The sequence below is a fragment of the Aeromonas sp. R7-1 genome, from assembly GCF_040908115.1.
Lineage (GTDB): Bacteria > Pseudomonadota > Gammaproteobacteria > Enterobacterales > Aeromonadaceae > Aeromonas > Aeromonas caviae.
The window spans coordinates 47914-105584 of sequence record NZ_JBFODD010000064.1 but is presented as its reverse complement, the minus strand read 5'-3'; the positions used below and the strand labels follow the sequence as shown (position 1 = coordinate 105584).

46 protein-coding genes and 1 pseudogene (1 of these 47 running past the window's edge) are annotated in these 57671 nt (G+C 63.3%); 23 read left to right on the top strand and 24 right to left on the bottom strand.

Annotated features, from left to right (window positions below):
- Positions 1-864: the 5' portion of a methionine adenosyltransferase gene (gene metK, locus AB5Y51_RS19200; protein ID WP_010673869.1), read on the bottom strand. 288 nt of this gene lie to the left of the window's left edge; only the first 864 of its 1152 coding nucleotides appear in the window; its start codon is at positions 862-864; its stop codon lies beyond the left edge, outside the window.
- A 340-nt stretch (positions 865-1204) separates the two neighbouring features.
- Between metK and tkt the strand changes: the two genes are divergently transcribed.
- Both tkt and AB5Y51_RS19190 read left to right on the top strand, forming a co-directional pair.
- Complete coding sequence (gene tkt / locus AB5Y51_RS19195; RefSeq protein WP_219596718.1) at positions 1205-3196, top strand: transketolase; 1992 nt, start codon at positions 1205-1207, stop codon at positions 3194-3196.
- A gap of 248 nt (positions 3197-3444) precedes the next feature.
- Positions 3445-4284 (top strand): hypothetical protein, encoded by an 840-nt coding sequence (locus AB5Y51_RS19190; RefSeq protein WP_201996297.1) that lies wholly within the window; start codon positions 3445-3447, stop codon positions 4282-4284.
- A gap of 68 nt (positions 4285-4352) precedes the next feature.
- On the opposite strand, the gene AB5Y51_RS19185 is transcribed toward AB5Y51_RS19190, so the two are convergent.
- Entirely contained in the window at positions 4353-5618 is a 1266-nt protein-coding gene (locus AB5Y51_RS19185; RefSeq protein ID WP_319908826.1) for a RidA family protein, read from the bottom strand.
- A 1070-nt stretch (positions 5619-6688) separates the two neighbouring features.
- Here AB5Y51_RS19185 and AB5Y51_RS19180 point away from each other — a divergent pair.
- Together AB5Y51_RS19180 and AB5Y51_RS19175 are read left to right on the top strand one after the other, a co-directional pair.
- A complete protein-coding gene (locus AB5Y51_RS19180; protein ID WP_042865151.1) occupies positions 6689-7561 on the top strand; it encodes an ADP-ribosylglycohydrolase family protein in 873 nt (290 codons plus the stop codon).
- Between the two features lie 375 nt (positions 7562-7936).
- Complete coding sequence (locus AB5Y51_RS19175; protein ID WP_223929890.1) at positions 7937-8338, top strand: hypothetical protein; 402 nt, start codon at positions 7937-7939, stop codon at positions 8336-8338.
- Positions 8339-8448: 110 nt separating this feature from the next.
- Here the strand turns inward: AB5Y51_RS19175 and AB5Y51_RS19170 are convergent, their stop codons facing one another.
- Positions 8449-9573: an anhydro-N-acetylmuramic acid kinase gene (locus tag AB5Y51_RS19170; protein ID WP_039040149.1), complete on the bottom strand. Its 1125-nt coding sequence runs from the start codon at positions 9571-9573 to the stop codon at positions 8449-8451.
- A gap of 154 nt (positions 9574-9727) precedes the next feature.
- A complete protein-coding gene (locus AB5Y51_RS19165; RefSeq protein ID WP_319908827.1) occupies positions 9728-11038 on the bottom strand; it encodes a peptidoglycan DD-metalloendopeptidase family protein in 1311 nt (436 codons plus the stop codon).
- 114 nt (positions 11039-11152) lie between these two features.
- On the opposite strand from AB5Y51_RS19165, the gene tyrS reads away from it, so the two are divergent.
- Complete coding sequence (tyrS, locus tag AB5Y51_RS19160) at positions 11153-12352, top strand: tyrosine--tRNA ligase (protein ID WP_039040151.1); 1200 nt, start codon at positions 11153-11155, stop codon at positions 12350-12352.
- Positions 12353-12430: 78 nt separating this feature from the next.
- Here tyrS and ygjK read toward each other — a convergent pair whose 3' ends face one another.
- The 4 genes from ygjK to AB5Y51_RS19140 all read right to left on the bottom strand — a co-directional run bounded on the left by ygjK (position 12431) and on the right by AB5Y51_RS19140 (position 17888).
- A complete protein-coding gene (gene ygjK / locus AB5Y51_RS19155; protein ID WP_324046858.1) occupies positions 12431-14911 on the bottom strand; it encodes an alpha-glucosidase in 2481 nt (826 codons plus the stop codon).
- Positions 14912-15095: 184 nt separating this feature from the next.
- The gene (locus AB5Y51_RS19150; protein WP_048207195.1) at positions 15096-15908 is read right to left on the bottom strand and encodes an AraC family transcriptional regulator; all 813 of its coding nucleotides are present in this window, start codon (positions 15906-15908) and stop codon (positions 15096-15098) included.
- Positions 15909-15919: 11 nt separating this feature from the next.
- Positions 15920-16453 (bottom strand): YbhB/YbcL family Raf kinase inhibitor-like protein, encoded by a 534-nt coding sequence (locus AB5Y51_RS19145; protein WP_041212601.1) that lies wholly within the window; start codon positions 16451-16453, stop codon positions 15920-15922.
- A gap of 178 nt (positions 16454-16631) precedes the next feature.
- A complete protein-coding gene (locus tag AB5Y51_RS19140) occupies positions 16632-17888 on the bottom strand; it encodes an adenylosuccinate synthetase (RefSeq protein ID WP_041212602.1) in 1257 nt (418 codons plus the stop codon).
- Between the two features lie 190 nt (positions 17889-18078).
- Between AB5Y51_RS19140 and AB5Y51_RS19135 the strand changes: the two genes are divergently transcribed.
- A complete protein-coding gene (locus AB5Y51_RS19135) occupies positions 18079-18981 on the top strand; it encodes a LysR family transcriptional regulator (RefSeq protein ID WP_041212603.1) in 903 nt (300 codons plus the stop codon).
- Positions 18982-19044: 63 nt separating this feature from the next.
- On the opposite strand, the gene AB5Y51_RS19130 is transcribed toward AB5Y51_RS19135, so the two are convergent.
- Together AB5Y51_RS19130 and AB5Y51_RS19125 are read right to left on the bottom strand one after the other, a co-directional pair.
- A complete protein-coding gene (locus AB5Y51_RS19130) occupies positions 19045-20400 on the bottom strand; it encodes a TAXI family TRAP transporter solute-binding subunit (RefSeq protein ID WP_368178988.1) in 1356 nt (451 codons plus the stop codon).
- 148 nt (positions 20401-20548) lie between these two features.
- Positions 20549-21688: a MalY/PatB family protein gene (locus AB5Y51_RS19125; RefSeq protein ID WP_010673889.1), complete on the bottom strand. Its 1140-nt coding sequence runs from the start codon at positions 21686-21688 to the stop codon at positions 20549-20551.
- A gap of 164 nt (positions 21689-21852) precedes the next feature.
- Between AB5Y51_RS19125 and AB5Y51_RS19120 the strand changes: the two genes are divergently transcribed.
- The gene (locus AB5Y51_RS19120; protein WP_069652864.1) at positions 21853-23025 is read left to right on the top strand and encodes an MFS transporter; all 1173 of its coding nucleotides are present in this window, start codon (positions 21853-21855) and stop codon (positions 23023-23025) included.
- 71 nt (positions 23026-23096) lie between these two features.
- Here the strand turns inward: AB5Y51_RS19120 and AB5Y51_RS19115 are convergent, their stop codons facing one another.
- Positions 23097-23981 carry a LysR family transcriptional regulator gene (locus AB5Y51_RS19115; protein ID WP_042015608.1) on the bottom strand — a complete coding sequence of 295 codons (885 nt, stop codon included), beginning with the start codon at positions 23979-23981 and terminating at the stop codon, positions 23097-23099.
- 89 nt (positions 23982-24070) lie between these two features.
- Entirely contained in the window at positions 24071-24826 is a 756-nt protein-coding gene (locus AB5Y51_RS19110) for a YciK family oxidoreductase (protein ID WP_039040520.1), read from the bottom strand.
- Positions 24827-25050: 224 nt separating this feature from the next.
- Between AB5Y51_RS19110 and sohB the strand changes: the two genes are divergently transcribed.
- Entirely contained in the window at positions 25051-26058 is a 1008-nt protein-coding gene (gene sohB / locus AB5Y51_RS19105) for a protease SohB (protein WP_039040521.1), read from the top strand.
- Between the two features lie 230 nt (positions 26059-26288).
- On the opposite strand, the gene astB is transcribed toward sohB, so the two are convergent.
- Entirely contained in the window at positions 26289-27626 is a 1338-nt protein-coding gene (gene astB, locus AB5Y51_RS19100) for an N-succinylarginine dihydrolase (RefSeq protein ID WP_045525189.1), read from the bottom strand.
- A 360-nt stretch (positions 27627-27986) separates the two neighbouring features.
- Here astB and topA point away from each other — a divergent pair, with 360 nt between their 5' ends.
- Positions 27987-30608, top strand: coding sequence for a type I DNA topoisomerase (gene topA, locus AB5Y51_RS19095; protein WP_039040523.1), 2622 nt, complete (start codon positions 27987-27989; stop codon positions 30606-30608).
- A 115-nt stretch (positions 30609-30723) separates the two neighbouring features.
- Positions 30724-30894: a hypothetical protein gene (locus AB5Y51_RS19090; RefSeq protein ID WP_164882955.1), complete on the top strand. Its 171-nt coding sequence runs from the start codon at positions 30724-30726 to the stop codon at positions 30892-30894.
- A gap of 83 nt (positions 30895-30977) precedes the next feature.
- On the opposite strand, the gene AB5Y51_RS19085 is transcribed toward AB5Y51_RS19090, so the two are convergent.
- The 11 genes from AB5Y51_RS19085 to rimO all read right to left on the bottom strand — a co-directional run bounded on the left by AB5Y51_RS19085 (position 30978) and on the right by rimO (position 45470).
- Positions 30978-31328, bottom strand: a complete 351-nt coding sequence (locus AB5Y51_RS19085) for an MGMT family protein (protein WP_368178986.1) — start codon at positions 31326-31328, stop codon at positions 30978-30980.
- A 66-nt stretch (positions 31329-31394) separates the two neighbouring features.
- On the bottom strand, positions 31395-32948 hold the full coding sequence (locus tag AB5Y51_RS19080) for a PAS domain-containing methyl-accepting chemotaxis protein (protein WP_041212609.1): 1554 nt from the start codon (positions 32946-32948) through the stop codon (positions 31395-31397).
- Between the two features lie 192 nt (positions 32949-33140).
- A complete protein-coding gene (locus AB5Y51_RS19075; protein ID WP_368178984.1) occupies positions 33141-34997 on the bottom strand; it encodes a beta-N-acetylhexosaminidase in 1857 nt (618 codons plus the stop codon).
- Positions 34998-35064: 67 nt separating this feature from the next.
- A complete protein-coding gene (locus AB5Y51_RS19070) occupies positions 35065-35937 on the bottom strand; it encodes a BadF/BadG/BcrA/BcrD ATPase family protein (RefSeq protein ID WP_214004456.1) in 873 nt (290 codons plus the stop codon).
- Between the two features lie 104 nt (positions 35938-36041).
- A complete protein-coding gene (locus AB5Y51_RS19065) occupies positions 36042-37769 on the bottom strand; it encodes a glycoside hydrolase family 9 protein (protein ID WP_368178982.1) in 1728 nt (575 codons plus the stop codon).
- A 107-nt stretch (positions 37770-37876) separates the two neighbouring features.
- Positions 37877-38875 carry an ABC transporter ATP-binding protein gene (locus tag AB5Y51_RS19060; RefSeq protein ID WP_039040529.1) on the bottom strand — a complete coding sequence of 333 codons (999 nt, stop codon included), beginning with the start codon at positions 38873-38875 and terminating at the stop codon, positions 37877-37879.
- An 11-nt stretch (positions 38876-38886) separates the two neighbouring features.
- A complete protein-coding gene (locus AB5Y51_RS19055) occupies positions 38887-39909 on the bottom strand; it encodes an ABC transporter ATP-binding protein (RefSeq protein WP_042015838.1) in 1023 nt (340 codons plus the stop codon).
- The gene (locus AB5Y51_RS19050) at positions 39906-40811 is read right to left on the bottom strand and encodes an ABC transporter permease (protein WP_010673904.1); all 906 of its coding nucleotides are present in this window, start codon (positions 40809-40811) and stop codon (positions 39906-39908) included. The genes AB5Y51_RS19055 and AB5Y51_RS19050 overlap by 4 nt, the downstream gene beginning before the upstream one ends.
- Before the next feature lies 1 nt (position 40812).
- Positions 40813-41796: an ABC transporter permease gene (locus AB5Y51_RS19045; RefSeq protein ID WP_010673905.1), complete on the bottom strand. Its 984-nt coding sequence runs from the start codon at positions 41794-41796 to the stop codon at positions 40813-40815.
- Between the two features lie 117 nt (positions 41797-41913).
- Positions 41914-43596, bottom strand: coding sequence for an ABC transporter substrate-binding protein (locus AB5Y51_RS19040; protein WP_368178980.1), 1683 nt, complete (start codon positions 43594-43596; stop codon positions 41914-41916).
- Between the two features lie 545 nt (positions 43597-44141).
- Positions 44142-45470, bottom strand: coding sequence for a 30S ribosomal protein S12 methylthiotransferase RimO (rimO, locus tag AB5Y51_RS19035; RefSeq protein ID WP_010673908.1), 1329 nt, complete (start codon positions 45468-45470; stop codon positions 44142-44144).
- A 266-nt stretch (positions 45471-45736) separates the two neighbouring features.
- On the opposite strand from rimO, the gene AB5Y51_RS19030 reads away from it, so the two are divergent.
- The 13 genes and pseudogenes from AB5Y51_RS19030 to AB5Y51_RS18970 form a co-directional block, all read left to right on the top strand.
- Complete coding sequence (locus AB5Y51_RS19030; RefSeq protein ID WP_368178978.1) at positions 45737-46828, top strand: HD domain-containing phosphohydrolase; 1092 nt, start codon at positions 45737-45739, stop codon at positions 46826-46828.
- A gap of 383 nt (positions 46829-47211) precedes the next feature.
- A complete protein-coding gene (locus AB5Y51_RS19025) occupies positions 47212-47580 on the top strand; it encodes a helix-turn-helix transcriptional regulator (RefSeq protein WP_039039917.1) in 369 nt (122 codons plus the stop codon).
- Between the two features lie 84 nt (positions 47581-47664).
- Positions 47665-48729 (top strand): ACR3 family arsenite efflux transporter, encoded by a 1065-nt coding sequence (gene arsB / locus AB5Y51_RS19020; protein WP_182976422.1) that lies wholly within the window; start codon positions 47665-47667, stop codon positions 48727-48729.
- A 51-nt stretch (positions 48730-48780) separates the two neighbouring features.
- On the top strand, positions 48781-49206 hold the full coding sequence (gene arsC / locus AB5Y51_RS19015; RefSeq protein WP_128343079.1) for a glutaredoxin-dependent arsenate reductase: 426 nt from the start codon (positions 48781-48783) through the stop codon (positions 49204-49206).
- Between the two features lie 103 nt (positions 49207-49309).
- Positions 49310-50086: a lipoprotein gene (locus AB5Y51_RS19010; protein ID WP_041212621.1), complete on the top strand. Its 777-nt coding sequence runs from the start codon at positions 49310-49312 to the stop codon at positions 50084-50086.
- Positions 50087-50225: 139 nt separating this feature from the next.
- Entirely contained in the window at positions 50226-50612 is a 387-nt protein-coding gene (locus AB5Y51_RS19005; RefSeq protein ID WP_042865168.1) for a hypothetical protein, read from the top strand.
- A gap of 129 nt (positions 50613-50741) precedes the next feature.
- A complete protein-coding gene (fliE, locus tag AB5Y51_RS19000) occupies positions 50742-51059 on the top strand; it encodes a flagellar hook-basal body complex protein FliE (RefSeq protein WP_029314161.1) in 318 nt (105 codons plus the stop codon).
- A 55-nt stretch (positions 51060-51114) separates the two neighbouring features.
- Positions 51115-52815, top strand: coding sequence for a flagellar basal-body MS-ring/collar protein FliF (fliF, locus tag AB5Y51_RS18995; protein WP_041212623.1), 1701 nt, complete (start codon positions 51115-51117; stop codon positions 52813-52815).
- Complete coding sequence (fliG, locus tag AB5Y51_RS18990; RefSeq protein ID WP_010673917.1) at positions 52808-53869, top strand: flagellar motor switch protein FliG; 1062 nt, start codon at positions 52808-52810, stop codon at positions 53867-53869. The genes fliF and fliG overlap by 8 nt, the downstream gene beginning before the upstream one ends.
- 70 nt (positions 53870-53939) lie before the next feature.
- A complete protein-coding gene (gene fliH, locus AB5Y51_RS18985) occupies positions 53940-54743 on the top strand; it encodes a flagellar assembly protein FliH (protein ID WP_010673918.1) in 804 nt (267 codons plus the stop codon).
- A 74-nt stretch (positions 54744-54817) separates the two neighbouring features.
- Entirely contained in the window at positions 54818-56149 is a 1332-nt protein-coding gene (gene fliI, locus AB5Y51_RS18980) for a flagellar protein export ATPase FliI (RefSeq protein ID WP_029314163.1), read from the top strand.
- 16 nt (positions 56150-56165) lie between these two features.
- Positions 56166-56606, top strand: a complete 441-nt coding sequence (fliJ, locus tag AB5Y51_RS18975; protein ID WP_039039911.1) for a flagellar export protein FliJ — start codon at positions 56166-56168, stop codon at positions 56604-56606.
- Between the two features lie 87 nt (positions 56607-56693).
- Positions 56694-57671: pseudogene (locus tag AB5Y51_RS18970) on the top strand (hypothetical protein); the annotation flags it as partial.

The window sequence follows — 57671 nt, the reverse complement described above, 5'->3', positions numbered from 1 at the left end:
GGCCACGATGTTCTTGGCCACGTAGCGGGCGGCGTAGGCGGCGGAGCGGTCCACCTTGGACGGATCCTTGCCGGAGAAGGCGCCACCACCGTGACGGGCCATGCCGCCGTAGGTGTCAACGATGATCTTGCGACCGGTCAGACCGCAGTCACCCATGGGGCCGCCGATGACGAAACGGCCGGTCGGGTTGATGAAGTACTTGGTGTCCTTGTTGATCCACTCGGCCGGCAGCACCGGCTTGATGATCTCTTCGCGCACCGCTTCCACCAGATCGCTGTGGCTGATGGAGTCGCAATGCTGGGTGGAGAGCACCACGGCATCGACACCCAGGATCTTGCCTGCGTCGTCGTAGGCGAAGGTCAGCTGGCTCTTGGCGTCCGGACGCAGCCACGGCAGGGTGCCGTTCTTGCGCACTTCTGCCTGACGCTTCACCAGCAGGTGGGAGTAGGTGATGGGCGCGGGCATCAGCACGTCGGTTTCGTTGGTGGCGTAGCCGAACATCAGGCCCTGGTCACCGGCACCTTGCTCCAGCGGGTCGGTACGGTCGACGCCCTGGTTGATGTCCGGAGACTGTTTGCCGATGGCGTTCAGCACGGCGCAGGAGTCGGCGTCGAAGCCCATGTCGGAGTGGGTGTAACCAATCTCGCGCACGGTGTCGCGCACGATCTGTTCGATGTCGACCCAGGCAGAGGTGGTCACTTCGCCGGCTACCATCACCATGCCGGTCTTGACCAGGGTTTCGCAGGCGACGCGCGCCTTGGTGTCCTGCTGCAGGATGGCGTCCAGCACCGCATCGGAGATCTGGTCGGCGATTTTATCGGGATGGCCTTCGGAGACCGACTCGGAAGTAAACAGCTTTGCCATGTTTGGTTCTCGATTCGTAAGGGTTATCGCCTTGGCCATAACCGGATAATGACAGGATGACTGTAGAGGTATCTACATCTGGACGTCTATTTTAAATAGGTCATCCGGTGATTGCCAGCACTATTTGGGGGTGGAGCCGCCCGGGGCGGGACGGGGAAGGGATCCACCTCCATGGAGGTAAGGCAGGGGGCGGATTGAATCGTTTTCCCCGCCCAGAAAAGCGATTGTGCTCCCAAAGCCACTTTATTCGCCCAGATAATATTTGCACGCCGCGCCCCCTGCTGGGACAATAACGCGCCTTAATCTTGGCCATCAAATGAAGCAATCGCAGGAGATACAGATGCCTTCTCGTAAAGAGCTTGCCAATGCCATTCGTGCATTGAGTATGGATGCCGTTCAAAAAGCCAACTCCGGTCACCCGGGCGCCCCCATGGGAATGGCGGATATCGCTGAAGTGCTGTGGCGCAGCCACCTCAAACACAACCCGAACAACCCCAAGTGGGCCGACCGCGACCGTTTCATCCTCTCCAACGGCCATGGCTCCATGCTGCTGTACTCCCTGCTGCACCTCTCCGGTTATGACCTCTCCATCGACGATCTGAAAAACTTCCGCCAACTGCACTCTCGCACCCCGGGTCACCCGGAGTACGGTTATGCACCGGGCGTTGAAACCACCACCGGTCCGCTGGGTCAGGGCATCACCAACGCCGTGGGCATGGCGATCGCCGAGAAGGCCATGGCCGAGCAGTTCAACCAGCCGGGTCACGACATCGTCGACCACTACACCTACGCCTTCATGGGTGACGGCTGCCTGATGGAAGGTATCTCCCACGAAGCCTGCTCCCTGGCCGGCACCCTGGGTCTGGGCAAGCTGATCGCGTTCTGGGATGACAACGGCATCTCCATCGACGGTCACGTAGAAGGCTGGTTCACCGACGACACTCCCAAGCGCTTCGAAGCCTACGGCTGGCACGTCATCCCGGCCGTTGACGGTCACAACCCGGAAGCCATCAACGCTGCCATCGAAGCCGCCAAGGCCGAGACCGGTAAGCCGACCCTGATCTGCTGCCGCACCATCATCGGCTACGGTTCCCCGAACAAGTCCGGCTCCCACGACTGCCACGGCGCACCGCTGGGCAACGACGAGATCGCCGCCGCCCGTGCCTTCCTGAAGTGGGACCACGCGCCGTTCGTCATCCCGTCCGACATCGCCGCCGAGTGGAACGGTCAGGAGAAGGGCGCCAAGCTCGAATCCGACTGGGCTGCCAAGTTCGCCGCCTATGAAGCCGCTCACCCGGCCCTGGCTGCCGAATTCAAGCGCCGTACCACTGGCGAGCTGCCGGCCAACTGGGCTGCTGAATCCGCCAAGATCATTGAAACCCTGCAGGCCAACCCGGCCAAGATCGCGACCCGTAAAGCGTCCCAGAACTCTCTGGAAGCCTTCGGCAAGCTGCTGCCGGAATTCATGGGCGGCTCCGCGGATCTCGCGCCGTCCAACCTGACCATGTGGTCCGGCTCCAAGTCCCTGACTCCCGAGAGCGCCGCAGGCAACTACATCCACTACGGCGTGCGCGAGTTCGGCATGTCCGCCATCATGAACGGCATCGCCCTGCACGGTGGTTTCATCCCCTACGGCGCCACCTTCCTGATGTTCATGGAGTACGCCCGCAACGCCCTGCGCATGGCCGCCCTGATGAAGCAGCGCGCCATCTTCGTCTACACCCACGACTCCATCGGTCTGGGTGAAGATGGTCCGACTCACCAGCCGGTCGAGCAGATCGCCTCCCTGCGTCTGACCCCGAACATGAGCACCTGGCGCCCGTGTGACCAGGTAGAGTCCGCCATCGCCTGGAAACACGCCATCGAGCGTACCGACGGCCCGACCTCCCTGATCTTCTCCCGTCAGAACCTGGCCCAGATGGACCGCACCGCCCAGCAACTGGCCGATGCCGCCAAGGGTGGTTACGTGCTGAAGGATTGCGCCGGTACCCCGGAGCTGATCCTGATCGCCACCGGTTCCGAAGTGGAGCTGGCCGTGGCTGCCTATGAGCAGCTGACTGCCAAGGGCCGTGCCGTGCGCGTGGTCTCCATCCCGTCTACCGACGTGTTCGATGCCCAGTCCGCCGAGTACAAGGAGTCCGTCCTGCCTGCCGCCGTCACCAAGCGTGTGGCCATCGAAGCGGGCATCGCCGACTACTGGTACAAGTACGTGGGCTTTGGCGGCAAGATCATCGGCATGCGCACCTTCGGTGAGTCCGCCCCGGCCGATCTGTTGTTCAAGGAATTCGGCTTTACCGTGGAAAACGTGGTTGCGACCGCAGAGTCCCTGTAATAGCTGATAATTGGGCCGCTTAGGCTCAATAGCCAGAACGATAAAACGCCCTCCATCGCAAGATGGGGGGCGTTTTTTATTGGAATGAAAATCGCATAAAAGATATGCCGTTTTATCCGAGGTTAGAATGATTGACGGGCATTAGTTTACAACGTGGTGTAAAAATAACGTGGAAAGCAATCTTCTCTTATTCATCTGTATTCGATAGTATTATTTTCTCATTGTTGATATAGATAGAAGGTAAGATAATGTCGAGCGAAGCTTCGAATGAAAGGAGTCTTATTCCACTATTTGTAACTAGTATGGTTGTTGTCGCGCCACTTCTGTTTATTCTTGGGCTTGTTGTAGGGAATCATCTACAAGGTAATTCATCACTAACAGCTGATTCAATTTCCTCTTGGATCTCAGCAATTGCTACCGTGGCTATTGCGATACTGACTTTTATTTTAGCTAAAGAAACTTGGTATCTGAGAGAGGCCCAAATAAAACAATTGGAGGATGTTAGGCGAGAAAACATCAGGCCTAATGTTGGGGTTCAATTAGAGGGCAGCCATGTTGGAATGAACTTTGTAAATGTTAAGATTCATAATCTTGGGAAAGGTATAGCTAGAAATATATCCTTTCGGTTTTATGACAGAATTGGGAATGAGATAAAGGAAGAGCGAGACCCTATCGTTGATAAATTTAAGAGGGTCGCACTTTTTAACCAAGGCTTGCAATCCATGGGAATAGGACAAGAAATTTCTAGCTATTTATTTAGCTTTATTGATCTTGGTGGTGAAGTTGAAGGCGCTGTATTTAAACAGTATTTACATATGGCTATCTATTTCGAAGATGTAGAGGGTACTCCTTATAGTAATGCTTTTGTAATTGACTTCGCCCAGTTTGAAGGGATTAGTGAGCTTGGTGGAGATGATCTTCATAACATCGCTAATGAAATAAAGAAAATCCGAGAACAGATTGGACGAGGCATTAAATTAAGCCGCGATAGAATAGGCGTTGATGTTTTTAGTTCAAAAGATCGTCAAGCTGAGATTGAAGCTAGACATGCACGGGCGGTAGAATTGAATAACCGTCAGAATATCTAAAATGGTTCATTATCCAGTAAGAAAAACACCGGCAATAGGCCGGTGTTTTTTATTTTAAATATAGTAATTTACACCTGCGGCGGGGTGCTTTCCGCATTGGACATCACCGCATCCATCTGCACCAAGGCGCCGGCGGGCAGTTCGCTTACCCCGAATACGGTGCGGGCAGGCAGATAGCCCGGGAAATATTTGGCGTAGATGGCATCCACGTCCGCCAGATCCGCGATGTTCTTCACCTGGATATTGACCTTGACGATATCGTCCATCACATGGCCGATGCTCTCCACAATAGTCTTGATATGGCCGAGGCACTGGGCGGTCTGCTCCTTGACGCAACCGGTCAGCACCTTGCCGGTGGTCATGTCGAGCGGCAACTGGCCGGCGATATGGTTGTAGTGGGAGAAGGCGACGCTCTGGGTATGCAGCGGGTTTCTCGGTGCCTTGTCGGTATTGCGGGCACGGATCACCAGATTGTGTCTGTCTTCCACCAGCTGGGGCGGGGTGCCGTCACCGTGGGAGATGACCGCATCCATCTGCACCCGTGCCCCCATGGGCAGGGCGGCGGCACTAACCACAGAGCGGGCGGGCAGATAGGCGACGGCACGGGCGATGGCGGAGTCCGGGAAGAAGGTGGTGTAAACCTCGTTGACGGCGTCGAGATCCGCCAGATTGGTCAGATAGACAGTCACCTTGACGATGTCGTCGAAGGGCACGTCGATGCTCTCCAGCACGGTTTTGATATTGCGCAGGCACTGGGCCGCCTGCTCACGAATGCCACCGTCAACCAGGGCGCCGGAGGCGGGGTCGAGGGGCAGCTGGGCACCGATATTGTTGTAATGGGAGAAGGCGACGCTCTGGCTGGAGAGCGGATCCTGCGGGGCGCGGTCGCTGTTTCGGGAGATCTTGAGCAGCGGGCAGGGGGCCTGGGGGAAGGTGCCTTCCCCGTTGGAGAGCAGGGCGTCCATCTGCACCCTGGCGCCGAGCGGCAGACTGGCGACGGCGAGCACTGTGCGGGTCGGCAGCGAGTGGGGGAAGAATTCCCGATAGACGGCGTTGACGGCATCGAGGTCGGCGATGTCCGCGAGGAACAGGGTCACCTTCACCATGTCCTCCATGCCGTGGCCAACGCTCTGGACGATGGCCTGGATATTGGTGAGACACTGTCTGGCCTGCGCCTGGATATCCCCTGCGACCAGCGCGCCCGTTTTCGGATCGACCGGGAGCTGGGCGGCAATATTGTTGTAGTGGGAGAAGGCCACGCTCTGGGTATAGGGCCCCAGATCCTGAGGCGCATTGGGGGTATTTCTGGCTGACTTGATGATGGTACCACTCATGGCGATACTCCTTTTTCGTTTTTGATGTAGGGTCCGGGCCGCATTGTTCTTCCCTGGCCGAATACGGCACGCTGATGACTCGTGATGTTGCGGCAACAGTTGCCCGTTCCCGCCGCAGGGCGACGGAGAAAAGGAGAACGATCATCACAGTGTCGAGCCCTGTTTCGATGCAGACAGCGCGTGCAACAGACAAGGGAGAGAAGTTGGCCTGATGATTCAGACGGGAGAATTCTAGGGGGCGGTTATCCGGGGATGCAAACCGGGATCCTGTTTCTATGAAGTGGCTCAACAGAGTGAAATATATTCATTTTGCGATTCAATTCATGACGGGTATGGCAAATAAAGGTGATGATGATCCCGCTTTACCATGAAAGTGGAACCAGATAGCGCCATATTGTCGCGCATCAGGGTTACAGCCTGTGAATCCCCCGTTAATACTTTTGGCGAAATTGCAGCTTATTCTCCCGGTTTTGCATAGCTATCTATTTATCGCTCTCTCGATGCACTGTTCAGCGCCGCCAAAATATGCTGCGGCGAGCACACTGAAATAACATTCATCCTCTTTGCATGGCCACAGTTCATGACATAAATACGGGAGAAAGAGAGGGCGCTTTTTAGCCCCTGCGGCGGAGGCTGACATGGGCGGGTCGCCACACCGCCTATGCCATATCTTTTCAGCGGCGCGAACGCAGCCCGCCAGCAGGGCTCATAAGCAAGGGGAGGGGGCCTTCCCCTTGCCTGCCCCGACTTGCCGCCCCCCGATGCATATCACTCCTGTCATGACCCTCCCTGTGAGGGGGCCCCGGAGTCCGCCCTGCTTTGCCGCCCTGGCGTATCCCGCACTCCTTGCGATGCAGCCGGCTCATCTTCCCCGCACCACCCTTATTTGTGTTTTTTGTCATCAACTGACGTTATTGCGACCTGGGTCGGGGTTTGGGTGGATTATTAACTGTATGATTAATAATGAAATCAGGGACCCTGCCGACGAGCAGCACGGATCGGCACTCATCTGCCCGGGAGTGGCACATGCGATCGCATCGCGATCCCCGTCATCTGACTTCGGAGGTTTTATGCTTGGATTCATTCTGGGTGACATGTACAGCCGCACCAGCGGGTTTCGGCCACCCCCCCGCCTAGGCAAGCACTTCCCCCTCGCCCCCGACTATCAACTGCGCGGTCGCACCGGTGCCGCCATCCTGACCATGGAGACCCTGCTCGATACCCCCTATCCCCAGAAGAAGTTCAGGGCCCTGATCTATGGCGCCTTTATCGAGCGCCAGCGTCGCCTCTTTGCCGAGCAGGTGGTCATTGGCCGGATGGAGGAGGGCCAGGACCTGGCGATCGCCATCGATCTCGCCTTTATCAGCACGGCGGTGCCCATCGGTCTGCTCGCCATCTCGGAGGAGATCGCGCTGCTGACCACCCCCCGTCCCACCCAGACCCATCCCCATCAGGCGGCCTTGAGCCAGGCGCTCGACTGCACCGCCATGCTGATGTTCTATGCCAAGGTCATTCGCCAGCGCAATGCGGTGCTTGAGCACATCGGCCACCAGTTCGGCTACAGGCCGCAGGCCGGGCTGGTGGCCAGGGTGGGCCACGGCGGGGAAGATGACTATGCCGCCTTCATGGTCAATGTGATGACCTGCATCGCCCATTCGGGCTCCTTCAAGGAGGCGCTGGAGAATGGCGTCAGGATGGGCATGCGCGACCCCGCCTTCTTCTGTATCGTCGGCGCCCTGGCCTCGACCCTGTGGGGAGTGCCCAAACCCTGGGCCCATGAGATCTCTCGATTCATCCAGCGCCAGCACCCCCACTATCTCCAGATCTTGCTGCGGGGCGAAGCCAGGGTGGGCCGCAGACAGATCAACCTGGAGCCTCCCAAACCGCCGCTCTGTGCACCGGTCAAGCGCCAGGTAAACCGCTTCCTGAAGTGGGCCTTCTAGGGCCATGGGAGTGCTCTCGAGGTGCGGGCCCATGGCGCTATCCCATCGGCCCGCCCCTCCTGAGGGTCATCACGGGGCTGTAATCTCACTGACCCCTGATCCCCCGGCTACCTTGCCCATGAGAGGATGGCCAGAAAAGCCAACGGCTGCACGGGGGACAAGGGTGGATAGAAGGTGATCCACCTCGCCTTTTGATGTGAACGTCTTTTGATGTTTGGCGCCATACGATACCATGCGCAGCGTGTGTTCCTGTTGGGGGAGGTGCCGCCCATCGCCCCGTGGCTGGCCGCTGGTCCTGTCATGATCACGGGATGCACAATCCGGGGCCGCCACGGCAACCCCTTATCGCCATAGCCAACAGGACGGAGTATCAGGATGGCCATTGCCATTGAACAGTCGGACAACACACTGAGGGTGAACAAGGATCGCTACGATCTGGGCCGCATCGTCGGCGTGCAGGTAAAAGCACTCGGCTGGATGGATCGGCTCAAGAAGACCTTGTTGCTGGGAGTGGTCACCTCCAGTGTGCTCTTTTACTTCACCCCTTCCTACGAGCAGGCGGGCAACTGGCTCATCGTGCTCTTCCTGCCCCTGGTGGGTTTTCTGTCTGGCGCCCTGATGGGGCTGCTCTCCAGCGCGAAATATGAGTTTTGCATCGAATTTTCCCACGCCGACGAGACGGGCGTGCAGTGGATCACCGCCGCCAGGAGTCGGCATGTCGCCGATTATGAGACCTTCAAGGCGCAGGCGGCCAGGTTGAAAGAGCGGCTCGGGTAGGGAGCACAGAGTGACGGGTCTGCGCCATCTGGCGCCAGGCATAACAACAAGCCCGATCAAGTGCACCTGTTCGGGCTTGTTTCATTAGGGGAGGGCGCTCGGGGAGCGGCTCAGGCGGGATAGAGGGCGCCCAGCACCGCCGGGCGGCTCGCCCCGGTCACCGCAGGCAGGTTGCCCGGCTTTCGCTGGATAAAGCGCTGTGCCAGCCAGGCAAAGGCGGCCCCTTCCACCCAGTCCGGTGCAAGGCCGAGCTGGGCGGTGCTGGTCAGATGCCAGTCGGGCAGCAGGGCAGCAAGCTCCGCCAGCAGCGGGGCGTTGTGGGCGCCGCCGCCGCAGACAAACAGCTCGGGCCGGGTTGGCGCATCACTGTGGGTGGGCAACTGGCGGGCGATGCTGTGGCAGGTGAGGGATTGCAGGGTACGCTGCACATCAGCGGGGGCGTATGCGCAGCCGTCCAGCTCGCCGTCGAGCCAGTCGAGGGTGAACATCTCACGCCCCGTGCTCTTGGGGGCGGGGGCGGCGAAGTAGGGGTGAGCCAGCAACTGCTCCAGCAGCGCAGGGATAAGCTTGCCGCTGGCGGCCCACTGGCCACCGGCATCATAGCTGCCACCGTGGGGCTGATGGCGGCGATACCAGCCGTCGAGCAGGGTGTTGGCGGGGCCGGTATCGAAGCCATATACCCCTGAACCCGCCCCCCCGTCGGTCTGGCCGGGCAGCACCGAGATATTGGCAATGCCGCCGAGGTTCAGCACCACTCTAAGGGCGCCAGGGCGGGCAAAGAGCGCCTGATGGAAGGCTGGCACCAGGGGCGCCCCCTGACCGCCGAGGGCCATGTCCATGGTGCGAAAATCGGCCACCACGTCGATGCCGGTCAGGGCCGCCAGCAGGGCCGCGTTGCCGATCTGCAGGGTAAAGCCGAGCTGGGGGCGGTGGCGTATGGTCTGGCCGTGACTGCCGATGGCGCGAATCTCCTTGGGAGTCAGCGCCGCCTTGGCGAGCAAAGCCTGGGTGGCGGCGGCAAATTCGCGGGCCACCAGGTTGTCGGCGACCCCCATGCGGTCGATTTCGTTCTCCCCCGGGGTGCAGAGGGCGTGCAGCTCGTGGGCGGTCTCCGCTGGCCAGGGATGGCACAGCGCCGCCTCTACTCGAAGCGCTTCCCTATCCATCGTCACCAGCACGGCGTCGATACCGTCCATGCTGGTACCGGACATCAAGCCTATATAGCGTTCCGTCATGACAACCCCCTTTCAATGATGCAGAGGAACCGTCCGATGCCGTGTTCCGCCTTGGTCCCCGGCATCAATCGGATATATGGCCCGCTCATGACATCACCTCTTCAGTGATGCAGAGGAACGGTCTGATACCGTGTTCCACCTTGGCCGACAGCGGTCAGCTGTCGTCGCCGTTGCCCTTGTTTCTGGCCAGTTGCAGCTCGGGGCTGTCCAGCTTGGCCAGCTGGGGCATGGCCTGAGCCTTGAAGTTGGCCAGCGCCCGCCCGCTGAGAGACTCCGCCTGGGGCAGGTTGAGGGTGCGCGGGTTCTTGTGCACGCCGCCCACCACGAACTCATAGTGCAGGTGCGGGCCTGTGACCCGGCCGGTGCCACCGAGCAGGCCGATGGTCTGCCCCTGCTTGACTCGCTGCCCCTTGTTGACGGTGCGCTTGGAGAGGTGCAGGTACTTGGTCACGTAGTTGCCCGCGTGCTTGATGAAGACGTAGTTGCCGTTGAACTGGTTGTAGCCGGCGGCCACCACGCTGCCGCCGCCCGCCGCCATGATGGGGGTCCCCACCGGCGCCACGTAGTCGATGCCGTTGTGGGGCCGCACCTTGCCGGTGACCGGGTGAAGGCGGCGCGGATTGAAGTTGGAGCTGATGTATTTGAAGTTGACCGGCGCGCGCAGGAAGCTCTTGCGCATCGCCTTGCCGTCCGGGGTGTAATAGTTGCCATCCGTGTTCAGCACGGCGCGGTAGATGGCCCCCTGGTTGACGAACTCCGCGGCCAGGATGTCGCCGGAGGCAACCCGCTCGTCATCCTGGTATTTGTCCTGGTAGACCACCCGGAAGCTGTCCCCCGGCTGCAGGTCCTGGGCAAAGTCGATGTCCCAGCCGAAGATGGCGGCGAGATCCATGATCTGGTCTTCCGTCATGCCCGCTTCGACGGCGGCGCCCCAGAAGCTGGAGCGGATTTCCCCCTGGGCCACCTGTTCGCGGGTGTCGAGCTCGATCTTCACCGGCCTGGCCACGAAGCCGTCATCCCGGCGGTTCACCTTGAGCGCCTGCTCCAGGCTGTGGGGGTAATAGAGGCTGTGCAGCTCGCCGCCCTTGGTGAGCTTGAAGGTGAGCTCCTGACCGGGTTTGAGCAGGCGCAGGGTATCCGTGCCCTCGAGCTGGTCGATGAGGTGCAGATCCGTGGTACTGAGGCCCAGGCGCTGGAAGATGACCCCCATGTTGTCGCCGCTGCGCACCTTCACCTGTCTGGTGACATAGCGCGGTTTGGGCGGGGTGACGGGCTCGGCCCGTGCCAGCTGCGCCTCCTCGTCGACCTGCTGCTCGACGGCCAGTTCGTTGTCGTTGTCATCGACCCGGGTGGCGACTGCCTGTTCGCTCGGCCAGGCCGCCAGCATCATCACCATGATGCTCAGGATCAGCACCATCTTGCGGTGCCAGTGAGGGAGAGAGTTGAAGGCGTGCCAAAGGACCATGAGAAGCTGACAAAGTTGAACCCGGAAGAAGGTCGGAGTTTACCGCCTTTCCAATTGGCCCGCCATTCCAGTAATATGTCTGGCCCTGTGGAATCGTGATTGGAGAGTCAAAAAATGTCCCAGCTCGAGGTGGCGCTAGCCGAGATCAAGCGCGGAGCGGAAGAAATTCTGGTTGAAGAAGAACTGATCGCCAAGTTGAAGGAAGGGCGCCCCCTGCGCATCAAGCTGGGGATGGATCCGACCGCGCCGGACATCCACCTGGGTCATACCGTGATCCTCAACAAGCTGAAGACCTTCCAGGATCTGGGCCATGAAGTGATCCTGCTGATCGGTGACTTCACCGCCATGGTGGGTGACCCCTCCGGCAAGAACGCCACCCGTCCGCCGCTCTCCGAAGAGGCCATCAAGCACAACGCCCTCACCTATGCCGAGCAGGCGTTCAAGATCCTCGACCCGGCCAAGACCCGCATCGAGTACAACTCCACCTGGCTGAGTGAGCTGGGCGCGACCGGCATGATCAAGCTGGCGGCCAAGCAGACCGTGGCCCGCATGATGGAGCGCGACGACTTCAAGAAGCGCTACAGCAACGGCCAGTCCATCGCCATTCACGAATTCCTCTATCCGCTGCTGCAAGGCTATGACTCGGTCGCGCTGAAGGCGGACGTCGAGCTCGGCGGTACCGATCAGAAGTTCAACCTGCTGATGGGTCGCGAGCTGCAAAAAGATGCGGGCATGGCGACCCAGTGCGTGCTGATGATGCCGCTGCTGGTGGGCCTGGACGGCGTCAAGAAGATGTCCAAGTCCGCTGCCAACTACATCGGCGTGCACGACGCCCCGGGGGAGATGTTCGGCAAGATCATGTCCATCACCGACGATCTGATGTGGAACTACTACGAGCTGCTCTCCTTCCGTCCGCTGGCTGAAATCGAAGAGTTCAAGGCGGGCATTGCTGCCGGCACCCTCAACCCGCGCGACGTGAAGATCTGGCTGGCCAAAGAGATCATCGCCCGTTATCACGATGAAGCGGCGGCTGAAGCGGCCCACGAAGATTTCACCCAGCGCTTCTCCAAGAACGCCATTCCGGACGACATGCCGGAAGTCGAGCTGGCACTGGAAGGGGAAGGGCTGGCCATCGCCAACCTGCTCAAAGACGCCGATCTGGTGGCCACCACCTCCGAAGCGCTGCGCATGATCAAGCAGGGCGCGGTCAAGGTGGATGGCGAGAAGCTGGACGATGGCAAGGCACTCATCGGTGCCGGTACCGCCGTCTACCAGGTTGGCAAGCGCAAGTTTGCCCGGGTGACCGTGAAGTAAGTCGCCACCTGTGGCGCCGCCATAAGAAAGGCCTCCATTGCGGAGGCCTTTTTGTTGGCTCATGGCTGCAAAGAGGGATCAACCCTCGGTTTTCAGGAAGTTGCGATAGAGCATGTAGAGGTGGGCCGAGCTCCAGCTGAAGTTGCTGGCACCCTGCATGGCGCCGGTCTCCGGGTTGTAGTTCTCGCGGATGGGGCCGCTGCCCGCCAGCCCCTCGGCGTTGGCAAACAGCTTGTTGACGAGCTGTTGGGCATCGCTGCGATAGCCGTAGTTCTCCAGCCCCTTCACCCCGAAGTAGAACTGATCCAGCCAGACCCGGCCGCGCCAGTAGATGTCGGGGTCGTAGGCCGGGTTGGTCAGCGCCGCCGTGCCGAGCGGCACCCTGGTGTTGAACTCCTGGGCATTGAGCATCACCTCGCGCACCCGCGCCGCTTTCTCCTTGTCCGCCACCTCGGCCCAGAGCGGGCTCCACCCTTCCGGGCCACGGCCGCGGGCGGTCAACAGCTTGCCGACGCAGCCGTTGGCGTCGGGCAGATCCCCCTGGGCTATTTGGCGGTCGTAATAGAAGCCGGAGGCCTCATCGAACAGGCAGCTGTTGATGTAATCGGCCAGCTGGGTCGCCCCTTCGCGATAGCGGCTCGCCTCGTCCGGCTTGCCGAGCAGCTCGGCCATGTCGGCCAGGATGCGCTTCTCCTTGGCGAGGAAGGCGTTGAGCTCCACCGACTCCTGATCGATGGAGAAGCCGATGAGGTTGCCGTCGTCCTCATGGTTTTCAAAGAAGAAGACGTTCCAGTCCTGGCGCGCCCTGGCCATGTCGCCGCCATAGGTCTTGTCGGCATAGCGCTTGAGCTGATCCGGCTCGATAAAGCCGAAGCGGGCGGCGTTGTCCATGCCGGACTCCCAGCCGGCGCCGTGCTGGGCGCCGATATCCATGTCGGCGTAGCCGCCAACGCTCAATACCTGCTGATAGAGCGCCATGCCGGCGCAGCCATACCAGCCATCTCCCTCATTGGTACAGCTCGACAGATCCAGCCCGACCGGTGCCCCCGTCGGGTACTGCACCTTGAAGGTGATGTTGCCGAACTCGTCGTTGTGCTCGACGTGGCGGGTGGCGCCATATTCGATGATGCCGTTGCGGTTGTTGTCCCGCGCCCGATACCACCAGTCGTGATAGGCCTGGATCTTCGGATACATCTCGGCGATGAAGGCCTTGTCCTGGGTGGCGCTGTAGATCTCCCAGATGGCCCAGGCGGAGAGGGGCGGCTTGGTGTCGCGCTCGTTCCAGTTGCCGCCGTCGCCACCGCGATCGGCGAGCTTGTTGTAGAAGACGGCGTCGATCACCATGCCGGCATCCTGCGGCCGAACCGGGTCATCGGCCTGGATCTGGTAGTCATACATGGCGCGCACGTTGTTCTTGGCTACCTCGGGGTTGAAGTGGGCCATGGCGTAAGCGTGCTTCCAGCTGTCCCAGGCCCAGACCCCGTCGAACCAGCGGGCGGTGTTGGAGGGGGTGACCCCGTCGTGCAGGATGGCACCGGCCGGCGAGCGCCAGTTGCCGTTGAGGGTCTCCATCGCCTTGACCGCGATGCGCCGCTCCGACTCCGGGATCCCCTGATTGGAGAGGCCGCGCGCCAGGTAATCCTCCCAGCGGCGGATGGAGTCGTCGAAATGGCTGGCGGGGTCGGCCAGCAGCGCCTGGCGGCTCTGCTCGAAGCGGCTCGCGTCAGCACTGCTGTGGACATAGCTCTGCAGGGTGTAGATATCCTGCTGGCCCTTGGCGGCCAGGGTGAGGCTGGCCTCGCTCACGTAGCCGAGCCCCTGCTCGTCGAGGGTGGTGCTACTCGGCAGGGTGCGATCGATGCGGTAGCTGGCGCTGCCGCTTTGCATGATGTTCCAGGTGCTGCGCAGTTTGCCGAACTGGAATGCCACGCCGCGCTCGGTCTGGCTGATGGTGCGGGTCCAGGCGGGGTACTGCTCGGCGACCGTCTTGTTGGCATCCCACTGGTTGAGCAGCTCCCCCTGCCAGTTGAGCTTGAGGGTGAGGGGGGCGTCAGTGTGGTTGATGAGGCGGGTGCGAACCAGCGCAGTGCGGGCATCGCCGTAGCGCAGCTCCAGCTCCAGGGTGAAGGAGTCGAATTCGAAGCGCTGCACCAGCGCCCCCGGGATGGCATACAGCGCCTGCTCGCTGGCGCTGGTGAGCGGGAAGGCGCGGCCGCTCTCGTCGCTCAGGGTCAGCTTGTCCAGCTCGCTTGCGAAGAACAGGCTGTACTCCTCGGCGATGACCATGGGACCGGTAAAGCCGCCCCATTCGCTGTCGCTGGCGGGCAGCAGGAAGCCGTGCCAGGCGCCGAGATCGAGCAGCGGGTTGTATTTGAGGTTGGCGTAGCTGTCAAAGTCACGGAACTGGAGCGGGGTGCCGCTGCGGTCGATCACGTTCTGATACTGGTTCGCCAGGGTGGCGCTGGGGGCGGCCGGGCTGCTGGAGTCATTGCCGTTGCAGGCAGTGAGGCCGAACAGGGCGACGCTCAGGGTGATGGAAAGTAAATTTTTACGAAACATCTCTCGCTCCAATGACAGTTTTTGTAGGTTAAGGAAGGTGTTTTTTAGTGATTATTTTAGTGAAAGCGTTTGCGAGAGCCATTATAGGGCGATTATGACGGGATTATTGGCGCTGTGTCACAGTGCAGGAGGGGCGAGTGTGAGCCGGATCACCCGGTTACACGAGGTTACATAGCTTTGTGTTTTAGTAATTATTTACTTTTGTGGTGGCAGTCAGTGAGAGAGAGGAGGGGCAGGTACGCAGGTATTGGTGGGGGGTCAGGCCGAACTCCTCCTTGAAGCGTGCGGCAAAGCGGCCGGGGGAGTCGTAGCCACAGGCGAGGGCGGTCTGAAGCGGAGTGAGCCCCTGTTGCAGCAGGGTGAGGGCGTGCCCCAGGCGTACCTGGGTCAGTACCTGGCGAAAGCTGCGCCCCTCGGCGGCCAGTTTGCGGACCAGGGAGGCGCGGCTCATGGCGAAGTGGGTCGCTACCGTCTCCAGCCGGTGATCGAGACCAGGCTCCACACTGAGGTAACGGGCCAGCCGTTCCCCCAGGGTCATGGTGGTGGCAGGAAAGAGCAGGCCAAGGCCCCCCGCTTCCCTGAGCTCGCCATAAAACCCTTGCAGCAGCTGGGTCTGGGCCGTCTCGCAGAGCTGCCGCTGCGCCATGGTGGTGACGAGATCGAAGCAGAAGGCGAGGGCCGACGTCACCCTGATGGCCGGTGGCTTGAGGAGATCGAGGGTGCTCTCTGCCAGCCACTCGGCCGGTGGCGGGGCCAGCAGGGTGAGCGCCTGGGAGCGAAACGTGCCCTGCTCCGGCTGGTTGACGAAGGTGAGCCGGTGACCCGCCGGGATCAGCAGCCAGCTCTCCTTGTCAAAGGAGAGGCGCTGCTCCCGCCACCACAGCTGCTTGCGGCCCTGCTGCACCCAGATGAGGGTCGGCGCGTAGATGAGCACCCGGCGCAGGGGCTGCTGGCGGATCCCGAAGTAGTGATTCAGTTGCAGCAGGGGCGTGCTCATCGGGCGGGCTCCTAGGGGGTGGTGAAGGTGGCGGTCAGGGTGGCCTTGCCAAGGGCCAGGCTGTTGAGCATGTAGCCTACCATGGCGGGCGGGGTGTTGGCCTTCACCTCCAGCGCCTTGGGCAGGGCCCAGACGGTGAACTGGTAGCGGTGCATGCCGTGACCGGCGGGCGGGCAGGGGCCGCCATAACCCTGGGTACCGTAGTCGGTGCCAAGCTCCAGCCCCTGCTTGAGCTTGCCGGAGGCATTGCTCGGCAGCTCGCTCTGGCTGGCCGGCAGGTTCACCACCAGCCAGTGCCACCAGCCGCTGCCGGTGGGGGCGTCCGGGTCATAGGCGGTGATGGCGACGCTCTGGGTGCCGGCGGGCAGGCTCTGCCAGCTCAACTGGGGGGAGCGGTTCTCGCCGCTGCAACCAAAGCCGTTGAAGCTGAAGACCTTGTCCATGGGTTCACCCTCGCGGATGTCGGTACTCTTGAGGGTCATGGCGCCGGCGGGCAGAGCCGCGAGGCAGAACAGGGGCAGCAGCGGGATAATGGGGGATCTCATGATGGGCACTCCTTTGTGTGAATATGGCATTCACTCTAAGGGGGCTGGCTCAAAACAGAGTGCCCGTATGGCTCAAATTATGCCATGAAGACGGCTTTTGTGAGCTGTTCGGGGCTTTTGAGGGGCATAAAAAAAACCGGCATCCTGGGATGCCGGTTTTTGGGAGAGGCGAGGGGCCTTAGCGCAGGATCATCTCGTCACGGCCCGGGCCGACGGAGACCATGGGCACCGGCACGCCCAGCAGGGCTTCGATGCGCAGCACATAGTCCTGCGCAGCCTTGGGCAGCTCGGCGAAGGTGCGGCAGCCGCTGATGTCTTCGCTCCAGCTCTCCATCTTCTCGTAGACGGGGGTGAGGGCGGCGGTCTGCGGCCAGATCGGGTTCTCGGTGTGGGCACCTTCGTAGGCCACGCAGATCTTCAGATCCGGCAGACCGGTCAGGCAGTCCAGCTTGGTCAGGGCCACTTCGGTGGCCGCCTGCAGCTCGACGCCGTTCTTGGTGGCGACGGCATCGAAGTAGCCGACGTCACGGGGACGGCCGGTGGTGGCGCCGAACTCGTTGGTGATCTTGCGGAACTCGTCCTGGTTCTCCATGGCGGTCAGCAGGGTGCCGGTACCGACGGAGGAGCTGAAGGCCTTGGCCACGGCGATGACGCGCTCCGGGCGCAGGCCCGGCAGACCGCCACCGATGCCGGCGTAGGCGCCGGAAACGTGGGAGGAGGTGACCCAGGGGTATTCGCCGTAGATGAGATCACGGCCGGCGCCCAGCTGGGCTTCGAACAGCAGGGTCTTGCCTTCGGCTTGCAGTGCCTTGAGGGGCATGCTGACGTTGCAGACGGCGTCCAGCCAGGGAGCGGACACTTCCAGCAGCCAGTCGGCCATCTCCTGGGCGGTCTGGGTGAATTCGAAGTCCGGATAGAGAGCCTTCATCTGCGGCAGTTTCCAGTCCAGCATGAACTGGATGCGCTCCACCAGCACGTCCGGCTGTTTCAGCCAGCCCACCAGGATCGCCTTTTTCATGACCCGATCACCGTAAGCAGGGGCGATGCCCTGACGGGTGGAGCCGTAGGCGCCGTCACCCAGGCGTTGCTCTTCCAGGGTGTCTTCCAGCGCGTGCAGCGGCAGGCAGAGGGTGGCACGGTCAGAGATGGCGAGCTTGGGAGTGACGCCGGAGGCCTTGACCTCTTCCAGCTCGACGGTGAGCTTCTCGGGGCTGATCACCATGCCGGGGCCCAGCACGACCAGGCAATCCGGGTTGAAGACGCCGCTCGGCACCTGGTGCAGCTTGAAGGTGCCCAGATCGTTGACCACGGTGTGGCCGGCGTTGTTGCCGCCCTGGAAACGAATACTGGCGCCAGCCTGGCCTGCCAGATAATCGACGATGCGGCCTTTGCCTTCATCACCCCAGTTAGCACCTACGACTACGATAGACGACATGACTCTTTCTCCTAAGACGTTAGGCGTCCATCCTAGGAGCCCCGTGAGGATTAGAAAAATTAATTATCTTTATAATTCCGATAAGGAAGCCATATAATTCCGGTGCCATTATCGACACCGCGCTCCCTTGTGTGGTGCCCGTGCCCTGGCGGCGCTGGCCCTGCCATCGACCCGGGAGAAGAGGAACCCCATGCTGGACATTCACTGGCTGCACACCTTCGTCACCCTGGCCCGGTTGCAGCACTTCGGCCAGACGGCCACCGAACTGCACATGACGCAACCCAATGTGAGCCTGCATCTCAAGAACCTGGAGCAGGCGACCCGGGTCAAGCTGGTGGAGCGCAGCCCGTTTCGCCTGACCCAGGCGGGGGAGCGGCTGCTGCAAAGCGCCGAGCGCGCCATCAACGAGTTGCAGCTCTGCCAGTCCGATCTCAATGCCCTGAGCCAGTTGAGCCAGGGGACGCTCGCCATCGCTGCCAGCGACATCATCTCGCGCCTGCTGCTCATCCAACCGTTCCAGCGCTTCAAGCAGGCCTTCCCCGGCATCGACCTCACCCTGTTCAACACCACCTCGGATCAGGCGGCGGATCTGGTGCGGGCGGGCAAGGCGGATCTGGGCTTCGTGATGGCACAAAAGCGCAGCGAGCCGCTCTTCTACACCGAGTTGCAGCAGGTGACCTGGTGTGCCCTGGGGCACGGCCTGGCCCGCTGGCAGGCGCGGGCCAGCTCGGGAGAGAGCGATCCTCTGGACGAGCCGACCCTGATCCTGCTGGGGCACGACACCCGGACCCGGGCATTGATCGACCCCTCCCTGCCCCTGCTCGGCCTGCCGAGCTGCCGCATCATGGAGGTGGGGAGCGTGGATGCCCAGCTCGACTGGGCCGAGGCGGGCTTTGGCGTCGCCATCGTGCCGGATTTCTCCCTGCACCCCAGGCTCAAGCTGACCGCCCCGGTGACCCGGCTCACCGATTTTCCCGGTACCAGCCTGGGGTACGTGGTGCGCCAGAACCAGGTGCTGTCCCGGGCCATCAAGCAGCTGCTGCACTGGGTGGAGGAGGAGATCCAGAATCCGGCGCTGCTGCTGGCGCCGTGACAGGCCAGGCGCCCGTTCCCCATAACAAAGAGGCCACCCCTGGGGTGGCCTCTTGGTTGGTGTTCATTGCCCGGCGGGGGCTGTGGTCTCCACCGCATGGCTGGGCGGGCTGGCCGGCATGGCCTGCGGTGATGGCGCCTCCAGCGGCGTTGCCGCCGAGGCGGGCGCCTCAGGCGGGGTCAGGGGATGGCCTGGCGCCAGGGTTGCGCTGCCCGGTGTGGGCTGCTCGGGCAGGGCCGGGGCCTGGTTGGTGGAGGCCGCCTCCGAACTGGTTGAGAGGGTCGCGGCGGCTGACTGCTCCGGCAAGGTGTCGGACCCCTCCAGTGGCGCGGTGCCTTCCAGGGGGTCTGTCCCATCGGTCGGTGTGGCCGCGCTGCTCGCCGGGGGCAAGGTTGGCAGGGCACCCGAGGTGGCCCCGGCACCGGATGCCGTGAGGGTGTCCGCCGGGAGGGTGGGCACGGCATCCAGCATGCCGGGATGGAGCAGGGCGATGCTGCCCGCCTGCATGCCTTCCCAGGTGAGGGTGGTCAGTGCCGGATGCAGCCGGGTGAACTGCTTGAGCCGCTCGTTCAGCACGTCCCGCAGGGTGCGCACCTCGCTCTCGGGCAGGCTGGCCAGCGCCACCAGTTCGGCGGTGACGGCGAAGGTATTGACGCCGCTTGTCTGCCCCGGATAGAGGTTGGCGCCGATGCGGCTGCGATCGTAGTAGGGGTGCTGCTTGAGCAGCTTGTCCACCTGTTCCCCCTCGATGGGAATGAGGCGGGCCTGACAGCGGCCGGTGAGATCGCCGATGGCCTGATTGGGGTGACCGGCGACCACGAAGGCGGCATCCAGGGTGCCGTCACAGAGCCCCTCCAGCCGGTTGCCCGGGGAGATCACAGGCGGTCGGCTGAAGTCGGCGACCCGCCACCCCATGGCATCGAGCAGGGCCCGGCTGGTGACCCTGTCCCCGGAGTTGGGGGCGCCGACATCGACCCGCTTGCCCTTGATGTCGGCCAGGGTGGTGATGTTGCTGGTGGCGCTGGCAATCAGGGTCAGGGACTCCTTGTGGAGCCGCAACAGGCTGCGCAGCTGATCGTCCGGGGCCTGGCCCGCGAAGGGGCCGGTGCCGTGCACCGCATGGTAGAGCACATCCGACTGCATCAGGGCGAGCTGTACCTCTCCCTTGGCGAGGGCCGCCAGATTGGCGATGGAGCCCGAGGTACTCTGCACCGTGCAGTGCAGGCCGTGGCGGGCACTCTCCTCGTTGAGCAGGCGGCAGATGGCCCCCCCTGTGGGGTAGTAGACGCCGTTGAGGGCTCCCGTACCGATGGTGACATAGGCGGGAGAGGCGAAGAGGGAGGGCGCCAGCACGGCCGCAAGCCAGGGCAGGGCGGTACGTGACAGACGCAACAGGGCAGAGAAGGCGAATGGGCGCATAGTGGACCGAAACCGTGGCTGAACATGAGGAGGAGGCGGGCTCATCCGGTGATGAGCCTCATCTTATCCGTATCAGACGGGAAGCTGAACGGATTTTACCGCTTTTGCGCGCACCGCGCGGCCTGGGGTCGCCGCCCGGGACGGTTCGCTAGCGGGTCTGGAGAATGGCTTTCTCCATGCGGGCCAGGGCCTCGGTGAGACGGGCCCGGGTGCAACCAAAGTTGAGTCGCACGAACTGGCCGTTGCCGAACTGGGCTCCGGGGGAGAGACCCACGCCCGCCTGTTCGAAGAAGGCGACGGGATCGTCCAGGCCCAGAGCGCTCATGTCGATCCAGGCGAGGTAGGTGGCCTGGTTGCGGGCCAGCTTGACGCCGGGCCAGCGGGCCACGGCCTGCTCGATCAGGGCCAGGTTGCCGGCCAGGTAGTCGAGCTGTTCATTCAGCCACTGCTCGCCCCCCTCATAGGCCGCCTCGGCCGCCACGAACCCCAGCAGATTGACGTCGGCGCTGATGCCGCGCATCGCCTGTTGCAGCTTGAGCCGCAGGCGGGCATTGGGGATCACGGCGAAGGAGCAGCACAGCCCCGCGATGTTGAAGGTCTTGCTCGGCGCCATCATGACGGCGGAGCGCTCGGCCGCCTCCGGGCTCAGGGCACCATAGGGGATGTGGCGGGCATCTTTGTCCAGCAGCAGGTCGCAGTGGATTTCGTCGGAGCAGATCACCAGGTTGTGGCGCTCGGCGATGGCGTCGATGGCCAGCAGCTCTTCCCGGGTGAAGACGGTGCCACCCGGGTTGTGGGGGTTGCACAGCAGCAGCAGATCCGCCGAGGGGGCCTGACGCTCAAGCTCTTCGAGATCCAGCACCCAGCGGCCTTCTTCCTCCACCACGGGGACGGTGAGCAGAGGGCGGTCATTGAAGCCCGGCGCCTGCAGGAAGGGGTAGTAGACCGGCTTGGGGGTGATGATGCCGCGCCCGTGCTGGCTCCAGGCCTTGCAGGCGAGATTGAGGCCCGGCACCACCCCGGGCAGGAAGACGAGCCATTCGGGCTGGATGGTCCAGCCATAGCGGCTGGCCAGACGCGATACGATCAGTTCGATGAGCCGGGGAGAGGGGCGCGAATAGCCGAAGATGCCGTGGGCGACCCGTTTGGTAAGGGCCTCCAGTACGGCGGGGGGAGAGACGAAGTCGGTGTCTGCGACCCACATGGGCAGGACATCCTGACCCTTGTATTTGTCCCATTTCAGGCTCATGGTACCGCTGCGATCTATTTCCCGGTCAAAATCAAACATGTTAAATCCTTGTACTGGCGCTGGATGGGCTTCCAATGTACGGACTTGGACGCCCCCCCGCAACCCTTGAGGTGGCTGTTGATAATGACATAAAATAGCCGCCGCCATACGCCAAGCCCGCCCGCATCTGGCTCCTTTTATTCTTCCATATCAATGGTATCTCTATGAGTTTGCTGTCTGTTGCCCGCAAGAGGCCGGATCCCGTCTCTCTCTCGTTTCTCGCCGTGACCTTCATGACCGGGGTGGCGGTGGCGCTGCAGGTGCCGACCTTGAGCCTGTTTCTGGCCGAGGAGGTGCAGGTGCGCCCCTTCCTGGTGGGGCTCTTCTACACGGTGAACGCGGTGATCGGCATCCTCATCAGCCAGTGGCTCGGCCACCGCTCCGACAACAAGGGGGATCGCAAGCAGCTGATCTTGCGCTGCTGCTTTGCCGGCATCGTGCTCTCCCTGCTGTTTGCCTGGAACCGGCAGTACTGGTTGCTGGTGAGCCTGGGGGTGCTGCTGGCGAGCCTGACCGCCACCGCCAGCCCGCAGCTGTTCGCCCTGGCGCGGGAATACGCCGACAGCCGCAACAAACAGGCCGACATGTTCAGCTCGGTGCTGCGGGCCCAGTTCTCCCTGGCCTGGGTGATAGGGCCGCCCATCGCCTTCGCGCTCGCCATCGGCTACGGCTTCAAGGTGATGTATCTGGCCTCGGCGCTGGCCTATGTCATCTGCGCCTTCGTGGTGTGGCGCTGGCTTCCCTCCCTGCCGCTGCCGGTGATGGACAGCGAGGTGGAGCGGGTGAGCAGCTGGCGGGATCCGTCGGTGCGGGCGCTCTTCATCGCCTCCACCCTGATGTGGACCTGCAACAGCATGTACCTCATCAACATGCCCCTCTACATCACCCGCGAGCTGGGGCTGGAGGAGAAGCTGGCCGGTTTGCTGATGGGCACGGCGGCGGCCCTGGAGATCCCCTTCATGCTGCTGGCGGGCTACTACACCCGGCGCTTCGGCAAGCGGCCCATGATGCTGCTGGCAGTGCTGGCCGGGGTCGGTTTCTATGGCGGTCTCGTGACCCTGTCGAGCCAGCATGCCCTCATTGCGCTGCAACTGCTCAATGCCATCTTCATCGGCATCGTGGCCGGCATCGGCATGTCCTATTTCCAGGACTTGATGCCGGGGCGCGCCGGGGTGGCGACCACGCTCTTTTCCAACAGCATTCGCACCGGCTCCATCATGGCGGGGGCCATCGCAGGGACGGTGGCGGAGCTCTGGAGCTTCCACGGGGTCTTCATGGTGGCGGCGGCCCTGGCGCTGATGGCACTGGCCGCCTGCTGGCGGGTCCCCAACGTATAGGGGATGCAAAGGGGAGCCGATGCCCGGATGTGCCGGCACCTGTGCCCCGGTCGTGCGGGGCTGAAGCGGCCTTACCTGGGGTTGTCTCCCTGGTATTCGATGCGCAGGCAGCGCAGCAGCAGCTCGGCCGCCGGCCCCAGCGCCTCCACCGAGGGGGTGAGCAGGTAGGTGTAGAGATAGCGTTCGTTGCCGCCGGTGAGATCGAGCTGCACCAGCGAGCCCTCGGCGAGCTCCTCCTGCACCAGGTGGCGGGGCACCCAGGCGTAACCCATGCCAAGGCGCACCATGTTGAGCACCTCATGATAGTGGGTCGCCTTCCAGCCGGTGTCGTCCGCATCGTTCCAGTCCACCGAGCGGTGGATGGGGGGATGCAGGCTTATCTGGTTGTGGCTGGCCAGCACCTCGGCGGTGATGGGCTCTCCCTGCTCCGCAAGGGGGTGGCCCGCTGCGCACAGAGGAAGCAGACAGACTTCGTCCAGCGGCAGGCCGGTGCGATCCTGGGGCAGGTGCTCGGAGAGCATCAGATCTCCCGCCTGCAGCGCATTGAAGTGGCAGTGGATCCGCTCATGCAGGTTGATGCGACAACCGCGGCTGCGGGGATAGAAGTGGGCCAGCGCCCGGTAGAGGCGCTCCCGCGGCTGCACCACGGACACATAGAGGTTGATCTGCGGCTCCCACTGCCGCTCCAGGTTGTTGGCCAGGTTCTCCAGCTCTTCCACCTGCTGGCTGAGCTGGCGCGCCCGCTTGAGGAAGATCTCCCCCGCCGGCGTCAGCACCGCCTTGCGCCCCCGCACCTCCAGCAGGGCCACCCCCAGACTCTGCTGCAGCTTGGCAACCGCATGATTGAGGGAGGATTGGCTCTTGTTCAGCGCCTCGGCAGCCTGGGCATAACCGCCGCAGTCCACCACCGCCTGAAAGATCCGCCATTGCTCAAACGTGCTCTTGGGACGAAACATAGTGCAACCTGTCTGGGGCCGATGGGATTCAACAGGGCGCGCCTTGGCACCCCCTCTTCACTGTAATCCCATCCGGTTGATTTGTTGATTTATTTGGGCTGGGCCACGAAGGTCTTGCCGCTCTGGCCCTGACTGTCACGCCCCATCAGGTAGAGATAGAGGGGCATCAGATCGGCCGGGGTCTTGAGGGTTTGCGGATCTTCCGCCGGGAAGGCGCTGGCCCGCATCCTGGTGCGGGTGCCGCCCGGGTTCAGGGTGTTGACCCGCACCCTGGTGTTCTCCAGCTCGTCCGCCAGCACCTCCATCATGCCTTCGACGGCGAACTTGGAAATGGCATAGGTGCCCCAGTAGGCGCGCCCCTTGCGGCCCACGCTGGAGGAGGTGTAGACGATGGACGCCTCGCCGTGCTCCTTGGCGGTCTGGCGAATGAGGGGCAGCAGCGCCTGGGTCAGCAGGAATTCGGATTTGACGTTGACCTGCATCACCTCGTCCCACTCCTGCTCCTGAATGTGTTCGAACGGCGACAGGGTACCGAGCAGCCCGGCGTTGAACAGCACGCCGTCGAGGCGGCCGAACTGCTGGGCGAAGGTCTCCGCCATGCCGCGGTAGTGGGCGGCAGTAGCCCCTTTCAAGTCCACTGGCACGATGGCGGGCAGGGGGTGACCGGCCGCTTCAATCTGGTCGTAGACCGCCTCCAGCTTGGCACTGGTACGCCCGAGCAGGATCACGGTGGCGCCGTGGGCCGCATAGGTGAGGGCCGCTTCGCGGCCGATGCCGTCACCGGCACCCGTCACCAGAATGACCTTGTCCTTGAGCAGATCACGGGGGGCCTGATAGTCGAGCATGTGGACTCCTGTTAACAATGCCTGGCGGCTTGGCGCAACGAATCGAGTGGGCAAGTGTACTGACCCGGCCCGGCAGTTGACCAGTATGAGACGGCAAAAATGTGAATAAAACAGGGCGATAGCGTCGATCCCTCCGCCCTTGGCACGGGAGATGGCAGAGTTTTTGCGCGAGGGGGGCAAACTCCTTACTATGTGAAAAAACCGGACATTGAGCGGAGCATCAAGTGGCATTTTTGACCGAATACGGCCTGTTTCTGGCCAAGACCCTCACCTTCTTGCTGGCCATCGGCGCCGTCATCCTGATGGTGGCGAGCAGCCGCCAGCCCAAATCCCGCAAGGGGGAACTGGTGGTGACCGATCTCTCCGGCGAGCTGGAGCAGGGGCGCCATCAACTGCAGGCAGCCCTGGCGGGCAAGGCCGAGCGCAAGCAGATGGAGAAGACCCGCAAGGCCGAGCACAAGGCCAAAGCCAAGGGAGAGGATGAGCGCAGCCGGCTGTTCGTCATCGACTTCAACGGCAGCATGGATGCCAAGGAAGTGGCCTCCCTGCGGGAAGAGGTGAGTGCCGTGATAGGCGTGGCCCGGCCCGGGGACGAGGTGCTGCTGCGCCTCGAATCCGGCGGCGGTGTGGTGCATGGCTACGGCCTGGCCGCCTCCCAGTTGCAGCGGCTGCGGGACAAGGACATCACGCTGACCGTGGCCATCGACAAGGTGGCAGCGAGCGGTGGCTACATGATGGCCTGCGTCGCGGACAAGATCCTGGCGGCGCCGTTCGCCATCGTCGGCTCCATCGGTGTCATTGCTCAGATGCCGAACTTCAACAAGCTGCTCAAGAAGCACGACATCGAATTCGAGATGCACACCGCAGGCCAGTACAAGCGCACCATCACCATGTTCGGCGAGAACGACGATCTGGGGCGGGAGAAGTTTCGCGAGGAGCTGGGGGCCATCCACGAACAGTTCAAGGCCTTCGTGGCCGAGCACAGACCCGGTCTCGACATCGACAAGGTGACCACCGGCGAGCATTGGCTGGCGAGCCAGGCCAAGCAGCTCGGACTGGTGGATGCGCTTTGCACCAGCGATGACTACCTGCTGGCCCAGGCCAGCCATCACAAGGTGGTCGGCATCCGCTACAGCAAACCCAGGAGCCTGACCCAGAAGCTTGGCAAGCAGGCGGCACTGGGGCTGGAGGCCGGCCTTGGCCGGCTGTGGCAGCAGAGCCCCTGGCGCTGAGAACCTGTTTCGAGCTTACTGCGAGGTCGTGATCAAGGCTCATGTGCTGCTCGGAATCCTCATGTGTATCTACACACTCCGGTTCCTGCGCTGCTCTTCACCTTGCTGACGATCTCTCGCTACAGCTCGTGAACAGGTTTTATAGCTCAGTGCAAAGGACTAAAAAGAGAGCCGGGCATTGCCCGGCTCTCTTTTTTTATTGCGTCGGCTCTGCAGGCCGATGGCGCACCTCAGCGTTGGAAGGGGTAGACGGAACCCAGTTTCAGGATCTGGGTCAGCTCGTCCAGGGCGGTGCGGGTCTCCAGCACCAGGGAGGGGTCGCGCAGATCGTCCAGCGCCAGGCTGTCGCGATAGTGCTTCTCGACCCACTGATCCAGGCGGGCAAACTGGCTGTCGGTGATGAGGCAGGCCGGGTTGACCGCGGCGAGCTCGGTGTCGTTCATGGCGACCCGCAGGCGCAGACAGGCGGGGCCGCCGCCGTTTCTCATGCTCTGCTTCACATCCATGTAGTGGACGTCCTTGATGGGGGTGCCCTGGGTCACCAGCCTGGCCAGATAGGCGGACACCGCCGGGTTGTCGCGGCATTCGGTGGGGGCGATGATCGCCATCTCGCCGGATGGCAGGGTGAGGATCTGGGTGTTGAACAGATAGGACTTCACCGCATCCTGCACCGACACCTCTGCAGTCGGTACCTCGATGAAGTGCAGCTCACCGTCGCCGAACTTGGTACGCACCTCGGCCAGCGCAGCCTCGGTATGGAGGAACGCCTGCTGGTGGAAGAAGAGCACGTTCTGGTTGCCCACCGCGATGACGTCGTTGTGGAACACCCCCTGATCGATCACGTCCGGGTTCTGCTGAATGAAGACCGCGCTCTCATCCCCAAGGCCATGCAGGCGGGCGATGGCCTGGCTCGCTTCCAGGGTCTGGCGGGCCGGATAGCGTTTGGGGGCGGGCTGGGAGACGTCGAAGGCGCTGCGGCCATAGACGAACAGCTCGACCCCCGCTTCGCCATAGGCGCGGCACAGCCGGGTGTGGTTGGCGGCGCCTTCGTCACCGAAGTGGTCGTTCTCCGGCAGATGCTGGTGGTGATAGAAGTGGCGATCGTTGTTGAACACGGCCCGCAGGATGCGCCCGGTCACCTCGGGCTCCAGGGAGCGGTGGAACTTGTTGGTCAGGTTGGCGGGGGTAAAGTGAATGCGGCCATCCTGGGTGTCGGCGCTCGGGGAGACGGTGGCGGCGTTGGCGGTCCACATGCTGGAGGCCGAATAGCAGGCGGCCAGCACGGCGGGGGCCTGTCTGGCCGCCTGGGCCAGGACGCTGGCGTCGTTGCCGGTGAAGCCCAGGCGGCGCAGGGTCGCGAGATCCGGCCTCTCCTGGGGGGCCAGCACGCCCTGTACCATGCCAAGGTCGGTCAGCGCCTTCATCTTGCGCAGCCCCTGCTTGGCCGCTTCCTTGGGGTTGGAGGCCTCTTTGGCGTTGCTCTGGGAGGCGACGTTGCCATAGGAGAGGCCGGCATAGTTGTGGGTGGGGCCGACCAGGCCGTCGAAGTTGACCTCGAAGTGCTTCATGATCACATCCTTTCGATTTTTATATGGGGAGCGGTTCCTTCCGCGCACAAAGCTGCGGTGTGCGGCCATTATAAAGAGATTTCATCCTTTGTAACAAGCTGATAACCAGAATGGGTTTTTATGTCACAAGGGTGGCTGGATATGTCATTTCCAATCTAAAAAAGGGGGGGATATAGCATAAAAACAAAAAAGCGGTTGCTTCCCGCGCCCCGGCTTCGCATTAATAAATAAAGAAGCAGGGCGGTTCGGGCTGTCGGGCAAATTGACCCGCAAGATTGCTTTTTCCCGTCAAATCTCTTATACAGCCCCACAAAACCGCACGCCAACCCCGTCGGGTGCAATGAGGATAATAGTTACAGCATGGGCAAATCACTGGTCATCGTGGAGTCTCCGGCCAAGGCCAAGACCATCAACAAATATTTGGGCAAGGACTACGTGGTGAAATCCAGCGTAGGCCACGTGCGCGATCTGCCGACCAGCGGCAGCGCCAGCACCGAGCCCAAAAAACCTGTCATTCGCGGCATCAAGCTCAGCGAATCCGAGAAGGCGGCCAAGGATCGCAACGCCCTGTTCTCAAGGATGGGCATCAACCCGACCGCAGGCTGGCAGGCCAACTACCAGATTTTGCCCGGCAAGGAAAAAGTGGTCAGCGAGTTGCAAAGTCTGGCCGCCAAGGCCGACACCATCTATCTCGCAACCGACTTGGATAGAGAGGGGGAAGCGATCGCCTGGCACCTGCGCGAGATCATCGGTGGCGACGACAGCCGCTACAAGCGCGTGGTGTTCAACGAGATCACCAAGAGCGCCATCCAGGAGGCGTTCGCCCAGCCGTCCGAGCTGAACATTCATCGCGTCAACGCCCAGCAGGCCCGTCGTTTCCTCGACCGGGTGGTGGGCTACATGGTCTCCCCGCTCTTGTGGAAGAAGCTGGCCCGCGGCCTCTCCGCCGGTCGGGTGCAATCCGTCGCGGTGCGCCTCATCGTCGACAAGGAGCGCGAGATCAAGGCGTTCGTGCCGGTGGAGTTCTGGGATCTCAACGCCGACCTGCTCACCGCCGAGAAGAGTGAGCTGCGCATGGAGGTGGTCAGCCGCAATGGTGCCGACTTCAAGCCGGTGACCCAGGCCGAGACCTTCGCCGCCGTAGCGGCCCTGGAAGGGGTCGACTACAAGGTGGTCAACCGGGAAGACAAGCCGACCGGCTCCAAGCCGTCCGCTCCCTTCATCACGTCCACCCTGCAGCAGGCCGCTTCTACCCGTCTGAGCTTCGGGGTCAAGAAGACCATGATGATGGCCCAGCGTCTCTATGAAGCGGGTTACATCACCTATATGCGTACCGACTCCACCAACCTCAGCAAAGAGGCGGTGGACGCGGTGCGGGAATACATCGGCGAGCAGTATGGTGCCGCCTACCTGCCGAGCGATCCGAACCTCTACGGCGCCAAGGCCAATGCCCAGGAGGCCCACGAGGCGATCCGCCCCTCCAGCGTCCAGGTGACTGCCGAGATGCTGGAAGGGATGGAGCCCGATGCCATGCGGCTCTATGACCTCATCTGGCGCCAATTTGTCGCCTGCCAGATGACCCCGGCCCAGTACGACTCCTCCACCCTGACCGTCAAGGCTGGGGAGTTTGAGCTCAAGGCCCGTGGCCGCACCCTGCGCTTCGCCGGCTGGACCAAGGCCCTGCCGCCCATGGGCCGCAAGGGTGAAGACAGCCAGCTGCCGGCGGTGACCGTCGGCGAGGTGCTGAAACTGGTCAAGCTGGATCCGCGCCAGCACTTCACCAAGCCGCCCGCCCGCTTCACCGAAGCGGCCCTGGTACGCGAGCTGGAAAAGCGCGGCATCGGCCGTCCGTCCACTTACGCCTCCATCATCTCCACCATCGTCGACCGTGGGTATGTGCGGGTCGAGAGCCGCCGCTTCTTCGCCGAGAAGATGGGGGAGATCGTCACCGACCGCCTGGTGGAAAACTTCGTCGAGCTGATGAACTACGAGTTCACCGCCAAGATGGAAGACAAGCTCGACGGCATTGCTGAGGGGAGCCTGGAGTGGAAGAAGGTGCTCGACGCCTTCTACGCCGAGTTCACCCAGGAGCTGGAGCAGGCCGACAAGCCCCATGAAGAGGGAGGCATGCGTGCCAACCAGATGGTGCTGACCGATATCGACTGCCCGGATTGTGGCCGCAAGATGGGTATCCGTACCGCCACCACCGGCGTCTTCCTCGGCTGCTCCGGCTATGCCCTGCCGCCCAAGGAGCGCTGCAAGAAGACCATCAACCTGGTCAGTGCGGACGAGTTCGTCTCCGCCACCGACGGGGACGAGGCGGAAACCGATGCCCTGCGTGCCAAGCATCGCTGCGGGATCTGCGGCACCGCCATGGACGCCTACATCATCGACGACAGCCGCAAGCTGCACGTCTGCGGTCGCAACCCGGATTGCGATGGCTACGAGGTGGAGCAGGGGCAGTTCAAGCTCAAGGGCTACGAAGGGCCGAGCATCGAGTGCGATCGCTGCGGCTCCGAGATGCAGCTCAAGAACGGCCGTTTCGGCAAATACATGGGTTGCACCAACGAGAGCTGCAAGAACACCCGCAAGATCCTGAAAAATGGTGACATAGCGCCGCCGAAGGAAGATCCGGTACCCCTGCCCGAGCTGAAATGCACCCAGTCCGACGCCCACTTCGTGCTGCGGGACGGCGCTGCCGGTCTCTTCCTGGCCGCCAGCAACTTCCCCAAATCCCGCGAGACCCGTGCGCCCCTGGTGGAGGAGCTCAAGCGCTTCCGCGATCGCCTCTCTCCCAAGCACCAGTACCTGGCGGACGCCCCGGCGTCAGATCCTGACGGAAACGCCTCCGTGGTGCGCTTCAGCCGCAAGACCAAGGAGCAGTACGTGATGACCGAGGTCAACGGCAAGGCGACCGGCTGGACAGCCCATTACGACAACGGAAAATGGCAGGAGAGCCTGCCCAAGGCGAAGAAAGCCTGATGGCGACGCCGCTCACAGCATGATGAAAGAGGCCCCTTGCGAGGGGCTTCTTTGTTGGTGGATGGCGATATACTGGAATGGCTGCATGGATGGCAGCGCAAGACAGGGAGTTGTCATGGAGATACATGAAATACGGCCAGGCATGACCTGCCTGACCCGTGAAGGGACAGCCTATGTGCTGGAGGTGGACAGACAGAGTCTGCTGGTGCTCTTGCAACGGGAGGATGAGACCATCCCGGTACAGGTGCGCAGCGATGACATTCTGGGGCCCATTGCCGGCGACTAGGGAAGAGAACGTGACGGAGGGCGATCACAGAGGCCCTCCCTTTGTTGCAAGAGCCCCCATCCCTTCGGGACGTGCCAGCCTCGTCAGAAGGGAACCAGAAAGAGCAGCTCGGCCAGGTCGGGCTGCCACTGCCACTCCCGCATCCTGACCCGCCCGCCAATCACGGGCACCCCCTCTTCCTGCAGCAGCCCCGCTTGCTTGTCAAAGCCTGCGGATCCTTTTGGCAGCGAAATGGTGCCTGCCGCCCCCAGCACCCGGTGCCAGGGCAGCATCTTGTCTGTCTCCCGCAAGACTTTTCCCACCAGCCTGGCCCGTCCGGGCAGGCCCGCGAGATCCGCCACCTGGCCGTAGCTCACCACGCGGCCGGGGGGGATCAGGGCGAGGATCGCCTCGATGCGGGCCGTCTTGTCCAGAGGGGGCGCGTTCGTTCTCATGATGATGGCTCGTCAAAAACAGCAGAAGCGCCATTGTGGCGCTTCTGTCATGGGGCTTGCAATCTGTCAGCCGAAGGTCTGGCTCAGTCCCCTGAGCTCGCGGGCCCGCCTGAGCAGCTCCTGGCTGGAGTCGTCCACCGCCTGGATCTTCTGGCTGTTGGCGCGGGAGTATTCGGAGATCTGGTGGATGTTGCGGCTGATCTCCTCCACCACCACCTGCTGCTGCTCCGCGGCGGCGGCGATCTGGGTGGAGAATTCGGTCACCTGATCGATTTCACCCAGCACCAGGTGCAGGTTGCCTGATCCCTGGCGGGTCATCTCGACGCATTCCCGGGTCTGGGCCAGGTTGTCCTGCATCATGCCCTGCCAGCGCTCCAGGGTGTGCTGGATCTGGCTGATGCTGCCCTGGATCTGCTCGGTCGCCTTGTGGGTACGGGTCGACAGGGTGCGCACCTCGTCCGCCACCACCGCAAAGCCGCGCCCCTGCTCGCCGGCACGGGCGGCCTCGATGGCGGCGTTGAGGGCCAGCAGGTTGGTCTGCTCGGCGATGCCCTGGATTTCACCCATCACGCTGCCAATGCGCTCCGACTCGCTGGCGAGCTCCACCGCGGAGTGGAAGGCCTGCTCCGCCTGGCTGGCCAGCCTGGTCATCTGCTGCTGGGTCTGGTCCAGCTGTTCCACCGTGCTCTGGCAACTGCTGCGCGCCTCGGTCACCTGGCCGTTGGTGTCCTGGATGTTGCGGGCAATCTCGTGGGCGGTGCTGGCCATCTGGGTCATGGCGGCCGCCATCTGCTGGGTCTGGGCATCCTGCTCGTTGATGTCGAGGAAGGCGCGGTGTGAGGAGTCCTGCAGATCGGTTGCCAGGGCCTGAAGCGGATGGGTGGCATCGTCGACCCGCCCCAGCACGGTGCGGATCCGGGCCTGCAGCATCTTCAGGTGAAAATCGGCGATGGCACCCGGGGCATCCCCCGAATAGACCAGCCGGGTCAGGCTGTCATATTGCTGACCGAGCTGCCTGAGATAGCGGGGCAGGGCGATGAGTTCGCGCCAGTAGGCGCCCGCAATGGCGAGGGGGGGAAGCAGCATCAGCAGCGCGGTGAGGGGGCCCTGGGTGAGGGCGGCCCAGACCAGCAGCGCCAGCAGCGGCAGGCCGAGCATCAGCGGCCTGAAACGGCGCAGCGAGGGGCGGGCCGGGGTGCCCCGTTGCTCGGCCGAAAGCAGGGCCCGATAGGCCTGGGCTGCAGCCTGCTTGAGCTGGGGGTCGGGCTTGCAGCGCACCGACTGGTAGCCGCTTATCTTGCCGTGCTCGTAGATGGGGGTGACGTAGGCGTCGACCCAGTAATAGCGGCCATCCTTGCAGCGGTTTTTCACCACCCCCCGCCAGGGGTTGCCCTCCTTGAGGCGATCCCAGAGGTCGGCGAAGGCGGCCTTGGGCATGTCGGGGTGGCGAACCAGGTTGTGGTTGTGGCCGACCAGTTCATCGACCTGGTAACCGGCGATGCGGCAGAAGGCGGGGTTGGCGTAGGTAATGACGCCGCGCAGATCCGTGGTGGAGACGAGTTGCACGTCGGCGGGAAATTCCACTTCACTGTCCACGACCTGGGCGTGTTTGCGGGCCATAAGGGTAAGCTCCGATCTGTTTGCTGATTGTTATTGTGGCGGAACCGCAGGGAGATGCATCCCCTGTCTGGTTTCATCGGGGGCCTTATTTTGCCAACAAAGGCAGATGAAAAGTAGGGGCTAGGTTGGGTTTTTGTTGTTGATGGGTAAAAAAACGGCGACCAAAAGGTCGCCGAAAAGAAAAAGATAACACTACCTCTGTGGCACCCGGTAACGCACTTGCAACTGGTCGAGGATGTGCAGCTGGCCGGGCAGACGGGCGACGAAGTGCTCCCACACCTTGCGGGCGGGAGTGCTCCAGGCCACCTCTGCCGTGGCCAGCATGCGCGGGAACAACATGTAGTCGAGACGATCGCGAGAGGTGATCAGTTCCGACCACAAGGGGCTCAGCACCCCCAGGATGTTATCGTTGGCATGGAAATCGGCCGGGGCAGGATCGCATGCATGCACCTGCGCCAGGTTGAGGGTACCCGCCCAGTAGAGTCCCGGCTCGTGGATGTCCTGACTCCAGGCGAGATCCAGATAGAGGTGCTGGGCAGGCGCCATCACCACGGGGTAACCGGATGCGGCGGCATCTAGGCCGGCCTGGAAGCTGGTCCAGGCGAAGACGGTGGCCTCCCGGCTCACCTTGTCACCGTGCAGTATCTCTTCCCACCCCAGCATCTGTTTGCCCTTGCGGGCCAGGTACTGCTGGCAGTGGCGCAGCAGGTGCCCCTGCAGCTCGCGGCAATCCTGATACCCCTGCTCGGCCATGAGCTGCTGGCAGGCGGGACTGTCGGTCCAGACGCCGGTGGGCACTTCGTCCCCCCCCATGTGAACCTGACTCCCTGGGAAGAGATCGCACACCTCGTCCATCACGGCGTCCAGGAATCGATAGGTGCCGGGCAGGGCCGGGTTAAGCACGTTGTCGTCGAAATATTGCACCGAGAGGTAGCGGGAGCGGTCTGCCTCTTCCACCAGCAGCTCGGGCAGCGCCTTGATGGCGGCGTGACAGTGCCCCGGGATGTCTATTTCCGGAATGATGGTGATGCCAAGCCCGGCGGCGTAGGCGACCAGCTCGCGCACCTCGCTCTGGGTGTAGTAACCGCCATAAGGGTCGGGGCCGCCGCTCAGCTGGGGCCCCACCGCCAGGCCATGGCCGCGCCAGGCACCCACGGCGGTCAGCTGGGGGAAGGCCTTGATCTCCAGGCGCCACCCCTCGTCATCGGTCAGGTGCCAGTGGAAGCGGTTGAACTTGTAGAGGCTCATCTGCTTGAGCAGGCGCTTGAGGGTGGCGAGGGAGTGGAAGTGGCGGGCACAGTCGAGGAAGATGCCGCGAAAACCGAAGCGCGGTGCATCCCGCACCGTCAGGCAGGGCAGGCTCTCTCCGTGTTGCAGCGCCCACTGGGCCAGGCTCACCAGCCCGTGGCGCCAGCCCGCCTCGCCGGCGGCCCGGATGACGATCTCCTCAGGGGTGATGGTGAGCTCATACCCCTCGGGGGGAAGTGTCGCCTCGACGAGGTGGATCTCCGCATCGTGATCCTGGGTCAGGGCCAGGCCTGTCAGCTCGTTGAAATGGGCGAGCAGGGAGGCGAGGGGAACGGGGCCGTCGACGTGGGCCCGCTCGGCCAGCCGGAAGTTGCCTTCTGTATAAATCAGGTGGGCGGGCTGGGGCACGAGGCCGTTGACGGCCTCCACCGGCGGCAGATCGGGGCCCGGGGAGGGCGGGTTGGTCAGGCCAAGGTCTTCCCCCTCCAGCACCAGGGGTTGCAGCTGTCCCTTGCTCTCCAGGCTCAGGAAAAAACCCTTGGGCATATCGGAGTCATGCTTGAGCGGGGTGTTGCGACAGCAGAAGCGCAGCTCGCTCACCCCCTCGTGGGGCACCATGACCTTGTAACTGCCGCTCTGGCGCTCCAGGGCGCCCCCTTCGATCGAGTGGGGATCGATCTGGCGGGCGAGGCAGAAGTGGAGTTTCCAGGGGGTGGCCGGGAGTTGGCTCAGGGTGAAGCGAAACCAGACATCGTCACCGTCACGGTGATCGACCCGGGTGTGGATCAGGGGTGCAGACATGGGAATTCCTCTGATGGGGTGAAGGAAACGGGAACCTGTCCCGCAGGTGTTGTCGGCCCGACCAGGCTCAGGGATGCAGACATGGCAGCGCCTCCGTCCTGGCAAACAGGATGGCCCCCTCCAGCGCGTCGCGCTTGGGGGCGACCAGATGGAAGTGGCCCAGACGGGGGGCGAGGCGCGTGCCGATGCCGCCCAGCAGGGCGATCCGGTCTGCCCCGAGCTGGGTCATGCCCTCCAGCAGCATGCCGAGCTGGGCACAGGTCTCATCCAGCAGGGCGGTGGCGAGCTCGTCCCCGTCGCTCGCGGCATCGAAGACCCAGGGGGCGAAGCGGCCATAGTCGGCCGGGATGGCGCGGGCGGCCCAGCGCACTACCTCGGCCTGATCCCGCCTGAAGTGATCCATCAGGCGCACCGCTAGGGTGCTGGGGGGCAGGATGCCGTCGTGGCAGAGCAGGGACTGCTGGATGGCGCGCAGCCCCAGCCAGGCGCCGCTGCCGAGATCCGAGACGGGGAAGCCGCGACCCGAGCAGGTGCGAAGGCGTCCCTCCCGGTAGATGAGTCCCGCCGAGCCGGTGCCCGCGATCAGGATGGCCCCCTCCTGGCCGTCGAAGGCGCCGAGGCAGGCACCAAAGGCATCGGAGGTGAGCTTCACCCGCGCAAACGGGAAGGGCATGGTCAGCATGGCGTGATAGCAGTCGGCGAGCTCGGCGGAGGCGAGCGCGAGCCCGACTCCCATCCGCTGTTCGCTCTCCCTGGGCAGACCCGCGTCGATGCGGGCCTGATCGATGGCAGCCAGCACATGGCCGTGGGCGAGGGCGATGCCCAGCTCCAAATTGGAGCCAGCGGCGCGCCCCTCGCCGAGCAGCTTGCCTGCGTTGTTGCGAATGCGGGCCCGAGTGTGGGTGCCGCCGCCGTCCACCCCGACCCAGAACTCAATCATGGGGGCCTCCCTGCGCGCTTTGCCAGGTGATGGCCAGGGTAAACCTGGCTGGTGGTATGGAGGAGCCAGGGCTCTCTCCAGTGGCAGTGATGTGTGAACCGCTCTCAATCATGGTGGCCTCCTTGTGCGCTCTGCCAGGTGATGGCCAGGGCGAACCAGGCGGCGTGCGGGATCCATTGCTCCCCCCAGCGCCAGTTCTGATCCAGCCGATCCTTGTACGCCTCTGGAATAAAGGCCACGTCATTTTCGTCATCGAAGCCGGCGGTGATGCCGTTGCAGATCCCCCCCTGTGCATTGGGGTAGCCAGCGGTGTATTCCGGGTTGTTGATGCCCTGACCCGCCAGCATGCAGGCGTTGAAGGGGTTTCTCCCCAGGATCCAGTCGAGCTGCTGCTGGCCGAAGGTGCGCAGCAGTGCGCTCTGCCCGGGCAGGTGCTGTGCGGCAGCAAACGCCATGGTGGCGAGCGATGCCAGCCGGGCGTTCTCCCCCTGCCACCAGTAACCGGATTCGTTGTGGTGGGGCATGAAAAAGCTCACCCGAGGCGCCTCATCGACCCCTTTCACATACTGGCGGGCGAGGGCGAAGGGATTGCCTGCCCGGGCCGCGAGGGCCAGCTCGGCCGCCAGGGCCTGCTCGGCAACGGTCCTGGCCGCCCACTGGCGCGCCGGATCCGGCTCGATGGCGAGATACTCCAGCAGCGCCAGCACCGGCAGGCCCGCTTCGGCGGCGTGGTAGTAGGGGCGAGAGCCATCGTCGTTGGCGGCCCAATGGTGGCCGAGATCGGGGTGGGCGCGCTGGCGGGCGCACAACCGGCCGGCCCGATCCCGCGCCTCGGCGAGCCACTCGGCGCCCAATGTTTTGGTCAGCTCGACCGCCGCCAGCAGGGCGCAATAGTCGTCGATGATGTTCTCGACCCCGTCGTCCAGGTAGACGAGGTTGTGCTCGCGCAGGTGCAGGTAGCCGCGTCTGGCCGCCTCGGCGTAATGGCTTGTGTCAAGGTCGCCGCCACTCGGTTCCCGGGCGGCGCGGGCCAGGGCGGCGATGGCCATGCCGCCCCCCTGGCGAAAACCCGCCTGCCAGCGGGCGGACTTGATCCCCTGCTGGGTCGAATAGGCGCACAGCTCCCGCTGCTCGGGATCCTTGCTCCACTTGTCGAACAGGGTCATGTAGAAGAAGCCGCTCTCGTCCTGCATCCGGCAGAGAAAATCCGCCCCGTGCAGCCCCTCGTCATTGAGCCGTTTGCACAGGTTCACCCCGTCGATGTCACGACGTGTCGCCAGGAGTTCCCGGCACTTGAGCAGGGACCAGACCACCATGGGGGTCTGCTGGGGATTGAGGTAGTTGGCGTAGGAGAGGTGACTCAGGTACTTGCTCATGTCGCCGCTGGCGTCGAACCAGCCGCCATGTACGTCCCGGTGCTGATCGGTGCCAAAGAGGCGTGCCCTGCGGTCCGCCCGGTCGAAGGTGCCGCTGGCGCGTTGTCCCTTGAAGTAGTGGATGACATCGGAGAGGCAGCGGCGCGCCAGCAGCCCCCGGCCGATGGCAAAGGGGGGGGAGCGCACCAGACGCTCCTGCGCTTCCGTGGTCACGACGGCTTCCAGCCGGTAGTGGCCGGGCTCGGTGAAGGCGGAGAAATCGGCCCGCCAGTAGTGGCGCCCCTGCCAGCCGGGGACGCATCCCGCCGCCACCAGCGGCGTCTCCAGCAGGAGGTGGTCGTCCTCCTGGCGCAGCAACCTGACGTGGCCGCGGATATCGAGGTCGGCGCCGCACTGCAGCAGGGCGCTCTTCTCCCCGTCACATTCGTAACCCACCTGGTTGATCAAAAGTTCCATCAAGGTCTTACTCCGAAGGCTTGCCCCTGGCGGGCGAGGCTCATTGCGGGGCCTTGCGGCCCCGACGCGAGGCATGGCCGGGCGACGGCGCCCGGCCGCGGGCCTGCTTACCCCTGTTCGTGGAGGTAGCAGCGCACGAAGTGGTTGTCGGCGAGCCGGGTCACCGGGGGCAGGCTCTCCTTGCAGCGGGGCATGGCCTGATGGCAGCGCCCGGCAAAGGGACAGCCACGGGATTCCGGGGTCCAGAGCGGGATTTCCCCCTTGCGGCCTCCCTCCAGCTCGGCGTGGATGCTCTTCTCGGGATCCGGCACCGCCGAAATGAGCAACTGGGTGTAGGGGTGCTGGGGGTGGTGCAGGATCTCGTCCACCTCTCCCCACTCCACCATGTGACCCACGTACATCACCGCCAGATCTTCCGCCACGTAGCGGGCGGTGGCGATGTCGTGGGTGATGTAGAGCATGGAGACGCCGAGCTCGTTCTTCATCTGCTCCATCAGGTTGAGGATGCCGATGCGAATGGAGACGTCGAGCATGGAGGTGGGTTCGTCCGCCAGCACCACTTCCGCCTCCACCGCCAGGTTGCGGGCGATGTTGACCCGCTGGCGCTGGCCGCCGGAGAGCTGGTGCGGGTACTTGGCCGCGGTCGCCTTGGCGGGGGTCAGCCCCACCTTTTCAAGGAGGCCATAGACCATGTCGGGCAGATCCCGCTTGTCGCTCACCTTGCTGTGCAGCAGCAGGGGACGGGCGATGTGGTGGTAGATGGTATGGGTCGGATTAAGTGAACCGAACGGATCCTGCCACACCATCTGCACGCTCTGGCGATAGTCCAGCAGGGCGGTGCCCTTGTTGAACTCCTCGAGGTCGCGGCCACGGTAGAGGATGCGGCCGTTGGAGAGCTTGTACATCTTGGCGATGATCTTGGCGATGGTGCTCTTGCCGGAGCCGGATTCCCCCACCACTGCCAGGGCGCGGCCCCGGTGCAGGTTGAAGGTGATGTCGGACAGCGCCCGCATCTTGCCGCTCTTGATGGCGTTGGAGTTGACGGCGAAGTCCTTGTAGAGGTGCTGGACCTCGATGATGGGCGCGTCGGTTTGGGCGATTTGCATGACAGACATCCTTAACAGCCAGCGGCCTTGTCCAGATGGATCGGAAGATCCGGTTGTTCCTCTGCTGCCTCATGAAGGTGACAGGCAGCCTGTTGGCCGGGCCGGATCTCGGCCAGCCGGGTGTATTCCTGGCGGCAGCGCTCGTGCACCTTGGCGCAGCGTGCCTGGAAGCGGCAGCCCACCGGCACCTCCAGCAGATTGAGTGGGCTGCCAGGGATCCCCTCCAGCACGGTCTTGGGCCCGTGCAGGGGCGGGAAGGAGTTGCCAAGGCCCCGGGTGTAGGGGTGCAGAGGCGCGGTCAGGATCGCCTTGGCCGGCGCCACCTCCACCAGCTCTCCCGCGTACATGATGCCGATGCGATCGCAGAACTCGACCATGAGCGAGAGGTCATGGGTGATGAAGAGGATGGAGAAGTTGAACTTCTCTTTCAGTGCATAGACCTTCTGCAAAATCTCCCGCTGCACCACCACATCGAGCGCCGTGGTGGGTTCGTCCATGATGAGCAGCTCGGGGTTGAGGGCCATGGCGATGGCGATCACCAGCCGCTGGCGCATGCCGCCGGAGAACTGGTGCGGGTAGTCCTTGAGCCGGCTGGGGTGGATGTCGACGATCTCCAGCAGCTCCTGGGCACGCTTGATCGCCTCATAGCGGGTCATGCCGGGGTTGTGGGCCAAGAGCACGTCGCAGAACTGCTCCTCCATGCGCAGCACGGGGTTGAGCGCATTCATGGCGGACTGGAACACCACGCTCGCCTGGCGCCAGCGGTAGCTGCGCAGTCGCTCGTCGTCGAAGCCGAGGATGTTCTCTCCCTTGAACAGGATCTCGCCGCCGCTGATGTAGGCGGGCGGTTTGTGCAGGCGCGCCACCGAGAAGGCGACCGTGGACTTGCCGCAGCCGGACTCGCCGGCGAGGCCGAACACCTCACCCGGCATGATGTCAAAACTGACCGAATTGACGGCGCGCACGTCGCCGCTCTCGGTGATGTAGTCGACGCAGAGCTGGCGCACCGACAGCAGGGGTTGTTGCGGCTTCATGCTGTCTTCTCCTGAGCTGTGATGGGAGTGGCAAGCTGCTTCCAGCGGCGCAGGCCCTTGTGGGAACGAAGCTGCGGGTTGGCGATTTCGTCGATGGCGAAGTTGAGCATGGCCAGACCCGCCCCCAGGGTGGCGATGGCGAAGCAGGGGGCCAGGATCTCCCACCAGGCGCCCACCAGGATGGCGCTCGAGGTCTGGGCGTTGTAGAGCATGATGCCCCAGCTGACCACGGTGGGGTCGCCCAAGCCCAGGAACTCCAGGGTCGCCTCGGTGACGATGGCGTAGATGATGGACCCGATGAAGCTCACCCCGATGATGGAGATGAGGTTCGGCAGTATCTCCACCAGGATGATGCGCCAGGCCGGTTCACCCAGCACCTCGGCGGCGATGACGAACTCCTTCTCCCGCAGGGCCAGGGTCTGGGCGCGGATGACCCGGGCGCCATAGGCCCAGGAGGTCAACCCTATGATAAGGGCGATCACCATGGGGGAGGCCTCTCCGATGAAGCTTGCCAGCACCAGCAACAAGGGGAGGTTCGGGATCACCAACACCACGTTCATCAAGAAGGTGAGGCACTCGTCCACCACGCCGCCGAAGTAGCCGGCGGTGATGCCCACCGTGATGGCCAGGGCGCACACCAGCAGGCCTGCCCCGAAGCCCACCATCAGGGAGATGCGGGCGCCGTTGGTGAACTGGGCCCAGAGATCGTGGCCCATGCGGTTGGAACCCATCACCAGCTCCACGCTGGGGGGCTGGTGGGGGCGGGCGACCCGCTTGGTGGGTTCGTTGCTGGCGAGCAGCGGGGCGAACAGGGCCATCAGCACGAAGGTGACCACGATGGCGAGGCCGAAGGCGGCCTTCTTGTTGCCCAGCAGGATTTTCAAGATAGTCGGCATACGCATCTTATTTGCCTCCTGTACGCAGACGGGGATCCAGGAAGACGTAGAGCACGTCCGCTAGGAAATTGAAGCTGAGCATGGTGATGGTCATGATGAGCAGTTGCCCCTGGATGAGGGGGTAGTCACGGGCCAGGATGCCCTGATAGAGGGTCAGTCCCAGGCCGGGGTAGTTGAAGATCACCTCGGTGATGAGGGATCCGCCGATGACGAAACCGAGCGCCATGGAGAGGGCGGTGACGCTGGGCAGCACGGCGTTGCGGGCGCCGTAGTTGAAGATCACCCGGTTGCTGGAGAGCCCCTTGGCCTTGGCCATGGTGATGTAGTCCTCGCCCAGGAGGTTGATCATGTTGTTGCGCATGGTGATGAGAAAGCCCCCTACCTGCACCGCGGCCAGGGTGCCCACCGGCATGATGGCGTGCAGCAGGATGCTCTTGATGTGTTCCCAGCCAAAATCGGCGGGGATCTCGGGGCTGTAGGCGTAGCCGATGGGCAACCAGCCGAGGCTCACGCCGAACAGGAAGAGGGCGAGCAGGGAGACCACCACGGGGGGGATGGCCTGCATCACCAGGGTGAGCGGGGAGAGGATGCTGTCCATGCGTCCGCCCCGGTACCAGGCGGCGAAGATGCCGACGATGGAGCCGATGGAGAAGCTCAGAATGGTGGAGGTGCCCACCAGGAACAGGGTCCAGCCGATGGCGCGGCCGAGGACGTCGGCAACCGGTTGGGGGTAGTAGCGCACCGAGGTGCCGAGATCCCAGGTGAAGACGCTCTTCACATAGGTGAGAAACTGGGTGCCGATGGGGCCGTCCACGAAACCGAAGGTGGCTTTGAGGGCTTCCAGTGCGGCGGGTTCCATCATGGCGCCGGCCCGGGCAAACATGACGGAGACGGGGTCTCCCGGCATGGCTCTGGGTAGCAGGAAGTTGATGGTGGCGGCCACCAGGAAGGCGACCAGATAGAAGGAGAAGCGTCTAAGTATAAATCCCATGGTGATACCTTTTACTGCAAGCCTGCCCCGCGCCGGGCAAAGCCCCCCCAACCCCGGCAGGTGCGGGGGATGGAAGACATGGCGGGGAAGAGGGCCCCCCGCAGGGGGCCGGGGTGATTAGCTGTTTGGCTTGAGTGACAGCACGTGCAGCAGACGCTCCGGAGTGTCCGGGTGAACCTGCGGCTTGGCGACCGGGTTGTCGGCACTGAACCAGCCATTGAAGCGCTTGGTGCTGTATTCGTACCAGGTCGGGTTGTTGAACACCGGGATGATGGTCTGGTTGGCCCCGACACGCTCCTGGATGGCGAACATGATCTCCTTCTGCTTGGCCGCATCGGCGGTCTGGGTGAAGTCGTCGATCAGCTTGTCGAGCTCGGGATCCTTGTAGCGGGGCGCCGCGAAGCGGTTGCCGCGCTCACCCATGTTGCGGGAGTGGAAAGCGGTCTCGAAGTACTTGTGCGGGTTGGCACCGGCAAAGTAACCCTGCAGGGCGACGTCGAAGTCACCGGTGATCAGGGACTCGGTCCAGACGGTGGCTTCCGGGGTGGCGGTCTTGGCGTTCAGGCCCAGGGCCTGCAGGCCTTCGACCCCGATCTGGACGGTGTTGACCCAGTCGGTCCAGCCGTTCGGTACCAGCACCTTGAACTCGATCTTCTTGCAGCTCGGGGTGTCGAGGAACTTGTCGCCGTCACAGTCCTTGTAGCCCGCCTGTTTCAGCAGGGCCTTGGCCCCTTCCAGGTCGAACTTGTTGTACTTGCCGTACTTCTTCTCGACATCCGGGTTGTCCCAGGAGGCGAATGCCTTGCCAAGCCCTGACGGGTACTCGTTGACGGTGGGGTAGCCGTAGCCTGCGATGTCCACCATGGACTGGCGGTCCATGGCCATGGAGAAGGCGCGGCGGAAGTTGATGTCGTTGAAGGCTTCGTGGTTGCCCGGGTTCTTGCTCTGGAAGTTGACGTTGAACGCCACTGTGCCGGAGGCGGGGAACCAGTACTTGTTGTTCTTGGGATCGTTGCCGACGTAGAGGCGCTCGATGTCCGGTACGAAGGAGCCGAACCAGTCCACGTCACCCTTCATCACGGCGGCCAGTACCTGGTCGTTGGTGGCCATCTGCGGCATGCGCAGGCAGTCGATGGAGAGGCTGGTGTTGTCCCAGTAGTGCGGGTTGCGGCACTGGGTGTAGAGCTGGGCGGAGAAGTTGTCCACTTCGGTGAAGGGACCGGTCCCGACCGGCTTGTCGTTGGTGAAGGCCACCGGGTCTTTCACCGACTTCCACTGGTGCTCCGGCACGATGGGCACCAGCACCAGGTCGTTCACCACGTTGGTGTTGATCTCGGCCAGGTCGAATTTGACCTTGTGGTCACCCAGCTTCTCGACACCCTTGATCTGGGTCCAGATGGAGCGCTCGTCCAGCGCCTTGTTGGCCTTGACCAGGTTGAAGGAGAAGAGGATGTCGTCGGCGGTGAAGGCTTCACCATCGGACCACTTGACCCCTTCGCGCAGGTCGAAGGTGACGGATTTCAGATCATCGCTGAAGGCGTAGTGGGTGGCCAGACGATAGACGGGTTTGCCACCCTGCATATCGTTGAAGATCACCAGCGGCTCATAGATGAAGTGACGGGTGGTGTGGAGCAGACCCGCTTGCAGGAAGGGGTTGAAGTTCTTGACCCATGCGGTTTCCTGCTGGGCAACCAGTGTCAGCACCGTCTTGTTGTCGGCGGCCATGGCTGTGCCGGTGGCACCGGCAAGCAGAGTTCCCAGCATGACTGAGGTTGCGATTTTGGATACTTTGGCAAGCATATTTTTTCCTTTCTTATTGGTCTTCCATGGTTTTGGAATGGAGCACCGACATCGCATGCTTGGATACCGGCCCTCGCTGTTGGTCAGGTTTTGCACCCTTGTAGTTGTGTCGTCCAACGCCCTTAGAAAAGCAGAATTAACAGGAAAACAACAACCCTTCATTTCGTCGATATCGTAAAAATTGCACGGCGCACGTCATTATCGTCAAAATGCATTTTAAATCCTTTTAAATTATAAAGTTGCGTTAATTCTCACAAAGTAAAAAGTCTCCTTGCCACTCCCTGTGGCAACGATAATGTGAGCTGGATCGTGCTCGTTTTTTCCCCGTTGACACGGCTTATTTTTGTGCAGGAAACAAGCGGCTCATGTGGCAGGAGAGAAGTGTGCGCTGGTTCACGGGCGCGTGCGAAAAGAGGGAGGGGAGGGAGATCGGTGATGAGGGGCGGGACAGGGGATGACAGGGGGGCATGCAAGAGCCTGACGGGCGGCGGACATTAAAAAAGCCAGTCGGTGAGACCGACTGGCTTTGAGGGGGAGTGGCGTGATTATTCCACCAGGCTGGCCCAGAGGTCGTACTCGTCCGCTTCGTCGATGCGGACCTTGACCATGTCGCCGGGCTTGAGGCCGGTCTCGCCGTTCAGGTAGACCAGGCCGTCGATCTCGGGGGCATCGGCGGCGGAGCGGCCGGTGGCGCCCTCTTCGTCCACCTCGTCGATCAGCACCAGCATCTCTTTGCCCACTTTACGGGCCAGCTTGCGGATGGAGACCTGCTGTTGCAGCTCCATGAAGCGCTGGAAGCGCTCTTCCTGCACCTCGGCTGGCACCGGATCCGGCAGCTCGTTGGCCTTGGCACCCTCGACCGGGCTGTATTTGAAGCAGCCAACCCTGTCTAGTTCCGCCTTGTCGATGAAGTCCAGCAGCATCTGGAACTCTTCCTCGGTCTCGCCGGGGAAGCCGACGATGAAGGTGGAGCGCAGGGTGATCTCGGGGCAGATCTCGCGCCACTTCTGGATGCGCTCCAGGGTGCGCTCGACGGAGCCGGGGCGCTTCATCAATTTGAGGATGCGCGGGCTGGCGTGCTGCAGCGGGATGTCGAGGTAGGGGAGGATCTTGCCGTCGCGCATCAGGGGGATGACGTCATCCACGTGTGGGTACGGGTAGACGTAGTGCAGGCGCACCCACATGCCGAGCTTGGCCAGCTCTTCGCACAGGGCCACCATGCTGGTCTTGACCGGCATGCCGTCGTAGAAACCGGTGCGGTGCTTGACGTCCACGCCGTAGGCGGAGGTGTCCTGGGAGATCACCAGGATCTCCTTCACGCCAGCCTCTTTCAGGCGCTTGGCCTCGGCCAGTACTTCGCCGATGGGGCGGCTCACCAGATCCCCGCGCATGGAGGGGATGATGCAGAAGGTGCAGCGGTGGTTGCAGCCTTCGGAAATCTTGAGATAGGCGTAGTGGCGCGGGGTCAGCTTGACGCCTTGGGCCGGCACCAGGCTGGTGAAGGGGTTGTGGGTGGGTTTTTCCACGTATTTGTGGACGTGGCCCAGCACCTCTTCATAGGCGTGGGGACCGGTGATCTCGAGCACCTTGGGGTGGATCTCGCGGATCTGGTTCTCTTTGGCACCCAGGCAGCCGGTGACGATCACTTTGCCGTTCTCGGCCAGGGCTTCACCGATGGCTTCCAGGGACTCCTGCACCGCGCTGTCGATGAAGCCGCAGGTGTTGACCACCACCAGCTCCGCATCGTCATAGCTGGGCACCACGTCGTACCCTTCGGTACGCAGCTGGGTCAGGATGCGTTCGGAATCGACCAGGTTTTTGGGGCAACCCAAGGAGACGAATCCTACTTTGGGGGCCTGTTTTGTGTTGGACATCGCTCAATCACTCTTAGGTGGCTCTTCTTCAAGGGCGCGGATTTTACCGGAATGGCTAACCAAAAACTATACAGCCGACACGTCGGAAGCGAACAATCTCTTTGTCCGGGTCGCGGGGTGGGGCGGGCGTGACATGACCACGGGCAGGGAGGGGGCCGTCGCCGGTGCGGGCGGGATCACGATCCCTGTGCGCCGTCACCATTTGGCAGGAGGGGCAAAACGGGTGTCACTATACTCCCAACAGGCCTATCAGAAGGATGTGCGGGATGGAGAGTTCATTTGGTGAGAAAGTGCAGAACGTGCACGCCACCCTCAGGCAGCGGTTTGACAAGTTGAGCCGGGTGGCGATCGCCATCTACGACCCGCAGACGGACCAGCTCAAGACCTTTGCCCACAGCACGGACGGGGGCTCGCCGCTGTTGCAGTACGAGGTCAGGCTGAGCGAGGTGCCTTCCCTGCGCTACCTGGCCGAGCACCAGCAGCCCAGGGTGCTCGATACCCTGGATTCCCTGCTGGGCTCCCCCTCCGAGCACAGCCGCAAAGTGCTGGCGGCCGGTTACGCGTCGAGCTATACCGAGCCGCTGCTGCTCAACAGTCGCTTGTTCGGCTTTCTGTTTTGCGATGCCAAAGAGCCCGGTTACTTCGATGGCGCCATTTGCGGTGAGCTGGCGGCCTATGCCCAGATCCTGGCGGCCATCATCGCGGTGGAGTTCTTCTCCATCCAGACCCTGAACGGGGCTCTGACCACGGTGCGGGAGTTCAGCCGCTACCGGGACGAGGAGACCGCCAATCACCTGCACCGCATGTCGGCCTATTCGCGGCTCATCGCCAGGGAGGTGGCGGCCCATTACCCCTTGAGTGACGAGGAGGTGGAGTTCATTCACCTCTTCTCCGAGCTGCACGATATCGGCAAGATTGCGGTGCCCGACGCCATCCTGCTCAAGCCGGGCAAGCTCACGGTCGAGGAGTACGGGGTGATGAAGACCCACCCCTTCAAGGGGCGGGAGATGATCGCCCTGATGATCCGCGAGTTCGGCCTGGACGGTATCCATCACACCGACATGCTGAAGAACATCATCGCCTACCACCATGAGCGTTTCGACGGTCAGGGTTACCCGGAAGGACTGGCGGGGGAGGCGATCCCCCTGGAGGCCCGCATCGTCGCGGTGGCGGATGTGTTTGACGCCCTTACCAGCGAGCGACCCTACAAGCAGGCCTGGCCCCTCGAAACGGCCTTTGAATACCTCAAGACCCATGCAGGCAGCCAGTTCGACCCTGTCTGCGTCGCGGCGGCGCTGCAAAGCCGGGAGGCGTTTTGTGCCATCCATCGGCAATATCGGGATCCCGTGATCACCTGATTGCGCCCCTCTCTCCTCCCCGGTTTCTCCCGGATTCCCCTGGGCCCCGTCATCTGATGGCGGGGCCTGGGGCCATTTCTCGTTTCATCGCCTTTTGGTGCATCCGGCGCCGGGGGTTGTTCTGCGGCATTGCGGCGGGGCAGGGCGCCGCGGTGAGCGGGGCGGCCAACGGGAGGATTGTCCGGGGTAAGGTCATAAGAGTGCCTTATAAAGAGAGGCCAGATATTAGCCGTATGACTGACATGAGGCCGCTGGCGGGCACGACATGGCCGGGGAGGCGCTTCTGGCGGCCTGTCCCGTCGCGATGTCGGCTCGGTGGTGACACTTTGATCATTTCAATAATTCTTGTATAGTTGAAATGAAGCATCCAAGGGGGGAGACCCATGAACAAAGAGACGGCCACCAAGGTCTTTGAATCGCTGGCTTCCGGGATCCGGCTCGAGGTGTGGCGGCTGCTGGTCAAGGCCGGGCTGGAGGGGCGGGTCGCGGGGGAGCTGGCCGGCGAGCTCGACATCGCCCCCAATACCCTCTCGTTTCACCTCAAGGGGATGCTCAACGCCGGGTTGCTGTCGGTGGAGCAGGAGGGGCGCTTTCTGCGCTATCGCGCCAACATCCCCCTGATGCTGGGGGTGATCGCCTACCTCACCGAGGAGTGCTGCGCCGGTCATCCCGAGGCGTGCGGCCTGCTGCCCGCCGGGCCCGGCAGCGCTTCCCGCGCCGAGGGGTCGTCGCCCTGCTGCGGCGAGTCGTAACGGGCCAGGGCTGTCGATGCCCATGTGCCGTGCCATTTATCTATTCAACCTGGGGTGCGAGCGTGGATCGCACCGGGAGTCATCATGTCTGCAAGCTGTGAGGCCAAGGCAGCCCCTGCCATCGGCTTTTTTGAACGTTATCTGACCGCCTGGGTCGCCCTCTGCATCCTGGTGGGCATTGGTCTGGGGCAGGGGTTGCCGAGCCTCTTCAAGGCCATCGGCGCCATGGAGGTGGCCAGGGTCAACCTGCCGGTGGGGCTGCTTATCTGGGTGATGATCATCCCCATGCTGCTCAAGATAGATTTTGGCGCCCTGCACCAGGTGAAGGGGCACCTCAAGGGAATCGGGGTCACCCTCTTCATCAACTGGCTGGTCAAGCCCTTCTCCATGGCCTTCCTCGGCTGGCTCTTCATCCGCGTGCTGTTTGCCGACTGGCTGCCGGCGGATCAGCTGGACAGCTACGTGGCGGGTCTCATCCTGCTGGCGGCGGCCCCCTGCACCGCCATGGTGTTTGTCTGGAGTCGCCTCACCAACGGCGATCCCTACTTCACCCTGTCGCAGGTGGCGGTGAACGACCTCATCATGGTGTTTGCTTTTGCCCCGCTGGTGGCGCTGCTGCTCGGGGTCTCCAGCATAGTCGTGCCCTGGGATACCCTGCTCACCTCGGTGGTGCTCTACATCGTCATCCCTGTCATCCTCGCCCAGCTGCTGCGCAAGGCCTTGCTGAGAAAGGGGCAGGCTCATTTTGACGGCGTCATGACCCGCATCCAGCCCTGGTCGGTGGCGGCCCTGCTGCTCACCCTGGTGCTGCTGTTCGCCTTCCAGGGCAACGCCATCATCGAGCAGCCGCTGGTCATCGCCCTCCTGGCGGTGCCCATCCTGATCCAGGTGCTGTTCAACTCCGGGCTCGCCTACTGGCTCAACCGCAAGGTGGGGGAGAAGCACTCGGTGGCCTGCCCTTCCGCTCTGATCGGGGCCTCCAACTTCTTCGAGCTGGCGGTGGCCGCCGCCATCAGCCTGTTCGGCTTTCATTCCGGCGCGGCGCTCGCCACCGTGGTCGGGGTGCTCATCGAGGTGCCGGTCATGCTGCTGGTGGTGCGCGTGGTCAACGCCAGCAAACCCTGGTACGAGGCGGGGCTGAGCCGCTAACGGATGGCCGCTAACCCATTTCTATTCACTTGAGTCATGAGAGACAGGCAAATGAGTGCAATCACCCTCTATCACAACCCGGAGTGCGGCACCTCCCGCAACACCCTCGCGCTGATTCGCAACAGCGGTGTGGAGCCCACCATCATTCACTATCTGGAGACGCCCCCCTCCCGCGACGAGCTGGTGGCCCTGATCGCCGCCATGGGCATGCCGGTGCGCGATCTGCTGCGCAAGAACGTGCCCCCCTACGAGGCGCTGGGGCTGGCGGAAGCGCGTTTCAGCGACGATGAGCTTATCGACGCCATGCTGGCCCACCCCATCCTGATCAACCGGCCCATCGTGGTCACCCCCCTCGGCACCCGGCTGTGTCGCCCGTCGGAGGTGGTGCTCGATATCCTGCCCGACCCGCAGCAAGGGGCGTTTGCCAAGGAGGATGGCGAGCAGGTGGTGGACGGCCAGGGTAAACGGCTTCGTTGAGCCCCTGCGCGTCAGCGTCTGACCCGCGCCGGGGGGATGCCCTTAACGGGCAGGCGCCAGATCTGCTACTGTGACCTTCGACTCATCACAGAGGGTGGAAACAATGAAGATTCGATTCCTGGTGATAGCCACGGCACTGGCGCTGGCCTCAACCCCCGGTCTGGCCGACTGGGCAAAGCTGAAGGAGGCCGCCTCCGAACTCGGTACCGCGGTGAGCGATACCAGCAAGGAGGCGTGGAAGGGGATCACCGATTTTTCCAAGGAGACCTGGGAGTCGGTGTCCAGCTGGGGGGCCGAGGCCTACAACAAGGCGGGGGCCTGGACGGCAGAGAGTGCGGCCACCGGCAAGGAGTGGCTGACCGCCGCCGACAAGAAGCTCGACACCATGCTCGAGCCCAAGACCCCGGAGGAGGCGAGAACCGCCCTCGATACCATGGCCGATACCGCCCTGGTGCGGCTGTTCAACGAGCAGCCCTCGGCCAAGTTGCTGTTTGACAAGGCTTATGGCTATGCGGTGTTCGACTCGCGCAAGTTCTCCCTGATGATCCACACCAATCAGGGGGCCGGGGTCGCCGTCAATCGCACCAGTGGCAAGCACACCTACATGAAGATGTTCGGTGCCGGTCTTGCGGCCGGGATCGGCGGCAAGTTCTACCAGCAGGTGATCCTGTTCGAGGACAAGGCGAGGTTCGATGCCTTCGTCAGCAAGGGGTGGGAAGCCACCTCCGAGGTGGGCGCCGTGGCGGGCAAGGAGAGCGCCGAGCTCACCGCCAAATACAATGGCGGCATGGCCATCTACCAGATTGGCGAGAAGGGGCTGTTGCTGGACGCCAACATCTCGGGCTCCAAGTACTGGCTGGATGATGACCTGAACAAGTGATCCCTGCCGATCTGACTCGTTTTTTCTTGGAGGAGATCGAGGTGCACTCTGTTTAATTGTCGGGACTTGCAGTAAAAAGAGGGCCTTGGGCCCTCTTTTTCATGGGCGCCGCACAGAGTCCAGCGACAAGGAGAGCAAGATGACCCATGAGGCCGAACAGGAGCGGATGGCTGCCCACCGCCGGGAGTGGGACAAGCAGAGCATCTATCTGCGCCTGCAGGAGGGGATCCCGGCCGCGTTCTGGGTCTGGGGGGATCTGGTGGCACCGCTCGAACCCTGCCTGACACAGAGTGATCAGGGGGCATCCTTCGGTTGGGGGGAGGCCGACGAGGCCAGCCTGGCGCTTTCCCATGCCATCATCGCCAGGCTGGTGAGCGTGGGGCTGGTGGCCCCCGAGCAGGCGGGGGAGAAGGCCCGCTACCTGCGCGACGAGGTGCTGGCCAAGCTGCCTGCAGGCGAGCACTACGATCTGCACCTGAGTTACCTGCGGCTGCTGCTGGGCGATCCCCCCGGATCTGCAACCTGATCCCCGGATGGCCGGTGCCCGCCGGCCTGATCGCGCCCCTCTTTTATCCCTGATCTCGAGATCTCGCTCTGGTTGGCACCTTTATTGCTTCAAGCCAGTCAGTGTCAATGATTTGTCTGGGAAGGGAAGATGGAAATTAGCGCAAGCAGCCTGATGCAAGAGATGCAGGCCCTCAAGGTGGAAGCCGGTGCCACGCCGTTGACCCAGCCCGGTCGTCCGGTCAGCTCGGATTTCGGCCAGATGCTGCAACAGGCCCTGGACAACGTCAACGAGTTGCAGGGCACCGCCAACGATCTGCGTACCCGCTTCGATCTCGGCGACAAGTCGGTGGATCTCTCCCAGGTGATGATCGCCGGCCAGAAATCCTCCATCGCCTTCGAGGCGACGGTGCAGGTGCGCAACAAGATGGTCGATGCCTACAAGACCATCATGAACATGCCGGTGTAACTCGGGCCCATGGCGACCGAGCATCATGAAGATGTCAGCAACAAGGACATAAACCGTGGCAACTGATCAAAACGGCGATCTGCTGATCAACAACGAGGGGGCGGCCGCCCTCGACGAGCACGAGCAGAAGAGCTCGGCGCTGGGCTTCTTGTCCAACACCGATGTGTTGCGCCAGATCACCCTGATCCTGGGGCTGACCATCTGTCTGGCCATCGCCGTCTTCATCCTCTTGTGGGGCAAGGAGCCGGAGATGCGTCCCCTCGGCACCTTCACCACCCAGGAACTGGTCTCCACCCTGGATTACCTGGATCAGCAGAAGATCCCCTATCAGGTGGATGGCAAGAGCGTGCTGGTCAGTGCCGAAAACTATGCGGACATCCGGTTGCGCCTGACCCGCGCCGGTCTGGCCAACAACAGCGACGCCAGCAACGACGGCGAAGCCATCCTGCTCAAGGACTCCAGCTTCGGCGTCAGCCAGCGCATGGAGAGCGAGCGCCTGAAACTGAGCCGCGAGCGCCAGTTGGCGAGCGCCATCGAGCAGTTCCAGAACGTCGCCAAGGCCCAGGTGCTGCTGGCTATCCCGAAAGACAACGTGTTCGCCCGCAACGAACGCAAGCCCAGCGCCACCGTGGTCCTGAGCCTCAAGGGCAACGCCCTGGGCCAGGGTGAGGTGGACTCCATCGTCGACATGGTCGCCTCCGCCGTTCACGGTCTGGAGCCGACCCGCGTCACCGTGACCGACCAGAACGGTCGCCTGCTCAACTCCGGCTCCCAGGATCCCCTCTCTGCCCAGACCCGCAAGGAGTTTGCGATGCAGCAGAAGCAGGAGCTCGAATACAAACAAAAAATTGACGCCATCCTGATCCCGGTGCTGGGGGCCGACAACTATACGGCGGAGGTGGATCTCTCCCTCGACTTCTCCCAGCAGGAACAGACCCGCAAGACCTACAACCCGGACCTGCCGGCGGTGCGCTCCGAAATGACCATGGAAGAGAACAGCGCCAGCGGCAGCAACGGCGGGGTACCCGGCGCCCTCTCCAACCAGCCGCCCGCCGCGTCCAACATTCCCGAGCAGGCAGCCGGCGGGGAAGGAACCGCCTCTTCCGGCCGTTCCCGCAAGGAAGCGACCCGCAACTTCGAACTGGACACCACCGTCAGCCACATCCGGCGCCAGCAGGGCGGCATTCGCCGCATGACGGTGTCGGTGGCGGTGGATTACAAGGCCATCCCCGGCGCCGACGGTGCCGTGACCCGGGAAGCCCGCAGCCAGGCCGAACTCGATACCCTGCGCCGTCTGCTGAGCGGCGGTCTGGGCTTTGACGTGACCCGGGGGGATACCCTGGAGGTGGTCGCCATTCCGTTCAACCGCCCGGAACTCGAGACCGTTGCCGACATTCCTCTCTACGAGCAGCCCTGGTTCTGGCGCGCGGTGCGCATCGCCGCCTCCGTGCTGGTCATCATAGTGCTCATCGTCACCGTGGTGCGGCCCATGCTCAAGCGCCTGCTCTACCCGGACGCCAAGCCGGAAGGGGAGCTGGACTTCGACAACCACACCGTGCTGGGTGGCGACGACGAACTGAGCCTGCTGGCCGCCCAGGCCGAGGCCGAACCGGTATTCGGTCTGCGGGATGGTCAGCTCAAGCTGCCTGACCTGCACCGTGACGAGGATCTGCTCAAGGCCGTGCGCGCCCTGGTAGCGAACGAACCTGACCTGGCCGCCCAGGTCATCAAAGAATGGGTAACCAAAGATGCCTGAAGAGAATAAAAGCCAGGTCACCGGCAACGACATCACCGAAAGCCAGCGCCTGATCCTGGATCAGATGGGCGGCATGGAGATGGCGGCGGTGCTGATGCTGAGCCTCAACGAGGAGGACGCGGCCCAGATCTTCCGCCACCTCGAGCCCAAGCAGGTGCAGCGGCTCGGCATGTCCATGGCCTCCATGTCGGATTTCAGCCACGATCGGGTGGCGGCGGTGCATCGTCAATTTATCGACGACATCCAGAAGTACACCAACATCGGCATCGGCAGTGAAGACTTCGTGCGCAAGGCCCTGGTGGCGGCGCTCGGGGAGGACAAGGCCAGCAACCTGGTGGATCAAATCATCCTGGGATCAGGCGCCCGTGGCCTCGACTCCCTCAAGTGGATGGATGCCCGCCAGGTGGCCAGCATCATCCAGAACGAGCACCCGCAGATCCAGACCATCGTCCTCTCCTATCTGGAGCCGGAGCAGTCCGCCGAGATCCTGAGCCAGTTCCCGGAGCAGGTGCGCCTGGATCTGGTGATGCGCATCGCCAACCTCGAAGAGGTGCAACCGGCGGCGCTGCAGGAGCTCAACGACATCATGGAGAAACAGTTCGCCGGTGCAGCAGGTGCCCAGGCGGCCAAGATGGGCGGCCTGAAGGCGGCGGCCAACATCATGAACTACCTGGACACCAACATCGAAGGGCAGCTGATGGACTCCATCCGCGAGTCGGACGAGGAGATGAGCCAGCAGATCCAGGATCTGATGTTCGTGTTCGAAAACCTCATCGACGTGGACGATCGGGGCATCCAGACCCTGTTGCGGGAAGTGCCCGGGGATCTGCTGCAACGGGCCCTCAAGGGGTCGGACGACCAGATGCGGGAAAAAGTATTCAAGAACATGTCCAAGCGGGCCGCCGAGATGCTGGCGGACGACCTCGAGGCCATGGGGCCGATCCGGGTCTCCGAGGTGGAGGCCGCCCAGAAGGAGATCCTCTCCACGGCGCGCCGCCTGGCGGATGCGGGCGAGATCATGTTGGGAGCGGGTGGTGGCGAAGAGTTCCTCTAAGCCATGGGCCATGGAATGTGCGATGATGTCGGCCCCTGTACCCGGCCCTCGATAGGAGTCTCTTCGGCACATGAATGACAAGAACAGCAAACTGCGCGGCTATCTGAGGCCCGAGTCCGACACGGCGCAGATTGAGACCTGGGGCTGGCCAGAGATGGAGACCGAAGCCGAGGTCGAGACCAATGCCCTGGGGCTGGCTCCTGACTGGTACCGTCAGGAGCAGGCCGATGCGGCCCTGCCGGAAGAACAACCCGAAGAGCCCGCCCCCAGCATCACCGCCGAAGAGGTGGAGGCGATTCGTCAGGCCGCCTGGGAAGAGGGGATGCGCGATGGGCGCGAGGCCGGCTTTGCCAAGGGGCTGGAAGAGGGCAAGCTCGAAGGCTTGCAGCAGGGCCACCAGGCCGGGCTGGAGCAGGGCAGGGAAGAGGGCCTCGCCATGGGGCGGGAGCAGGTGGAGCTGGAGATAGCCCGCTGGCAAGCCCTGGTCTCACGCCTGGCCACTCCCCTTGGCGAGATGGACGAGGCGGTGGAGCAGCAGCTCATCGCCCTGGTGCAACAGCTCGCCCGCGCCCTCATCCGCCATGAGGCGCAAACTTCCCCCACGCTGCTGCTGGAGGCCCTCAAGCAGGGGCTGGCCCTGCTCCCTGCCGCCGAGCAGGGGGTCACCCTGATGCTGCACCCGGAGGATGTGACCCGGGTAGAGGCCGCCTTTGGCGCCGAGGAGTGCGCCAGGCGCCACTGGCGGCTGCAAAGCGAGCCCACCTTCTCCCCCGGCGATCTGCAACTGGCCACCGAGCTTTCCAGCATCGATCTCACCCTCTGTGGGCGCATCGATCAGCTGCTGCGCAATTTCCTGCGTGACAACGCGAGCTGAGCCATGGCCCGGTTCGAACCCGTCGTGCAGCGCCCTGCTGACGGCATCATCAGGCACTCATCGTCGGAGGCGACATGACGGCACCCCTTCTTGATCGGCTTAAAGGCTACCGGGTTCGCGAGCAGGCCCCCATACCGCCGGTGGCGGGCAAGCTCACCCGGGTGGTGGGGTTGACCCTGGAAGCCATCGGCTGCCGCGCCGCCATCGGTTCCCTGTGCCGCATCGATACCCAGGATGGGGCCCTGGAGGCCGAGGTGGTGGGGTTTGCCGGGGATCGCCTGTTCTTGATGCCGAGCGAGCAGCTCAAGGGGGTTATTCCCGGCGCCCGGGTGGTACCCGTCACCGAAGATCACGGCATTCCGGTGGGCATGAGTCTGCTTGGCCGGGTCATCGATGGCATCGGCCAGCCCTTGGACGGGCTCGGTCCCATCCTCTCGTCCCAGACGGTGCAGTTCGCCCAGCACCGCATCAATCCCCTGGCCCGTCGCCCCATCCATCAACCCATGGACGTGGGGGTACGGGCCATCAATGCCGTGCTCACCGTGGGCCGGGGTCAGCGCATGGGGCTGTTCGCCGGCTCCGGTGTCGGCAAATCCGTGCTGCTTGGCATGATGACCCGGGGCTCGGTGGCGGATGTCGTCGTCGTGGGCCTCATCGGCGAGCGGGGCCGGGAGGTGAAGGAGTTCATCGAGGAGATCCTCGGCGCCGAGGGGCGCGAGCGCGCCGTGGTGGTGGCCGCCCCTGCCGATGCCTCGCCGCTGATGCGCCTCAAGGGGTGCGAGACGGCGCTCGCTATCGCCGAGTATTTCCGCGAGCAGGGGCTCAACGTGCTGCTGCTGATGGACTCCCTCACCCGCTACGCCCAGGCACAGCGGGAAATTGCACTGGCGGTGGGGGAGCCGCCGGCCACCAAGGGCTATCCCCCCTCGGTGTTTGCCAAATTGCCGGCGCTGGTGGAGCGGGCCGGCAACGGCAGCGACGGCCAGGGCTCCATCACCGCCTTTTTCACCGTGCTGACGGAGGGGGACGATCTGCAGGATCCCATCGCCGATGCGGCCCGGGCCATCCTTGACGGCCATATCGTGCTGGCGCGGGAGCTGGCGGATGCGGGCCACTATCCGGCCATCGACATCGAAAAATCCATCAGCCGGGTCATGCCCATGGTGACCTCACCGGAGCACATGGAGCTGGCGCGCACCTTCAAGCAGTTCTACTCCCTCTACCAGCAGAACCGGGATCTCATCACCATCGGCGCCTACAGCCAGGGATCGGATCCGCGCATCGACCGGGCCATCATCCAGAAACCCTATCTGGATCAGTTCTTGCAGCAGAAAATGCGCGAGGTCATTCACTACGATGAAGGCCTGCAATCCCTGCAACTGGTGGCCATGCCCCTGATGCGTTGACCGGTGGAGAGCCCTTATGAGTAAAGGATTGACGTTGCTGGCGAGTCGGCTGGAGGAGGCCGAACAGCAGGCCGCCATGGCGCTGGCCAAGGCCCAGCAGGATCTCAAGCTGTTCATGGATCAGCAAAACGCCCTCAACCAGTACCGCCAGATCTACCACCAGCAGTGGACGGAGCGCGGTCTGCAGGGGATCAGCCCCCAGCAGAACAGCCAGTATCACGCCTTCATCAACAAGCTCGAAAACGCGGCGACCCAGCAGTACCAAGGGGTGTTGCAAGTGCGCGAGGCGCTGGCCGAGTGCCGCACCCAGTGGCTCGAAGCCCAGCAGAGGCGCAAGGCGGTCGAGCTGCTGCTGGAGAAGAAGGCGGACAAGGTGCGCCAGAAGGCCCAGCGCCAGGAGCAGAAGATGCTGGATGACTACGCCATCCTGCGTCGTTATCACCAATCTGGCCTGTAATTTGCTTTCTTCCAGTCATGCGAGGCCGATGGGCCAAGCCATGACCGCACGTGCGGCCGTCACCGAATCGTCGTCAGGGATCCCAGCATGATACAGACCCCCTTGATTAGCACTCTCCCCCAGGCGCCTTCTGCCGATGGCAGCGCCACCCTGCTGGCTCCCACCGTCGGGGGCGAAGGGGGCGTGCAGCCGTCAGGCGAGGGCAAGGCCGCCTTCTCGCAAGCCATGGCCATGGCCCAGCTGATGGGCAAGGCGCCAGCCAGCCAGGGCAATCCACCACTCCAGGGGCCCGCCGAGGGCGCCCGGGAGGGGCTTGCCCCGGCTGCCAAATCTTTGGCGTCTGACGAGCCCGCCACCGAGTCCGTGTCTTCCTCGAAGGGGGCGGACGACGAGGGGGAGCTGCCTCCCGACGACTTCCTGCAACAGTTGCAAGCCTCCCTGCGCCAGGATGTGAGCCTGGTGGTGCCCCTGACATCGCCCGCCATGGCCGGTGAGGCGGCGGCGCCTGTGGACGGCAACCCCTTGCCGCCTGGCGCCGCTGCGCCTGGGATGGCAGAGGGGGTGGGAATGGCAGAGGACGTGGGGTTGGCAGAGAGCGTGGAGGAGACAGAGGGGAGCGCCTCCCTGCCGCAGATGGCGCCAGAGCGTCAGCATGAAGGGAACAAAACGAAAGCCATCCCCGGTGCGGCCCAAGGCGCCAGCACCGTGCCGAGCGGTCAGGGGGCTCTGCCGCTGGGGGAGGAAAAGCCCCCCTTGGCCGATGACACTGCCGTGGCCGACCAGGGCGGAGCGACCCGCCAGCCCATGGCAGGCAAGGGAGCGGAGCCGGATGCCAAGGGGGGTGAGCCCCCTCTCTCGGGTCAGGAGCGTGCCGCCCTGCTCGCCAAAGTGGTGGCAGGAGAAAACGCCCAGGCTCCCACTGTCACCCGGGTTGACTCATCGCAAGAGGCACGGGTGACCAATCCCCTGGCGTCGGCCGGACAGGGGACAACCGCTTCCCGTGCCACCAGCGCCTATGGCGATGGCGTGATCCGGACGGTGGCGCAGGGGCCGGCCCCTGCGGCC

Bases quoted from the DNA above. Each gene is read 5' to 3' on its own strand.
- tkt (WP_219596718.1), top strand. From the start codon at position 1,205: ATGCCTTCTCGTAAAGAGCTTGCCAATGCCATTCGTGCATTGAGTATG.
- AB5Y51_RS19190 (WP_201996297.1), top strand. From the start codon at position 3,445: ATGTCGAGCGAAGCTTCGAATGAAAGGAGTCTTATTCCACTATTTGTA.
- AB5Y51_RS19185 (WP_319908826.1), bottom strand. From the start codon at position 5,618: ATGAGTGGTACCATCATCAAGTCAGCCAGAAATACCCCCAATGCGCCT.
- AB5Y51_RS19180 (WP_042865151.1), top strand. From the start codon at position 6,689: ATGCTTGGATTCATTCTGGGTGACATGTACAGCCGCACCAGCGGGTTT.
- AB5Y51_RS19175 (WP_223929890.1), top strand. From the start codon at position 7,937: ATGGCCATTGCCATTGAACAGTCGGACAACACACTGAGGGTGAACAAG.
- AB5Y51_RS19170 (WP_039040149.1), bottom strand. From the start codon at position 9,573: ATGACGGAACGCTATATAGGCTTGATGTCCGGTACCAGCATGGACGGT.
- AB5Y51_RS19165 (WP_319908827.1), bottom strand. From the start codon at position 11,038: ATGGTCCTTTGGCACGCCTTCAACTCTCTCCCTCACTGGCACCGCAAG.
- tyrS (WP_039040151.1), top strand. From the start codon at position 11,153: ATGTCCCAGCTCGAGGTGGCGCTAGCCGAGATCAAGCGCGGAGCGGAA.
- ygjK (WP_324046858.1), bottom strand. From the start codon at position 14,911: ATGTTTCGTAAAAATTTACTTTCCATCACCCTGAGCGTCGCCCTGTTC.
- AB5Y51_RS19150 (WP_048207195.1), bottom strand. From the start codon at position 15,908: ATGAGCACGCCCCTGCTGCAACTGAATCACTACTTCGGGATCCGCCAG.
- AB5Y51_RS19145 (WP_041212601.1), bottom strand. From the start codon at position 16,453: ATGAGATCCCCCATTATCCCGCTGCTGCCCCTGTTCTGCCTCGCGGCT.
- AB5Y51_RS19140 (WP_041212602.1), bottom strand. From the start codon at position 17,888: ATGTCGTCTATCGTAGTCGTAGGTGCTAACTGGGGTGATGAAGGCAAA.
- AB5Y51_RS19135 (WP_041212603.1), top strand. From the start codon at position 18,079: ATGCTGGACATTCACTGGCTGCACACCTTCGTCACCCTGGCCCGGTTG.
- AB5Y51_RS19130 (WP_368178988.1), bottom strand. From the start codon at position 20,400: ATGCGCCCATTCGCCTTCTCTGCCCTGTTGCGTCTGTCACGTACCGCC.
- AB5Y51_RS19125 (WP_010673889.1), bottom strand. From the start codon at position 21,688: ATGTTTGATTTTGACCGGGAAATAGATCGCAGCGGTACCATGAGCCTG.
- AB5Y51_RS19120 (WP_069652864.1), top strand. From the start codon at position 21,853: ATGAGTTTGCTGTCTGTTGCCCGCAAGAGGCCGGATCCCGTCTCTCTC.
- AB5Y51_RS19115 (WP_042015608.1), bottom strand. From the start codon at position 23,981: ATGTTTCGTCCCAAGAGCACGTTTGAGCAATGGCGGATCTTTCAGGCG.
- AB5Y51_RS19110 (WP_039040520.1), bottom strand. From the start codon at position 24,826: ATGCTCGACTATCAGGCCCCCCGTGATCTGCTCAAGGACAAGGTCATT.
- astB (WP_045525189.1), bottom strand. From the start codon at position 27,626: ATGAAGCACTTCGAGGTCAACTTCGACGGCCTGGTCGGCCCCACCCAC.
- topA (WP_039040523.1), top strand. From the start codon at position 27,987: ATGGGCAAATCACTGGTCATCGTGGAGTCTCCGGCCAAGGCCAAGACC.
- AB5Y51_RS19090 (WP_164882955.1), top strand. From the start codon at position 30,724: ATGGAGATACATGAAATACGGCCAGGCATGACCTGCCTGACCCGTGAA.
- AB5Y51_RS19085 (WP_368178986.1), bottom strand. From the start codon at position 31,328: ATGAGAACGAACGCGCCCCCTCTGGACAAGACGGCCCGCATCGAGGCG.
- AB5Y51_RS19080 (WP_041212609.1), bottom strand. From the start codon at position 32,948: ATGGCCCGCAAACACGCCCAGGTCGTGGACAGTGAAGTGGAATTTCCC.
- AB5Y51_RS19075 (WP_368178984.1), bottom strand. From the start codon at position 34,997: ATGTCTGCACCCCTGATCCACACCCGGGTCGATCACCGTGACGGTGAC.
- AB5Y51_RS19070 (WP_214004456.1), bottom strand. From the start codon at position 35,937: ATGATTGAGTTCTGGGTCGGGGTGGACGGCGGCGGCACCCACACTCGG.
- AB5Y51_RS19065 (WP_368178982.1), bottom strand. From the start codon at position 37,769: ATGGAACTTTTGATCAACCAGGTGGGTTACGAATGTGACGGGGAGAAG.
- AB5Y51_RS19060 (WP_039040529.1), bottom strand. From the start codon at position 38,875: ATGCAAATCGCCCAAACCGACGCGCCCATCATCGAGGTCCAGCACCTC.
- AB5Y51_RS19055 (WP_042015838.1), bottom strand. From the start codon at position 39,909: ATGAAGCCGCAACAACCCCTGCTGTCGGTGCGCCAGCTCTGCGTCGAC.
- AB5Y51_RS19050 (WP_010673904.1), bottom strand. From the start codon at position 40,811: ATGCGTATGCCGACTATCTTGAAAATCCTGCTGGGCAACAAGAAGGCC.
- AB5Y51_RS19045 (WP_010673905.1), bottom strand. From the start codon at position 41,796: ATGGGATTTATACTTAGACGCTTCTCCTTCTATCTGGTCGCCTTCCTG.
- AB5Y51_RS19040 (WP_368178980.1), bottom strand. From the start codon at position 43,596: ATGCTTGCCAAAGTATCCAAAATCGCAACCTCAGTCATGCTGGGAACT.
- rimO (WP_010673908.1), bottom strand. From the start codon at position 45,470: ATGTCCAACACAAAACAGGCCCCCAAAGTAGGATTCGTCTCCTTGGGT.
- AB5Y51_RS19030 (WP_368178978.1), top strand. From the start codon at position 45,737: ATGGAGAGTTCATTTGGTGAGAAAGTGCAGAACGTGCACGCCACCCTC.
- AB5Y51_RS19025 (WP_039039917.1), top strand. From the start codon at position 47,212: ATGAACAAAGAGACGGCCACCAAGGTCTTTGAATCGCTGGCTTCCGGG.
- arsB (WP_182976422.1), top strand. From the start codon at position 47,665: ATGTCTGCAAGCTGTGAGGCCAAGGCAGCCCCTGCCATCGGCTTTTTT.
- arsC (WP_128343079.1), top strand. From the start codon at position 48,781: ATGAGTGCAATCACCCTCTATCACAACCCGGAGTGCGGCACCTCCCGC.
- AB5Y51_RS19010 (WP_041212621.1), top strand. From the start codon at position 49,310: ATGAAGATTCGATTCCTGGTGATAGCCACGGCACTGGCGCTGGCCTCA.
- AB5Y51_RS19005 (WP_042865168.1), top strand. From the start codon at position 50,226: ATGACCCATGAGGCCGAACAGGAGCGGATGGCTGCCCACCGCCGGGAG.
- fliE (WP_029314161.1), top strand. From the start codon at position 50,742: ATGGAAATTAGCGCAAGCAGCCTGATGCAAGAGATGCAGGCCCTCAAG.
- fliG (WP_010673917.1), top strand. From the start codon at position 52,808: ATGCCTGAAGAGAATAAAAGCCAGGTCACCGGCAACGACATCACCGAA.
- fliH (WP_010673918.1), top strand. From the start codon at position 53,940: ATGAATGACAAGAACAGCAAACTGCGCGGCTATCTGAGGCCCGAGTCC.
- fliI (WP_029314163.1), top strand. From the start codon at position 54,818: ATGACGGCACCCCTTCTTGATCGGCTTAAAGGCTACCGGGTTCGCGAG.
- fliJ (WP_039039911.1), top strand. From the start codon at position 56,166: ATGAGTAAAGGATTGACGTTGCTGGCGAGTCGGCTGGAGGAGGCCGAA.